This window comes from Salicibibacter cibarius (assembly GCF_016495725.1).
GTDB classification, from domain to species: domain Bacteria; phylum Bacillota; class Bacilli; order Bacillales; family Marinococcaceae; genus Salicibibacter; species Salicibibacter cibarius.
On record NZ_CP054705.1, the window covers coordinates 692,058 to 749,728 of the forward strand.

Here is a 57,671-nt window from a genome sequence, read left to right on the forward strand (position 1 = left end):
AACGAACGGGGAATATGCCGAGTCGGCCGATGAGCGTTGATCAAGATGTCAGCGTTGAAGGCTCCGGAACATTGCGTAATGTAGATAGTTCCGGCTCCACGGATGAAGAAGTAGCGATCGCTGTCGAACAAGCAGCAAGTGATTCATCAGCGACCGGTTATTTCCAATTTAATCACGAGGGTGAGGATATCGAGATAGAAGCCGAGGAAGTGGGCCAACTGCAGGCGAAAGAAGATTGGGCTAGCATTACAGGGCTAGGAACGCTTGAAAACGGTGAGATACGAGCGTTTGAGGTCATCGTTGAAGAAAATGATCCCATGATTGAAGACGATCGCGCCTCCGTTACGGTTCATATCGAAGACGAATTTGAGTATCAGGGAACGCTATCTCCGCAACAAATGGATGTACAAATGGACGAAAGCTGAAGGCGAACCGCCATCCATCATTGCGAAGATGAAGATGAAACGGAACAAGTCATCCATGTACATGAGAGGTTTTGAGAGTCTCTTTTGACCATCAACAAGAGGAGGAGTTGATCTCCAGTAATCTTATAACATTTTAAGTGCCCAAGCAGAAGCTCTCCTGGAAATATGGAAGTGAAAATGAAAACAAATCCCTCCTGTGACCGTCACAGGAGGGAAAAAAGGAGCGGGTGAATTGCACAGAAAGATAAGCGTTCCTGTCCGGCTGTTCGCGGTGACTTATTTATTGTTTTTTATCGGTGTTTTGGTGACATCGCCGACATCGGCGACGTTTGAAGACGAGGAATCGCTGGAAGGCAATATTTCATCGAATGATTCATTCGGAGAAGAGGATGAAGAAGATGTCGAGAGTGATGACGAGGATCACGATGAAGACTCGGAAGAAGATGAAAGCGGACAAGAGCTGGACGATGAGGATGAAACGGATGAGGACGAGAAAAAGGAAGAAGAACAATAATATCCCACTATTTTTAATATAGCCAATCAATTCAAGGGTGAAAATTTTATTGTGAGGGTGATGAATACTATGTGGCGTGTCACTAGAAAAATCATCAGTGGCTTTACAACTGCTTTACTTTTTATGTTGCTCGTCGTCACCTTATTCGCGGTTATCTCCAGCCAGGCGGCTGATGGGGAACCGAATGTATTCGGGTATGAATTGAAAACGGTTTTATCAGGGTCCATGGAACCGGAGATTCAAACCGGATCGATGATTGCAGTCCAACCGACGGAGGAAACGACCCAATTTGAGAAAGGAGATGTCATCACGTTTACCAATTCCGATGATAATCTCGTTACCCATAGGGTTCACGAAGTTGAAAGTGATGGCCAGCAATATATTACGAAGGGCGATAACAATAACTCGACGGATTCAGAACCGGTGCTGGCTGAAAATGTGCTTGGTGAATACACAGGGTTGACCGTCCCGTTTCTCGGTTACGCATTTGTCTTTGCCACCTCGGAGCAGGGAGCAGTGCTGTTATTAATTTTGCCTGGCGTTTTGTTGTTGGCATACTCCGCGTTCACCGTATGGCGCGCGTTGCGGCAGATCGAATCGTCGAAGAAAAATGAAGAATCGGTGTCGCCGCCCCGTCAGGAGTAACCTTGATGAGGCGTTCACATAATTACAGTTTTAAAGGGAGGAATTTCAAGTGGGAATCAAACAGCAGCTTGGCATGGGAGTCACAACGGCCGTTCTCGGTTTGACGTTAATCGGAGGGGGGACGTTCGCCTACTTTAGCGACAGTGTTGAAACGAACAATACATTCGCGGCCGGAACGCTTGATTTAGATGCGGAACCGACAGAAATCATTGACGTGGATAATTTGCAACCCGGGGATACGATGATTCGCGATTTTGAACTGCAAAACAACGGGTCTCTCGACATTGACACGGTGACGTTGGAGACCGACTACACGGTGATTGATGCCGAAGGCGATAATACGGAAGACTTTGGGGAATTCATCGAAGTGGAATTTTTGTATAACGCCGACAATTTGGACGAGGTAATTTTCCAAACGACATTGAGTGAACTTCAGGATATGGAACCGGAAGCGATTAGTGAGCACGTGTTCTATCCGGAGTTGGGCGATGACGGCTTGCCGGTCGATGAATCCCATGATCTCGTCGTGCAATTCAATTTTTTAAGCGACGTTGAAGAAGATTTGAACCAATTCCAGGGCGATTCTTTAGAGCTGGAGTGGACGTTTACAGCCACACAAACTGAAGGAGAGGAGCAATAAATGGCTAAAAAATGGACGGGCTGTTTGTCGATGGGCTTAATCGTGTCACTGGCTGTCTCCAGTGGAGTTTTAGCTGATAACGAAACACCGAATGACGAAGTTCCGGAAGAAAACAGTGAAGATTCAAGGATCATTTATCAGGATGATACGGCTGTGTCTGCGCAAATGCAGCGTTCCGTTGAAGATCAGGAAAGCAATGCGGACTCAGCCAAACGATTTTTGGAAGCCAACAACGATTTTTTTGATATGACGGATCCAATCCAGGATATGGAGGTGCTTGAAGAACAAACCGATGATGAAGGGATGACCCATATTCGCCTGCAGCAAACGAAAAATGGGATTCCGGTTGAAGGTCATGAGGTGATTGTTCATTTTGACGAAGACACTACCATCGACTCGGTCAATGGCCATTTCGATTCGCAAGTGGACGAGATGGATACGATTTCAAGCAGTGCAGTATTCCCAGAGGATGAAGCCATCGAAAACGCTCGGGAAGCCGTCAATGCACCGGAGGATCTGGAAGAAGATCCTGAAACAGAACTTGTGTACTATCCAGTAGGCGATGACACACATCTCGTTTACAAAGCAAACATTACGTTTATGACGGAAGAACCGGGCAATTGGTTTGTCTTTGTTGACGCCTCTACAGGTGAAGTGATCGATCAATACAATACAATTTCCCATATGGCAGAGGCGGCTGGGTTGGAAGATGAAGCGTTACAAAATGAGGAAAATAAACAAGCTGATGCATCTTTTTCCGATGCTGAACCGGACGCTGAAGAGTATCAATCCGCGACTGGTCCCGGCATAGGCGTTCAAGGTGAGAATCGGGTGCTAAACATCTCTCATAAAGCGGCAGATAACGGACCGGGGAGAACCTTCAGCTTATTTGATTTTTCCATTCCTGACCTGGATGGCATCCTAACGTATGATGCCCAAGAAGATTTCGTTTTGCCCGGTGTCCCTTATTCCAATGAGGATGCGGCTTTTGACTTTCGTGATGAATTCCACGCGGCTGCGGTAGATGCCCATTACAATTCAACCGAAGTTTATGAGTATTTTTGGGAAGAACATGACCGCAATTCCCTCGATGATGAAGGGATGAGTGTTGTCTCATCTGTCCATTACGGTGAAGATTTTGCAAATGCGTTTTGGAACGGCAGCCAAATGACGTACGGCGATGGAGATGATGAAATGTTTATTCCGCTTTCGGCAGGGTTGGATGTGGCTGCTCACGAAATGACTCATGGTGTTACCGAACATACAGCAGGACTCGTGTATCGTTTCCAATCCGGCGCAGTAAATGAAGCAATGTCGGATATATTCGGTGTTCTGGTTGATGAATCCAGCTGGCATATCGGAGAAGACGTGATGGCACCGGCTGCGATCGAGGACGGACGTTTTGCTTTGCGAAGCCTCGAAGACCCCGGACAGTTCGACGTCGATGAAGCGTATTGGGCGTATGGGGATGGCTCCGGCGCGTATCCTTCACACATGGATGAATATTATGACTTGCCGATTGATTTGGATAACGGCGGCGTTCATATCAATTCCTCCATTATTAATCACGCGGCTTATTTAATCGGACAAGATATAGGTCGTGAAGACCTTGGGCAAATTGCTTATCGAGCTTTAACCACGTATTTAACCCCAATGTCCGATTTTGATGATACCCGTTTTGCCTTCGTTCAGTCGTCGATCGACATCTATGGAGAAGACAGTGACCAAACCGAAGCAGTCAGAGATGGATTTGATGGCGTGGGAATTGAGTGAAAACGCGCTGTGATCGTCGACCGACGAGATGAATCTGACACTTTCGCACTTTATTCCGGCAATTTTGAAACGAAACGGAGGTATATCTATGAAAAGAAAACGTTCGCTGGCTATGGCAACGTCTTTTATGCTTATCGCCTCGACGGCTCTTGCGGGTCTCGGTACGGATGAAGCTGATGCTGCCGAGGATCCGTTGGTTGATGAAGGAGAGGATGGCATGGTGTCGACATCTCACGTTCTCGCCTCCGAAGTTGGCGAAGAGATGCTGGCAAGAAACGCGAATGCGGTCGACACCGCCATTGCCGTTCATTTTGCTTTGAATGTTGTGGAACCGATGATGTCCGGCATGGGTGGCGGTGGTTTCATGATGGTCTATGATGCCGAAGAAGATGATACCACAATCGTGAACAGCCGGGAACGAGCGCCCGCCGGTGCGGAGCCGGATATGTTCCTGGATGAAGACGGCAATGAAATTCCTTTTCAAGATAGGGTGACGAGTGGTGATTCGGTAGGCGTTCCCGGTACCCTGGATGGCTTGATGACGGCCAGTGAAAAATGGGGAACCGTTGACTTTGAAACGTTGATGGAACCGGCGATAGAACTGGCCGATGAAGGTTTTGAAATCGACGGACAGTTAGCGAACGCGATTGACAATAATCAGGATAAATTATCGGAAAGCGCCGCCGAGGATGTCTTTTTGCCTGAAGGCGAGCCTTTACAGGAAGGGGATCATCTCGTACAGGAAGACTTGGCTGATACGATGCAACTCATTCAAGACGAAGGGCTGGATGCTTTTTATGATGGTGAAATTGGACAAGCCATTGCTGATACTGTCCAGGCGTTCGACGGAAGTATGACCATGGATGACATTCGTAATTATGAGGCGGACATTGATGAACCGGTATGGGGAGAGTATCAAGGGTATGACATCGCGAGTATGCCGCCTCCGAGTTCAGGAGGTTTGACTCTCTTGCAAATGCTCGCGCTGTTGGATGACTTTGATATCGGCCAGTATGGCAGCCAGGATGCGGAGCGTTATCATCTATTGGCGGAAGTGATGCGCCTCGGTTATGCCGATCGGGGTGAGTATATGGGTGATCCCGAGTTTGTGGACGTTCCTTTTACAGGGCTGTTGCATCCTGATTATATTGAAGAACGCAGCGCTTTGGTCGACCCCGAAGAAGCCAATGCAGACGTGGAGCCCGGAGACCCGTGGGCTTATGAGGATCAGGAACCGAACTATGAATCTGTTGAGGTAGAAGAACGTGGAGACGATGGGGAGACCACTCATTTTACAATCACCGATCAATGGGGCAACATGGTCAGTTTTACGACCACGATCGAGCAAGTATTCGGCTCGGGCATTATGGTTCCCGACTACGGGATTATGCTGAACAATGAGCTGACGGATTTCGACGCGACCCCCGGAGGGGCTAATCAAGTGGAGCCTAACAAACGGCCATTGAGCAGCATGACCCCAACGATCATCTTTAATGACGGCGAACCGTATATGAGCGCCGGTTCACCGGGAGGAACACAAATTATTAATGCGGTATTTAATGTCGTCAACAATGTCATTGACCATGATATGGGCTTGCAGGAAGCGATTGAAGAGCCTCGTATTCACACGATGGATTACCCCGATATTAGTTGGGAAGAAGGGATTCCGCAAGGTGCCCGGGATGAGCTGGAAGCGCGTGGTCATGAGTTTGACGACACCCCTGGCGGAATCGGCAACGTCCAAAGCATTATCGTTGACCCTGGTGAAGGCGTCTTTGAAGGGGTTGCGGATGATAACCGCGAAGGAGCGGCGATTGGATTCACGCTTGACAGCGCATCCATGATGAACCTCGTGGAACGTTTTGAAACTGAGGGTGAATTTGAAAATGAGGAAGCGGCCGACGCCTTGCACCTTCATTTAACGTCTGTCAACCACTATGAAAATCAGGAAGACTATGAAAAAGTGGCCCAGCATATGGAAGAAGGCTTTAACGATTTGTTAAACCATCAACAAGAAAATAATCTCATTTCCGATGAAGCTTATGACATTCTCACTGCCCAAGCCGATACCTTGATTGAAAAACAACCGTAATGAGGAAGGAGTGCTTGTCATGAGGGTAGTGCTCAGCATCCTATTTATTTTTTCCGCATCCTTTGCTTTTCAAGGCACGTCTTTGGCCAGCGACCAGGATACTCACTATCAATCTACCGTCGTAGACAGTCATATCGACACGTTTATGCACGCGTTGGATGAGACGACATGGTTGCCGGAAACCGATATCGGGGAAGAGACATCGTTTGACTTTGACATTCCGAAAGGGCAAGAAGGCGGGTTGGATGTTCCTTATCTGGCCGCTTATACGCCGGGATATTATGAAAACACCCCGCGCAGCGTTAGCGAAACGCTGGCCAAGATTAACGGGCTCTATTGGACGGAAGCCAACAACCCGGAGGAGCTCACTATAACTCCGTCCCGTGAAGAGATCGAACAAGCGGTGCAGGATGAAAAAATAGCCGCCGTACCAACGATTGAAGGCGGATATTCCATGGAAGAAGAAAATGCTATTGAACTGCTGCACCAATATGATGATTTAGGGGTGAAGGCGCTCGGTTTTACCTGGAACACTTCGAATGCGCTCGGGGAGGGCGCTGACCGGGTATACGGTGATCCCGAGGAAACGCCTTCCGAAGGTGGACTAACAGACTTGGGTGAAGAAGTGGCCGAAGAAATGAATGACATCGGGATGATGATAGATGTCTCGCATATGGCCCGGACAACGTTCTGGGATGTGATTGAAGTTTCCGAAGATCCGATCATTGCCACTCATTCGGGTGTGAATGCATTACATGACCACCAGCGGAACCTTACCGATGAACAGTTGGAAGCGTTGGCTGACAATGGCGGTGTGTTAGGGGTCGTGTTTTACCCTGCATTTTTAACCGATGAATCGGAAGGTTACGTGGATGATGTTGTCGATCATATTGATCACGCCGTCGATGTCATGGGCGTGGAGCATGTTGCGTTAGGATCGGATTTCGATGGCGCGGACATGCCGGAAGATCTTCAAGATGCATCCGAATTCTATAAAATTACAGATGAACTTGAAAATAGAGACTACTCAGAAGAAGATATCGAGAAAATATTGGGCGAAAACCATCTGCGGGTTTTGGAAGAAGTGGAGCAAAATGACGAAGATGGCGATACAGGCGTAACTATAACCCCTTCGCTAGAGATGGGCGAAGAGTTGGCAGATAACACTCCGGATTTGCAGGCCGATATCGAGGGGGAAAAAGCCGATGAGAGCGACTTCCGTATCATCGTTGATGGCATCGAATATGAACCTGAGTTTGATGAAGAAACAGGTACATTATCATTGGAGCTGGACGAGCCGTTAAAAGAACGTTTCCATGCCGTTACGTTTGAAGTAACCACAGAAGCAGGCGGAACGGAGAGGGAGACAAAAATCTTTTACGTCGATACAAGTGTCGATAACATGAAAATGCTCGTTGAGCATTTTGAAGAAGAAGGCGCTTTCGAAAACGATGAAGTTGCCCACGCTTTGGATATGCACTTGACAGCCATGGGTCAATTCGAAGATCAGGAAGAAGTGGACAAAGTTGTCCAGCATACGGAAGGTTTTCAGGATTTGCTCGACCAGCAGCATGAAAGCGAGTTGATTTCCGAGACAGCGTATAGCGTTCTCTCGAATGATGTAGACGTGCTTATGGACGAATGGCAATAAGAATGGTGACATCGCCTTGATCAGGCGTTCACATAATCATAATTTTAAAGGGAGGAATTTTTTACATGGGAATCAAACAGCAGCTTGGTATGGGTGTGACGACGGCCGTTCTCGGCTTGACGTTAATCGGAGGGGGGACATTCGCTTACTTTAGCGACAGTGTCGAAACGAACAATACGTTCGCGGCCGGAACCCTTGATTTAGACGCGGAACCGACAGAAATCATTGACGTGGATAATTTGCAGCCCGGGGATACGATGGTTCGTGATTTTGAACTGCAAAACAACGGGTCTCTCGACATTGACACGGTGACGTTGGAGACCGACTACACGGTGATCGATGCGGAGGGAAATAATACGGAAGATTTCGGGGAGTTTATCGAGGTGGAATTTTTGTATAACGCCGATAATTTGGATGAGGTGATCTTCCAAACGACGTTAAGTGAGCTTCAGGACATGGAACCGGAGGCGATCAGTGAGCACGTATTCTATCCTGAGTTAGGCGATGACGGCCTTCCGGTCGATGAATCCCACGACCTCGTCGTGCAGTTTAACTTCACAAGCGGCGATGACGTAGACATGAATCAGTTCCAGGGCGATTCTTTAGAGCTGGAATGGACGTTTACAGCTACCCAAACCGATGGTGAAGAGCAGTAATCTACATCGAAGAGCTGACCCATGAACATACGTTTTCGGTCAGCTTTTTTCTAGAAATCTATGAAAACGATTTTAAGGAGGACACTATGAAAAATATGAAATGGAAGAAGACTCCTTCTGCTTTGTTTTTTGCATTTTTGCTCGTCGGAAGTCCTACGGCAGGAGCCATCGCCCAAGAAAATGAAAGTGCGGAGGAACCTCCGACGACCGGCTTTGAAGACAGTGATGGAGAAGAATGGACGAGCCATGAGGATGAATTGGCATTTCTGGAAGAAGTAACGGAACAATCGGAGCGAATGACGTATTCCGAAATCGGAACGTCCGTGGAAGATCGGCCACTGCATTTAGTGCAGGTGGGAGATCCGGGGCCGCCAGCGGATGAAGCCATCGCCGATGGAAACAACATGTTGGTGATCGGCTCACAACACGGAAATGAACCGGCCGGCCGGGAGATGGCGTTACAAATGCTGCGGGACTTGGCATTTACCGATGATGCGGAGTTAGAGGAACAGTTGAGTGAAACGACGATTATGTTTATTCCATCGGCTAATCCGGATGGCCGGGAAGCAAACACGCGTGAAAATGCGAACGGGGTGGATATTAACCGTGATCACCTTAACCTCGAAGAACCAGAGGGACAAATCATTGCAGATGTTTTAGAGGAATTCTCTCCAGATATTACGGTTGATGCCCATGAAAGACCTTCGGCTACCGGTGATCCTGATATGGAAATGTTGTGGCCGCGCAACCTTAACGGGGATGAAGATCTCCGTAACTTAAACCAGGAGATGGTGGAAGACTACTTATTTCCTGATGTAGAAGATGCGGGATTTTCGACCGGTTTGTACGGTGAACCAGGCGGATCCGGTGGCGGAGATGAACGGATTTCCCGAAATGTTTTAGGCCTTCGGCATGGATTGGGCCTGTTAACTGAAACCGCAGGTGAACAAGAGCCAGAATATCGGGTGGATGCCCAGATGGAAACGGTGGAATCAGTGTTGGATTTCTATCGCGAACGGATGGATGAGATTTCCATCGAAGTGAATGAAGCTCCGGAGCGTAAAGCGACCGCGGGTGAGGAACAATCCGAGCCTTTCTATCTTGACGGAGCGGACAATTGGGAGCCGACTGAAATGTTAGACCCCCACGCGTGCGGCTACATGCTTCACACTACACAGGCTGAAGATATCGACCGCCATATCGATGCTTTTTCCTTGGAAACGGAAGAAGTGGGTGAGCATGGGGTATTTGTTACTATGGGTCAGTCGATGATGACCGTTATCCCATTTCTGATGGATGGAGAAGCGACTTACAACGAAGTGAGCGCCATGCCGTTGGAAGACTGTGACGATCCAAGAGTCACGGCCGCTGGCTTGCAAACGCTCGTAGGGCAATTCGAGGAAGACGGGGAGTTCGAAGGGGAGGACGCTTCTCATGACTTGGACATTCATTTGGAAGCGGTAAGTCACTATGAAAACCAGGAAGAAACGGAAAAAGTCGTAGAACATATGGGAGGTTTTCATGATCTTCTCGATCATCAGTTGGACGATGAATTGATTTCCGATGAAGCTTATGAGATTTTGAATACGTTCGCTGATGATCTGATCGCAAACGATGAAACAATGTTTGAGGCTGACCGGGTCATGGACCATGTTGAGCATTTAAGTGTGGACATCGGCCCACGGGTCGCCGGCACTGCCGAAGAAGCGGAGGCTGCCGATTACATCCAGGATGAGTTTGAAAATCTCGGCTATGAAACGTCTACCCATGAGTTTGAAATCGAGGACGACGACGAATCACAAAACGTCGTGGCGGTGAAAGAAGCAGAAGACGTGGAAGATCCGGAAATCGTTTATCTCACCGCCCACTATGATAGCGTTCCGGAATCTCCGGGCGCGAATGACAATGCCTCGGGAACGGGAAGTCTAATAGAACACGCCCGGGTGATGCAAGATATGCCGATGGACAAGGAAATCAGATTCGTAGCGTTTGGGGCCGAAGAAATTGGCTTGGTTGGGGCATCTGAGTATGTTGATCAGTTGTCCGAGGATGAAATTGATCGCAGTGAAATGAACTTTAACATGGATATGGTGGGGACAGATTGGGATCCGGCTTCGCAGCTGCATGTGAGCACTGTTGACGGAGAATCAAATGCCGTATGGGAATCTGTAGATGCAGCTGCTGAGCAATTAGGCTATGACGACGATGAACGAACACTGCACGAAATGGGCAGATCCGATCACGTCCCTTTTCATGAAGCAGGCATTGATGCAGCCCTCTTTATCTGGATGGAGCCCGGAACGGAACCGGGAGATGCTGGTTTAGAGCCTTGGTATCACACGCCGGAAGACACGATTGATAAAGTGAGTCCGGACAAGATTCAACATGTCGGCGACTTAATTGATGAGGCAGTTTCCGGTCTTGTTAGCGAGGGCGAAACCACAGATGAAGCTGCCTAGCAGTCGGTAAAGTGCCGGAATAACATTAAAAAGTGCCAGATTATCTCACGAAAATCTGGCACAGATTTTTCAAAAAAAGGAGGTCGTTCCATGAGATGGCGACCCATTTTGGCGGTGACATTATTAGCGCCTTTGATGATAAGTCTACACTCAACGTTTGCCGTACAGTCAGATACTCAAGAAGAACCTGAACCTGACGCAATCGAATCCATTATGGACGATATGACGTTGGAGGAAAAAGTCGGGCAACTTTTTATTGTTCATGTCTATGGAGAAACGCCGACTGATCCGAATTATGAAGAAGAAAACCTGGAAAATGATCGCGGCGGAGAGAATTTCAAGGAAGTGATTGAAAATTATCATCCCGGTGGTGTGATTTATTTTAACTGGGCCGATAATATTGGCATGCCCGTCGACACATCGCAGGTGAATGCCCTGTCCAACGGAATTCAGGATATCGCGATGGACGAAGGGTCGTCTATTCCCATGTTAGTATCAGCGGATCAGGAAGGTGGCATTGTCGCGCGTGTGACAGAGCCGGCTACGACATTCCCGGGTAATATGGCGATTGGCGCGACCGGATCTTCGGCCTACGCAGAACAGTCCGCGGAAATCCTGGGCGAAGAGATGAAAAAGTTAGGCATAAATATGAATTTTGCTCCAACATTGGATGTAAATGTTAATCCGGACAACCCTGTGATCGGTGTTCGCTCCTATTCTGAGGATCCCGGTTTAGTCTCAGATTTAGGGATTTCACAAATTCAAGGGTTCCAATCGGAAGACGTGATTTCGACGGCGAAGCATTTCCCCGGCCATGGCGATACGGATGTTGATTCCCACTACGGGCTCCCGATTATTGAAAAAGATTTGGAAATGTTGCTTGAAGAAGATTTGCCCCCATTCAAAGATGCCATTGATCATGAAGTGGACGCGATTATGCCGGCTCATATTGTCGTCCCTGCACTGGATGATTCGGAACTTCCTGCTACGTTTTCCGAACCGATCCTAACGGATTATTTGCGTGGCGAGTTAGGTTATGACGGGCTGATTGTGACGGACGGTCTGGATATGGACGGTGTCGATGTCATACCGGAAGAAGAAGTACCGGTGGAAGCCTTTAAAGCCGGGGTTGACATGCTGTTGGATCCACCGGATGTTGATTTGGCATATAACGCGATGCTTGATGCCGTCGCAGACGGTGAAATCAGCGAAGACCGACTAAATGAATCCGTTTACCGCATTTTGGAACAAAAAATGGAGAAAGGATTGTTCGATGATCCATACGAAGACCCTGAAGCGGTCGATCAGATCGGAAGCGACGAAAATCTTCAATTGGCAGAGGACATGACCGATGATAGCATTACGCTGATAAAAAACGACGACGGCGTTCTTCCATTAGATTATGATACAGAATTGTTGGTTACCGGTCCTGAATCCGGAAAACCGGAGCTACTCTCGGATCTTTTACCAGAGGCTGAAAGCTATGAAACGAGCGACAGCCCAACGGATGCAGAAATCGATGAATCCGTTTCTTTGGCGGAAAATAAAGATATGGTTGTTGTGCCGACGTCTTCGGCCCATTTGGACGAGCAGCAACAAAACTTAGTAACCGCCCTCCAGGATACCGGCACACCGATTGTGGTAACGGGCGTGGGAAATCCGTATGACATCGCGGACTTTCCTGATGTTGATGCCTATTTAACGACGTATGGCGACCAGGATATTTCCATTCATTCCTTGGCAAGCGCTTTGATCGGCGAGGTCAATCCAAAAGGAGAATTGCCGGTCACGATCCCCGAGCATTATGATTTTGGCCATGGATTGAACTATGAGATCGATACGGCCACTATCGAGCAGTTGATCGACCGATTCGAAGACACAGGGGATTTGGAAAACGACGAAGCCATTCATACCTTACAGCGCCATTTAACGGCTATCGGTCACTATGAAAATCAAGGGGAAGCTGAAAAAGTGATTGATCATATGGAAGGCTTTACGCATCTGCTTGATCAGCAGCTGGAAAATGAATGGATCTCGGAAGAAGCTTATGACACGCTCATGGATCGTACGGATGATGTGATTGCATGGTGGCAATAGTTTTTAATTTTTTAGGGGATCGGGACTTCCCGCTCCCCTTTTAAGGAGGAATTGGAACGTGAAGAAATGGTTTCTTTTGCCGACAGCGGCTGTTTTTATCCTTTCAACCCTTTCCGTGACCGCGGACGGTACGGAGAAAACGGACAACGATGGGACAGAAGAATCGGAAGAATTAAAACTTGGCATTGACGTCTTGCTTGAAGAGAGAATCGGTGAACTGGAAGACAAAAACGTAGGGCTGATTACAAATCCGACGGGTGTCGATGCGGAGTTAAACAGCATTGTTGATGTATTGCACGAGCATGAAACTGTTGATCTCGTCTCCATGTTTGGTCCGGAACATGGCGTGAGAGGGGATGCGCAAGCGGGAGACGATGTTGATAAATACATTGATGAGCAAACCGGCCTCCCCGTTTACAGCTTATATGGAGATACACAAAAGCCAACCCCGGAAATGTTGGAGGACGTTGATATCCTTCTTTTCGATATTCAGGATGTCGGAGCTCGTTTTTACACGTACATCTACACGATGGCTTACGCAATGGAAGCGGCCGGTGAAAATGATGTTGAAATGATGGTCCTTGATCGCCCTAATCCGCTCGGCGGGTTGGATGTTGATGGACCTGTATTAGATCCGGATTATTCTTCGTTTGTTGGTCTGTATCCGATACCTTTGCAACATGGCATGACCGTTGGCGAATTAGCAAGGTTGTTTAATGAAGAGTTTGATCTTGGCGCTGACCTGAATGTTGTGGAAATGGAAGGTTGGGAGCGTCAAATGAAGTATGACGATACTGACCTCGAATGGGTTCTCCCATCTCCGAACATGCCAACCTTTGATTCAGCCATCGTTTATCCCGGTACGGCTCTTATTGAAGGAACGAATGTGTCGGAAGGAAGGGGGACGGCGAAGCCATTTGAACTTATTGGTGCCCCATTTATTGATGGAACTGCATTGGCGGAAGAATTGAACGAACTGGACCTTCCGGGCGTGCAATTCAGGGCTTCTTATTTTACGCCTATGTTCTCAAAACACGAGGGAGAACTATCCGGGGGGATCGAGCTTCACGTTCAGGACGATGAAGCATATGAACCCCTTGAGACAGGGCTGCACATTGTGAAAACGATTCATGATAATTATCCCGAAGACTTCGAATTAGACGATTTCTTCGATAGCTTAATGGGGAACAGCTGGGTCCGTGAAGAAATAGAAAACGGCACATCCGTTGATGAAATCATCGATAGCTGGCAAGACGACCTGGAAGATTTTAAACAAACGAGAAACGACTATTTGCTCTACTTCGATAGTGTTACAGAATTACAAACTTCTGTAGAAGCGTTTGAAGAACAGGGAGCATTTGCAAGCGAAGAGGCTACACGTGAACTGTTGACACATTTGTCTGCGGTTGAACAGTTTGAACAGCAAGGAGATATGGCGAAGGTGGTCGAGCATATGGACAGTTTTTATCATCTGCTCGATAACCAGCAAGAAAATGAGCAGATATCGGACGAAGCCTATCAAGCACTCACCGAAGAAGCCAACGCCTTCATGGAGCAGTGGCAGTAACAGGATGAAGGGGCTGTATGCCCCTTTTTCATAAAAATGGGAGGGGATGGAATGAAAATCGTTCTGGCCATGCTTCTTTCTCTAGTTTTCGTTGTTACATCGTTTACATTCGAAAACGTTTCAAGTGTAGATGCTGTGGAGAGTGAACAAGATTTCTATCGGTCGTTTTGGGTGCACGCATTTGAACCCGGTTTAAAAACAGAAGATGAAATCGATCAGCTGATCATGGATGTTAAGGATGCGAATATGAATTCGATCATCGCTCAGGTGAGTCGTCGGCATGATGCTTATTATCATAGCGATGTATTGCCTTTTACCGAGGATACGGCTGTGCCAGAGGGCTTTGATTCGCTCGGATACCTCATCGATAAAGCTGAAGAACATGGCATTGAAGTGCATGCTTGGATCAATGTTGGAACAATGTGGCAGGGAGAAGCACCGGAAAATCCTGAACATATTTATAATAAGTACGGGCCGGATGCACCGGATGATGAGACGTGGGTCACTAAAGGATATGAAGATGATGTTGATGCTGCGCAGCCCTATTTGGATTTAGGACATCCGGAAGCTCGAGATCATGTTGTGGACATAGTTCGAGATGTTGTTAAAAATTATGACGTAGATGGAGTACACCTGGATTACATTCGTTATCCGGAGAACCCGGAAGGAGAACCAATTGGGTGGAACGGGTATAATCCGACTTCTCTGGAACGGTTTCAGGAAGAAACAGGACGCACAGACCGCCCTCATCCTGAAGATGAAGAATGGTTGGATTGGAAAGTCGAACAGACGGACTCCCTCGTCAAACGAGTATATACAGAGATGATGGATGAGAATCCAGAAGTTGATTTGTCAACAGCGGTCGTTTCCTGGGGGCTTGATGATCCGCGTGAAACCGATTGGTGGGATTTGGATCCAGTCCAACGAGTTCACCAAAACTGGAAAGAGTGGGTGCAGGAAGGATATTTGGATTATGTCTATGTCATGAACTATGACGAAGACGCGGACCCTGAACGAGCTGATCGTTATGATGCCTGGATTGAATGGCAAAAGGATTTGGATCGTAACCGCGGCATGGTGATCGGACCAGGGCTATATTTGAATACCGTCGCAGACGGCATATCGCAAATCAACCGGGCTATGAAACCATCGCCTTCCGAAAATATAGCTGAAGGGGTGAGCCCTTATGTGTACAATGACTGGAGCAATGATGATGTTTCGCAGGAAGACCTGATCCGTTCCCTTTCCCAACCGACAGAGTATAACGAAGAGGAAGCACCGTTTTCCGAGCCGGTAGATACGCCGACAGCAGAGTGGAAGGATAATGGAAAAGGTCATGTTCTCGGACAACTTCTTGTTGATGGGGAAATACAGGTTAATCAGGACATTACATTAAAAAAAGGAAGAGACGAGCCTGCCGAAGTGGAAGTTTCCACAGATGCCAATGGATATTTTGCCGTAACCGACCTCAAACCGGGAAACTATTTTATAGAAATCAACGGAAAAGACGCTGACGAAAACGTTCAAGTCACACCAAATGAAGTTTCACGGATTGATATGGGCGAAGAGCCTGAAGTCGAACCGCCGGAAAGTGCCGCCGATATTGAAGCCGTCGTTGAGGGTCTGGCTGAAGACGGGGCATTTGCAGATGATGAAACACACCGTGCTTTAACCGTCCATTTAACAGCTGTTCATCATTACGAAAATCAAGGCTCGGAGGAACAAGCCGTCCAGCATATGGAAGGTTTTGAGGATCTCCTAGACCATCAACAAGAGGAAGCGTTAATCACTGAGGAAGCATATGACATTTTAAGTTTGCAAGTGGAGGAATTATTAGACATAAGAGCTTGAACGTAAAGACAAACACCCTCCTATGATTACAGAAGCGAAAAGGTGAGGGTAAATTTTTAATAACAACGCTTGAACACTATGAAACTGAGAAAGAAGAGAGTCGACGCACTGATGATGCAAGAGGGGAGGTGAAAAAATGGCCAATCGATGGATGCCGATGGTGACAGGTGGTGTTTTATTGTTGCCGTTGTTGTTTTTTAGCGCTGAGACAAGCCATGCTTCTAGTGACCGATTAGGCTGGATCGAGCCGGGATCGCTAGGAAGTGCCGGCATGGTGGAACAAGAATTAAACGGCATTGATGACGCCATCCAGCAGGGGATCGACGATCATGTGATGCCGGGAGCGGTCGTTTTGACAGCCAAGAACGGAGTAATTGCAAAAGAAGATGCCTATGGCGAGGCCGCAAAATACGTTGACGATGATCTCACCGAAATGGATGATCCCGTGGACATGCAGATAGACACGATCTTCGATATAGCTTCTATTACGAAAGTGTTCACGGCGATTTCTGCCATGCAGTTGTACGAAGATGGTGATATCGACTTGGACGATCCGGTAGCAAACTATATACCGGAGTTTAATGAAAGCGATAAATCCGAAATAACGATTCGCCATCTCATCACTCACACTTCCGGTTTTGAGGACTGGGTTCCATTTTATACGGAGGCAGATTCCCGTGAAGCCCACATTTCGCGCCCATTTGAGCACGTTTTTTAATTTTTGGCAGGAATTTGCCCTGCATATATCAAAGATTAGGGAAACACCAACTTTGAGGTGATTCCTTTGACTCTATCACCAAAAGATCTTCCTGACATTCAACCCGTTCGTATCGGATCAACGCCAGTGATCCGCCAGCTGATTGATAAAATGGGACTGATTGAGGCCATCGACAAGCTTTCTTCTGTCAAAGAGAAAGACTGTAACGTCTCCGTAGGGACACGAGTGGCTGCTATGATCATCAATCAATTATCCCACCGTAAAGCCCTTTATCGCGTCCAAGAATTTTATCAAGAGCAAGATGTCGAGTTGCTCTTTGGCGCCGGAACGAAAGCGAGCGATTTCAATGACGATGCGCTCGGCCGGGCGTTGGACGCCCTTCATGACGCGGGGATCGAAAACGTTTGCAAGGCCGCCGTTCAGGCCGTCCAAGCCCCGATCGACCTCACGTGGAAAGGGCTTCATTTTGATACCACGTCTTTTGTGTACACGGGACAGCCCAAGGACGAAGAAGACGTGTTGAAAATCGTGCGCGGCTATTCCAAAGATCACCGGCCTGACCTACCTCAATTCAAACTTGGCATGGGAACGACGCCGGAAGGCATTCCGGTGTATGCCGATATTTTAAACGGCAATCAAGACGATAAAACGTGGAACAAGCATGTCTTGAATGCGTTAACCGATTGGTATGACCCAGAGAAGCTGGAACAAGCCATTTTTATTTCCGATAGTGCCCTGGTGACCCAAGCCAATTTAGAGGCCACCAAAGGCCAAGAGAATCAGCCTGATTTTCAGTTTTTGTCCCGCCTGCCGGAAAATTTTAAGCTCGCTAAAACCTTGAAGGCAGAGGCTTTAGAGCAGGATCAGGATCAGTGGGAGGAGATTGGTGCCCTCGTGAAGCGTAAAGGCGCTGCTTCTTACCGCATCTACCCTGCCAAAGCTAAACTTAACGGGAAAACCTACCGGTTTCTAGTGGTCCAATCCGACCATATGGAGGCTCAAAAAGAAAAAACCATCCAAAACAACCTGGAAAAGGAACAGCGAAGCTGGCACAAGGATCAAGCCGAGCTGGAAAGCCAAGACTTCGCCTGCGAAGCCGACGCGGAAGAAGCGCTTACCACGTTTCTCAAAAATCACCGCAAAGGCTACCATACGTTTGAAGGAACGGTGGTTCGTGACGAGATCCCGGGCAAACGACAAAAGCGAGGACGGCCCAAGAAAGGGGAGGCACCACCGCCGCCCGTAACCGTTTACCGCGTCCGATTAACGCTTCATCCGCCATCGGATAAACAGCTCGAGGCGCTCCGGCAACAAGGCGCCATCTTTATTCTCGTGACCAATGTGGCCAAAGATGATCAGCCGAATGTGGAACTGTTAAAAGCTTATAAAGGGCAACAGACGGTGGAAAATCGCTTTCGATTTCTCAAAAACCCCTTTTTTGTCGGCCGAGTTTTCCTGTCCAAGCCCCGACGCGTCGAAGCTTTTGCTTCTGTGATGATGATCAGCACGATGGTCTACAGCCTCTTCGAATACCTGATTCGCAAAAATATGGAAGGGGCCTCCGAACCCCTGAATCAGCTCGGCGGTGGGGGTCGCAGAAGTTTTCACCCCACGGGTGAGTCTGTTTTGGAACTTTTGGATACCGTCGACATCCTTCATATGGAGATCGACGGCCAACGTCGGCGGTTCTTCCCCAAGCATTATGAGCCGCAATTGCCCCGTATCCTCGATTTGTTAGAAATGGATGCGAGCATTTTTACGGAACCAAGAAGCTCAAAGGGTGTCGAAAACCGTCACCAGTAACCTTGATCCGCCCCTTCGTTTGCCTTGATCATGTCGAATGATTGGGGATAGGCTCATATTTTATTACATGGGTTGAGAATCAATGGCTATAGGACAGGGATCACGCTTTAGGTATCAAAAATGATTGCCGTGCCTGATCAGTGGCGCGAAATCTGGGGTGAAGAAGCTTATAATATCGTTTTTTCTTCTGAGTTAATCCATGAACCCGGAAGCGATTATGTGTACAGCGATCTGAATATGATTACGTTAGCCTCGGTGATTGAACACATCACGGGAGAACGTCTCGACGAATATATCGAAAAAAATATTACCGAACCGCTCGGAATGGATGACACGATGTTCAATCCACCGGAATCCCTGCAGGAGCGTACGGCTGCCACTGAATATCAACCTGAAGTAGATCGAGGACTCGTGTGGGGCGAGGTTCAAGATGAGAACGCGTGGGTGATGGACGGTGTGTCCGGACATGCCGGTTTATTTTCAACGGCCAGGGATTTGGCCGTTTTCGGACAGATGTTTCTTAATGAAGGCAAGTATGAAGGAGAAAGAATTCTGCAAGCAGATACGGTAAAAAAGATTGGTACGGATCAGCTGCCAAATTTTCCGGAGGATTCCCACGGATTGGGCTGGGAACTGGATCAAGCATGGTATATGGGTGATTTAGCAAGCTCTGAAACGATGGGGCATACCGGCTTTACAGGAACGTCGATAGTCCTTGATCCTAACGAGCAAACGGCGGCGATTTTACTCAGCAATCGTGTTCATCCGACACGGGAAGGAGAGTCCCCGAACACCATTCGGGAAAATGTCGCTGATCAGACAGCAGCTGCTATCGATGCCTGGGATGTAAGCCATATGACATCCCTCGTGGAAGACTTTGAAGAGGAGGGAGAATTTGCAAATGATGAAGCCGCCTCTACCTTGCAGCTTCATTTAACAGCTGTCAATCATTACGAGGATCAAGAGGAAGCAGAAAAAGTCATTCAGCATATGGAGGGTTTTCAGGATTTACTTGCTGAACAGAAAATCAACGCGGAGATTTCTCAAGAGGCGTTTCATATTCTCGATACACAAGCGGCAGACTTGATCGAGAAGTGGACATAGATGCTTAACGAGGGAGGGAGAAGCAGATGAAAGCATTCATTTCGCTGGCGATGATTGAGCTTTTAATGGCAAGCTCAGGATTCAGCCAGGCTCAAACGGCCAACCCGTCATTCGATGAGGAGAAAAAAGATAGAGTCGCACAGCTCATCGATGAGATGGATGATAAAGAAAAGATTGGACAACTCGTTATGATGGCGCCTGAGGATGGAGCTGACGGCATGCCGGACGAATACACGAAAGAGATGATTCAGGAGTATGGCATGGGTTCTGTGATTATTCGCGGAGAAAGAGATGCAATCACACAGGCGGAATACAATAATCAATTACAAGCTTATGCGGCGGATCATCGCATGGATATTCCATTGTTCACGACGGCCGACTTGGAAAATGGGGCTGCACAGCAGGTACCTGAAGACGCGACTACATTCCCCCGCCAAATGGGAGCTGGAGCTACCAATAGCTTGCAACATGCGGATGTATTTGCACGAATAGCGGGTCAAGAAGCTGATGCGTTAGGTTTTAACTGGACCTATTCTCCAGTTGCGGATGTGAACGTCGACCCGTTAAATCCTGTTATCGGTGTGCGTTCTTTTAGCGAACAGACAGATTTAGTGTCTGAAATGACTGCGGCTCAAGTATATGGCTATCAGACAGAAGGCATCATTTCTACAGCCAAACACTTTCCGGGTCATGGTGATACCGATACGGACTCTCATTTTGAATTGCCAACTGTAACCTATGATCGTGAAGAACTTGAAGAATTACATTTACCTCCATTCCAGTCAGCCATTGATGCTGAGATCGATTCAATAATGACGGCCCATATTATCATAGAGGCGATAGATCCTGATCTTCCGGCCACATTATCCGAAGATGTATTAACGGGACTTTTACGTGAAGACATGGACTTCGATGGACTGATCGTCACTGATGACATGGCCATGGAAGCGATCACGGATAACTGGGGAGCCGGAGAAGCCGCTGTGATGTCGATCCAGGCAGGGGCGGATATCGTGATGGCACTTGCGTCCCCACAAGAAGCATATGAAGCGCTATATGATGCCTATCAATCGGGGGAATTATCGGAGGAACGGGTACATGAGTCTCTGGAACGCATTCTCACGAAGAAATTAGAATATGACTTGTTTGACAACCGGTATGTAGATGCATCCGAAGTGGAAGATTTTGTCGGAAATCAAGAGCATCAAGAAATCGTAGAGCAAATGGGGCGCGATTCTATCACGTTAGTAAAAAATGAAGATGTTCTACCTTTTGATGCTAATAGTGAAGAAACAACGTTTGTGGCCGGCGTTACACATGTGGATGACGTAACAGATCGAATACAACAGCAAAGCAACGGGGACGTGCTTTCTTGGGAAGCCGAGAGTCATGATCCCAAAAATGAAGATATAGAAACTGCCGTGAAACAAGCGCAAGAGGCCGATCGCATTCTCGTGCCAACGTTCTCTTTCGGTGAGCTTCCGGACGGACAAAGTGACTTGGTACAGGCGTTAAAAGAAACAGGGAAACCTGTCGCGGCTGTCTCACTTGGGCTTCCGTACGATGTGCAAAACTATCCGAACGTTGACGCGTATCTCGCTTCCTATGCCCTAGATAATTGGGAATTAGCGAACGCAACGTCTATGAATGCCGCTGTTGATGTGGTGTTTGGCGCTCAGCCCGGCGGCCAGCTCCCGGTTACGATTGAAGATCATTATGATTTCGGCCATGGATTAAGCTATTTGCCCAACGACGCCTTCGATATTGAGCAGCTCGTTGAACAGTACGAAAGAAAAGATGCATTTGAAAATGAGGAAGCCGTTCGCCACTTACAGACTCATTTAACAGCTGTCCATCATTATGAAAACGAAGAAGAAGCAGAAAAAGCCATCACCCACATGGAAGGGTTTAAGGATTTATTGGACGAGCAAGAAGACAATACGTTGATTAGCGAGGAAGCGTATGAAGATCTCCAGAAGCAAGCGGATGCTTTGCTAGAGGAATGGCAGTGATCCATTTTGGCTGATAAAACAAAAAGAAGCCTGCCGGGGCCATAAACATCCCTCGGCAGACTTCTTTTTTAGGCCGTGACTTCTACTCTGTCCTCTCGGTCTATCGCTTTTTTGCGCAGCAAATGAATGCTGATGAGTAGCGCAAAGAGCGCCACACCAATGAGGTCTGAAACAAAAGCAGGGTGAATGAATACTAGCGCGGAACTGAGGGCCAATATCCACTCAAACCAGCGGTATTTTACGAACATATAGTTTTGGATGACGGTGACGAATGCCAGTATGCCGACGAGGGCGGTGAATATGGCCCAAACAATTTCATACCAGGCAAACATCCCTTGATTTTCAGGCAATAACAAGATGATCGTATTCATGACGAACACAAATGGGAGCAACAAGGCCCCGGCGTCATACTTGAAGCCTTGGACTCCGGTAACGATCGGGTCCGCTTTCGCAATCCCGGATACGGCATACGCCGGCAAGTTCACCGGAGGCGTATCATCGGCAAGCACACCGTAGTAAAGAACGAATAAGTGTGCAGCCATAATCGGCACGTTCATCTCGATAAGCGCCGGTGCGATCATGGATGCCAAAATAACATAAGTTGCTGTTGTCGGGAGTCCCAGTCCGACGATGAGACAGGCGATAAAGGTGAAAAAGAGAACAAGAAGCAATTGATCGCCTGCAAAACCTACGATAATGGTAGGAAGTGAGCCGGATAGTCCCGTCAAGTTAATGATGCCAATGAGGATACCTGCGGTTGCACAGGCGGCAATGACAGTGAGTGCTTTTCGTGACGCCATTTCAAGGCTGACCATTAATTCGCGAAATCCGAATTTAATAGGGGCAGAGGCAATCTTGAATTTATTTTGAAAAAGCACGAAGAACACACAAATAAAGGCTCCGATTGCGATCATAATAGAAATTTCCATATGCCAACCGAAGAAATAATGCATGCCATACGCAATTATTGCGAGCATCCCTGAAATCAGCAATCCTGCTCCGAAACGCCCCCTCAAGCGATGGGCGAGAACAGCAACCGTCAAAAGCATCACAATCGAATAAAAGGCAGCATTAAAGACGGTGTTCCCGGCCATGACAAAATACACAAGCGCGATGATCGGAACAATCAGATAACCCTGCTGCAACAAACTTTTTCGTCCGGAAACGAGTGAATCTTTTGCCAATCCCTGGATGTTGTGTTTCAATGATTCGATGTGAACCATCCAAAGGATCGCGATATACGTTAATATCGCGGGAATTAAGGCGGAAACCATAATTTGCGCGTAGCTGTAGGGCGTGTATTCAATCATGAGAAAGGCGGCAGCGCCCATGACCGGCGGCAAAAACTGTCCGCTTGATGATGAGGCGACTTCGATTCCGCCTGCTGTTTGTGGCCGGAACCCTACCTTTTTCATAAGCGGGATCGTGAATGTACCGGTAGTAACGGCGTTTGCTACCGAGCTTCCGGAAATGGAGCCCATAAATCCGGAGCCAACGACGGCTGCTTTTGCCGGTCCGCCCCGAGAATGGCCGACGGCGCGGAGAGCCAGATCGATAAACATTTTGCCTGCGCCGGTCGCTTCCAAAATTGCTCCGAACAGAATGAAAATGAAAACATAATTAGCCGAAACAGACAAAGGAGTTCCTAAGATTCCCGTCGAGGTGTACATCATTTCATAAATGAACTGTTCAAAATTGGCCCGACTATGCCCAAAGGGCGCGGGCAAATAATCCCCTAAGAAATAATAGGCAATGAATATAAAAGCAATAATCAATAAAGGTTTTCCAACTACTCGCCGAGCCGCTTCCAAGAGCAATAGGATCATGATAATCCCGGCGAACATATGGCTCGTCTCCATACTTCCCTGGAGTATCGTTTGGTGGGTTTGGTTCAGCATGACAAATGAGCCCACAACGAGCACTATTCCCGCGAGTGCCATGTCATACCAGGCAATGGTCGTTTGACCCAATCCTTTTTTTCTAGGGAAGATAAGGAAAATAAGGATGAGCCCAGCAAGCAGGTGAATAAATAAGTGCTGATTTGTGGATACGATCAAACCGAAACCGGCCGTATATAAATGGTAAAGAGAAAGCGCAACAGATATGATGAGAATCAGTATCGCTTTCCAACCGAAAACGCTTCGGTCGCTTCCTTCTGCTTCCATCGCTTGCTCCGCTGTTTCTTCCGGAGCTTCAATGGTTTCCATATTTTCCTCGTGCTGTTTTGAAGTATCTGCCATCACGCTATCCTCCTTGCACGTGAATCATGACGCGGCGGTCATCTTCCTCCATGTCTGATAAATAGAGGGTTTCATTTTTAAATTCGAAGGTGTGTGTGTAGAGGTTGGATGGGATTAATCGTAACTCTTCCACAACCCTTCCATCATCGGGAATGATGTAAAAGTCATCCTCTTTACGAATTGGTTCGTTGGAGTCATAGGGGATACCGGCACCGAAGGCCTGGGTCCACGTTTCTTTCGATACGATTTCAAAATCATCATTGATCTCAAAAACTTCCCGGATCGGCGTTTTCATGACCGAATGGATATATTCATGAAAAAAAGTGTCTCCCGGCTGAATCTCTTCTTCGAATAAAACGTCATTGGACGCTGTAGCGACAACTTGTAACTTCGGCGTTTGTTCCCAAAAGACGATCAATAAAAGAAGAGGAACAAGGAAGAGGAAGAAGACTCCCTGTCTCCCTTGCAAAAAAGTTAAGCTGGTTCTCATGCGCTCACCTATTGATCTTCATAGAATTGCTCCGCACCGGGATGAAGGTCAATGGGTATTCCATCCTGGGCGGTTTCGAGATCAATATAGCTTCCGGACTCGTGGGCGGTCTCGAAGCTGTCCGTGTTGTCATAAATCACTTCCATGATTTCGTAAACGACCTCTTCATCCAACTCGTCATGGGCGATGAGCATGGCTTGCACAGCCAGCGTATTCGTAGCATCGTCATCTTCATTGTACATACCTGCTTCAATCTCATGCTCCGTGTAGTACGGGTATTCGTCAAGCAGTTCGTCCGCTACATCTTCTTCCACTTCAACCATCGTAATATCCTGTTGGGCAGCTAACGATTCTATTGCTCCTGTTGGTGCCCCAGCAACCATAAGCGCGGCATCGATGTTCTCATCCTGTAAGCCGTCAGCAGCATCTTCAAAGTCTTGGTATTCTACCGTTATGTCGTCATACGTAATATCGTGGGCTTCCAAAATTTGTTGGGACACGACTTCCGTGCCTGAACCCGCGTCCCCGACAGCAACGCTCATGCCTTCCATATCTTCCACGGTTTCAATGCCGGAAGATTCCGTAGCTACAATCTGAATGACTTCCGGATAGAGGGAGGTCATTGCACTAAATCCTTCCACCGGTTCCTCAAAATCAACCTCGCCATTGACGGCATAGTAAGCGGTATCATTTTGCGTTAAAGCAAGATCCCCTGCGTCATCGGCAATATCGTTAATGTTTACAACCGAGGCGCTCGTGGCAAAATGAGAAGCATCGTAATCTTCCACGTCTTCATTAATTAATGTGGCAAGTTGGCCCCCCAATGGATAATAAGCGCCTTGTTCACCACCCGTGAGAATTTCCAATTCTTCCTCGAAATCACCGCAAGCGGTGAGCAGTACCGTGGCTGAACCGACGGCAATTGTCTTGGCCAATATCTTTTTCATAATGGTGACCCCCTTAAAAAAATTAAAATAAAATTCCCATGTCATTATATTATAAAACTATGAAAAAATCCCTATTCATGAATAAAATAAGAAAATTCTTTTTTTGCAATCGCGATTAAGTCATTCGTAATAAAAGGTGTATAAGGTGTTTCCTCCCAAATCAGTGAGATGGAACTCATGTAGTCTTCACCCGCGATGGGAATGGATGTTACATGCTCTTCTGTCATGACAGCGGCCATATCGGCAGGCATAAGCGTGACGCCGATTTCGTGGCTAATCAAGTTTTCAATTGTCCGCAATTCAGGGCCGACACAAAGCGTGTTTGGCACAAATTCAGCCTCAAGACAAGCCCTTTCCAATAAATAGTAAAGCGTAGGTGAATTTTTTGGGTGAAAATGAATAAAAGCCTCGCCTTTAAGTTTTTTCAAATCAAGGCTTTGTTCATTGGTCAACGGGTGATTTTTTGACAGGACGGCCACCAATGGATGTCTGCTTAACTCCAATGCAGCGATATTCATATTCCGGAGTTCGTTTAAATCAGCAGGTGTACGAATAAAAGCGAGGTGGCTTTGTTGTTTTTTTATTGCTTCGATTGCCTGCGCTGATGTCGTTTCTTCAATATATAACTCAACTGTATCAAGTTTTGCTTGCATTTTTTTCAACAACTGTGGAAGCCAGATGCTTGCCGCTGATGGCACGGATGATATCCGCGCCGTTGCTTGCGGAATTCTTTTAGATTTAACGACTTCATGGATAAGGTCTTCAATTTTATGAAAAGACGGATATAACTGTTCGTAAAGGTAGGCGCCTTCTTCCGTCAAGGATACTTGCCGCGTCGTTCTTTTCAGCAATTTGAAGCCGATTTCATTTTCCAATGATGAAATTTGCTGGCTTAAACCGGGTTGGCTCACATGCAACCGTTTGGATGCTTCGCTGAAATTTAGGGTATCCGCGACTTCCATAAAATAGCGGAATGATAAAAGGTTCATCTGTTTACCTGTGCAGGGATCGGATGGACACTGTGAAAAGGAAGCCCGGCGTCCAGCATGGTTAATAATCCCGGTTTTTGCTGCGTAACAATTCGTTTGCCGGTATTAATGATCATGGAAGCGGTCGCGGTATCGCCGAAAATTCCGTTTGGAATAATGACATGAACCGGGTCCGTTCCTTCGATGAAGATTTCATCTTTCGACTCGACGCCTAAAGCCATTGTTAACTCCATCTCAACGCTTACGTTTTCTGAAGTGGTAGCTTTTGCTGTTTGGTGTTGGCCACTGACTTCGCCAGTTTTAAGCGTCAACCAGGAAAGTTCATAGTCTTGGGTGGCAAACGTCGGTTCCAGTTTTGTTTCCAAATGCTCGATTTTGACGTTTAATCCGGCGGCAACAAGACGAACGGTTTCCTCCAAGCCGACATGCCCGATTTTCCCATCCTGTGCAAGTTGACGGAAGTCTTCTTCACTTTTTCCTATCCCAACTTTTTTCTGTAACGGGACCCGCCGTTCTCCAACATTCGCTTGGCGAATCGCTTTCACCGAGCGGACGCGATCCGTCACAGTTGTGGCGGTGAGTGGGAGGGAATCCATTACAAATCCGGGATTGATGCCACTTCCAATGACGGATAAACCTTTGCTTTTCGCATATTCATCAATCTCTTGACTGAGAGACGGATACCGATCCCACGGATAGAGCATTTCTTCACAAGTGGTCACGACATGATAACCATGATCAAGCAATTGCCGAATTTGCGGCCACACGGAAGGAACATTGGAACCGGTTGCATGCACGGCCATTTTTTGTTGATAAGGTTCGGCCTTCTCAGATAGTTCAGAAACATCGGAGACAACAACGGCGTCTTTTGGCCCTTCTCCCTGAAGAGTGGACGTCAGCGGTTTTCCGATCAATTCCGGATCAATATCAACCCCGCCGATTACATCAAATGCTTCATCTGTCACTCCTTTCTTTAAAATCTCTTTTCCTATTGGGCCTAGCCCATAAGGAACAAGTGCAATTTTGTCGTTTGACATGGATGCTCCCACCTGCCTTCTCGTTGTTATTAATAAGGTAACATATATTAGTTTTGATTATAAATAATAATTGGTTATATTTTTATAAATTATTTTATAAAAAGGCTAAAATACATGACGGACACATATGGTATGATTAAATCAACAAACTTGTAGAAGGCGTGTTTTAAATGTGTGAACGAAAACCTATCGGCAAAACAAATAAGGTGAAAGAACAACCGGAGACTTTTTCTGAAATTGAGGCTCCCTATGAAAGACCGCTTATCGAAGAACGGTATGAAATCATCAACGGGGCTCGTTATTATTTATCGCCCTCTCCGGGACTTGATCACCAGCTTTTGGCTACAAAAATGTCGAGCGTGATGCATGATGTTTGTCAATCAAACGGGATTGTCGTCGTAGCCCCGATGGATGTGCATTTGGATAAAGATAATGTGTTACAACCTGATGTTATTTTTATTTCTAATGAAAATATGCATATTGTTCATGGTCAAAAAATTGAAGGTCCGCCCGATCTTGTTGTGGAAATTTTGTCCCCGGGATCTGGGAAACACGATAAAATAAATAAAAAAGCGATATACGAACACTTTGGCATTCCCGAGTTTTGGGTCGTCGATCCTCCTCACGAGACCGTTGATCAATTCGTGTTGGGCGAGGGGAGATATCATTTGCATGGAACATTTAGCGAGGACCATTCATTAACTTCGCCGAAGCTGGCGTGTGTTCATATAGATGTGAAAGCATTGTTTCAAGAAAAAATAGAATATAGGCAGTGACTCACATGAAAAGCTGCTCGGTAAAACCGAACAGCTTACAATGCTCACATCGATTGTGAGGGTTGTTTTTTCCTGTTTCTTCTTTTCAACCATTTGCTTATTAAAGGCAAAACGATCGACAAGAGAGTCAAAATTCCAAGTACAATGGTGATGGGTGACGCGAATAGGATGCCAAATGCATTATCATAGATCACCATTGAACGTTGGAATTCTTGCTCTAAATCTCCTCCAACAATTAACGCGAGAATGAGCGGCACGACCGGATAGTTCATGACCCGCATTAACAGCCCGACAGCACCGGCAATTAGCAAGATATAAAAATCGATTGTGCTGTAACCAAGGGTGTATACTCCAATAAAGGATAGAAGAAGGATGACGGGATATAATACTTTCGGAGGCGTATGCAACACTTTCATTAGCACGCCGACCAACGCAATGTTAAGGGTGACAAGAATAATATTTCCAATAAACATACTATTAATTAACGTCCATACAAGATCCGGGCTATCCTCAAAAAGCAAAGGTCCTGGGGTTACCCCTATCATGATTAAGGCACCAAGCATAACTGCCGTTGCCCCTGAACCGGGGATTGCCATTGTCAATGTCGGGATTAATGCACCGACAGCTGATGCGCTGTTTGCAGATTCGGGCGCCACTAATCCTTCTACCTTTCCCTTTCCATATTCCTCAGGTTTTTTTGATAGTGATCTTTGGGCGCTATAGGCAAACAGGGAAGAGATCGTTCCTCCGGATCCCGGCAAAGCACCAAGAATAAAACCAATGGGACCACTCCGTACAATAGGGCCCAAAGAACGCTTCCATTGTTCTTTTGTAAACAATTTTCTTCCAATGTTATGATCCGTGGTTTTTGGCTGACTTATATTGAACAAATTATAAAGCACTTCACCGATGGCATAGATGCCAATAATGACAACTATGAAATCAATGCCTTCGATTAATTCCGGAATGCCAAGAGTGAACCGCTGCACTTCCGATTGCAAATCAACCCCAATGGTTGCAATCCCCAAACCGACAAACATCGAAAGAAACCCTTTGATTGTGTTTCCCACAGACAGCGTTACAACAATCGATAAAGCGAATAAAAATAGCAATACAAATTCTGCGGGGCCGAAGTTTAGTGCAAAATCGGCAAGTGGAATGGCGAGAAAAATAAACCCGAAAATAGCCATAATGCCACCAAAAAGTGACGCGATTGCAGCAATGGACATGGCTTGCCCGGCTTGTCCGTTTTTCGTCATCGGATAGCCGTCAAAGGTAGCCGCGACCGAAGATCCGTCTCCGGGTGTGTTAATTAAAATCGAACTTCTCGAACCACCGAATAAAGCCCCGTAGTAAATAGCGGCCATTAATATTAAAGCACTAACAGGCTCCATTCCAAACGTTAATGGAATGAGCACAGCAATCCCCGTAGCTGGACCCAATCCCGGCAAAATACCGACAATGGTTCCCAACAGTGCACCTAATAACAGTAGCAACAAATTAATCGGCTGTAGCGCAGTGATCAGCCCATCAAGAATGATACTCATATCCATCTCTTAACCCCTCCCTTCTACGGCAAACTAATTTCCAATAATTGGCTGAATATATACCAAGAGCTAAACGAGAAAATGAGTGTTACTGTTAGGTTTAATACCCATCTGCGATAACCGTTTAGATAAAACATTAATGCTCCCAAGAATAAAAGCGTAGCGGCCAGAAACCCGACCCATTCAAAAATCAGAGCATAGCCGACACAAAACGCGAGTATGACGCCGATGACTTTAAGTGAATCCTTTTTGATAAGTGCAGCCAGATCTTCATTATCCTCTACATTCTCTGTCCGTACGTTAATTAAATCGATCACTGCAAAAACCAATATTCCTGCAGCGACAATCATCGGGAAGTACCTTGGTGCATAGGGATCTCCCAGTAACGCCGGGGGCAATTGAAAGATCATGATTAAATAAATAAGACTTATCGTGATGAAAAGAATAGGCAATGATAAACGTACTGCTCTCATTTGTTCCGAAACCTCCCTATGGTGCGAGTTCTACGCTTTCAATGATTTCTTCAAAAAATTCTTCTTCCTCTTCCAGAAATTCTTCTGTTTCTTCGGTATTCCTATATAATGGATCTAAGTCGTTATTTTCCAAGTCTGTTTGAAATTGCTCTGTTTCAACTGCAGAACTCAATATTTCTTCCCAAGCATCCACCTCGGCTTCCGTCATATCCGGAGGGCCCATAATGCCTCGCCAATGAGGGAATACAACATCGATGCCCTCTTCCTGGAGGGTTGGCACATCCTGAAATTCCTCAAGTCTTTCAGGTGAGCTGACTGCTAAAATATCGACTTCATCGGCTTCATATTGTTCAACCATATCCGAGATAGAGTTCACTAAGATATCCACGTGTCCACCGAGGACGGGGTTCATAGCGTCACCGCCGCTATCATAAACAAGGAAATTTAAATCTTCAGGGTCTATTCCGGCTTCTAAAGCGGTTTGCACAAAGGAAAGGTGATTTCCACTTCCGAGAGACGGGCTAACGGATATGCTTAAGGATTCAGGGTCTTCTCTGAGCTGATCCATCACCTCATCGATATTTTCAAAACCTGCATCTGCATGAGTGGCAATTCCCAACCACTCTGTGGAGAGCATGCCAAGTTGAGTAAAATCTTCGTGGTGGAGGTCCGTTTGTCCAAGTAGACTGCTTGTCAACAGCAAGCTTGAATTTACGGAAACAACATGCGGATCGTCCTGTTGCAACAAATATTGCCAGCCCACTTCTCCGCCACCGCCCGGTTGATTAACAACCGTGACGTTTTCATCTGTCTGATCATCCTGGATGATCGATTGCTGTACGGAACGTGCTTGCATATCCCAACCGCCCCCCGGGGAAGCGGGTGCGACAATTTCAATGGGGCGCTCAGGGAATGCGTCTTCATTGCTGTCCCCTGATGCTGAACACCCCGCCATTGATAGAACAGCAAGAATAAGCGCGAACTTGCGCATATATATTCACCTCTTTAGTAATCGCTTTCAATATTGTACGATATAATCTATCATGTTCATTGAATCGTCAACAACATTTCATGCATATAACATTTATTATTTATTTTTGCTTTTTTGTCCTTTAACACCAAAACAAAAACACCCCTTGTAAAAGGATGTTTAATCTTCCGTGGTGACATATACACGTTCTGGTCGTCCGATTACTCCATAATTTAGTTTCGGCTCGGCCTTTGATATGGAAACGAGGTATTCGAGGTATCGTCTTGCTGTGGTGCGGGAAATCCCTACGCCATTGCATGTTTCGTCGATGGTAAGCCCTTCCTTCGCACGTGTAAGTTGTTCCTTCACTTTTTCCAATGTGATAACATCAATGCCGGTAGGAAGTTCGCTTTGCTTATCGGAAGGATATTGATTGCCAGCATGTCCAAATAGGCGTTCAATATCCTTCGGTTGGAAGGGCGCCTTTTCCTGGAACCATTCATAGTCTCTTAAATAACGCTTCATCACTTGTTGAAAATCCGATGCGGTTACTGGTTTTACAAAATAATAATAAACCCCATGGCGTTTCGCTTTGAGTAAATCGTCGCGATTATCGGATGCTGATATAATGATTACGTCAACATGAGGATAGTTCGAGCGAATGAATGACAGTAGTGCTGTCCCATGTATATCGGGAAAATAAATATCGAGCAAAATCAGTTGGGGCTGCGCCTGTTTTAACAGCTTCTTTAATTCTTCCCCATTCAATGCTTTGCCGGTTACATTGAATTGTGGGAAGGGTTGCAAAAATTGTTCATGCAAAAGTGACACACGATAATCGTCCTCAGCGATGATAACGTTCATTTCCATTCCCCCCAATGTTTAGGTAAATATAGCGAAAAAACTGCACCGCCTTCAACAGGGTTTGAAACATCTACATCCCCTCCGTACTTCCTCGCAGTTTCCAGTACATTTGAAAGACCGAATCCCCGAACAGTTCCTTTATAAGAAGTTCCTTTTTGGAATATGTCCGCTTGCATTGCTTGATCGATGCCCGGTCCTGAATCCTGCACATCGATAACAATGTCGTTGCCTACGTCCGTGATGAATACGGCGACTTCTTTTTTTGTTGTTGGAGCAACTGCCTCAATGGCATTATCGAGCAAGTTTCCGAGCATGACAGCCACGTCGGATGCCGGGTAGGATGTGCGTTCAAGCGTGCTATTTTCATCCACCCATAAATGAATTTTTTTCTCGGCTGCTTTCGCCATTTTTCCGAGAAGAATTGCTTGGATGCCGGGGTCTTTAATCGAGTGAAAAAGAGGCATTGCCGTTGTTGAAACAGTCGTTTCTTTTTCAATTAATTCAAGCGCTTCCTCGTCATTTCCCAATTGCAGCAATCCCATAATGACATACAGTTTATTTTTAAATTCGTGCGCTTGCGCTCGCAATCCATCAGAATAACCCTGTACTTGAATGATCGTTTCCCGGAGTTGTTTCATGTCGGTTTTATCTCGAAAACTGCAAATGGCACCGACGATTTTTTCTCCGTCAAAAAGCGGGCGCCTGCTTGCTATCAATACTTGACCGTTATGCATACGTTCATCGTCATCAACAATATCGCCTTGTTCCAATGTTTCGGATAAGCCAAGCACGTCGATGAACGCACTTTCCTTCGTAAGGTTCAAAGCATCCAATATCGTTTGTGCTGCCGGGTTTAACAAAGTGACTTGTTTTTCTTGATTAACAGCAACGACACCTTCTTTTACAGAATCAAGCATCCCTTCCCGTTCCCGATATAATTCAGCAATCTCCGCCGGTTCCATTCCCAGTGTATCACGACGAATGTTTTTGCCTATGATGATCGCGCCTCCAATGCTTCCGGCAACACCAAAGATTGCTACAAAGCCTAAGCGCAGCAATTTGTCAAAAACCGAGGCGTTAATATCTTCATACAAATATTCAACCGTTACTGCGCCTACGACTTGATCTGCTTCCCCTACCGCTTCATAGATGGGGGCAGTTGTCACCATTGATGGGCCGAACACCCCTTCATCTTCTTCAGTGATAAAAGAACCAAATGTAATGGCAGGGGTAAACTGGCTATCATCCACGTTTTCGCCTATTTTTTCTTCTTCCGGATGATAGACATAATAACCATCTTGCGAAATAGCGGTGATGATCGGGTTATCTGCTTGCAGTTGCAGTTGGTTAATGATCTCTTGGGCTTCCATTTGTTCATCATTGGTAACTGCTTCTGCCATTGCTGGCATAAAAGCAAGACTATTTGCTGTCTGTCTTGATAATTGAGCATACTCTTGTTCTACATTTTGAATTTCGATTTTTGTAAAAATAACCATCCATAAGAACAAAAGTAAGAATGTTAGTATCAAGAAAATAGAAATAATACGCGTGCGAACGGTTGCATGCTTAAAGAGGCGCATAGTAAAATCCCCCTTGTTTACGATAACGGCGATTGGTGATTGAGTGTCTCTATATTTTATCTTATGGTTATCAAGATGGCCAATTGCCGTTAAAATGGAGCAAGAGTATAATGCAAACGGTTGACAGAAAGAAAGGCATCAAATAAAGAAAGCCGTGTATAATGATGAAGGTCTATAAGTTATTGTTTCTAGCCGTGGCACTAATGGTCGGAGGTTTCTTTTCGTCGATTGGTGTTCCGGCCGGTTGGTTGCTTGGCGGTTTGCTGACAGGCATATTTTATGGGTTATTTATACGTGCGTTTGATTTTTCGGGATGGCCTTTTCAAATGGCGCTGGCGATGGTAGGCATCAATATCGGGCTTATCATGGAAACCGATTTATTTCAACAGTTAATCCATTATCTTTTTCCGTTATTCATCACATTAGTGTTGACGTTACTGACTGGGCTTTTACTTGGTATTCTTCTTGATCGTTGGACAGATCTGGATCGGCGAACCGCTTTTTTTTGCACGATTCCGGGAGGGGCTTCGGAAGTAATCGCGATCTCCAGCGACTACGGAGCAGACCAACGTATCGTTGCTTCCTTTCATACCGCGCGAATTACGATGTTTGTGCTTATTATTCCGTTTGGGATAGGGATGGTGTATGGACAAGGAAATATGGACATGCAACCGGAAACGCTGTTAATCCCAACAACTTTACAGTTTTCTTTTTTCGCCATCATTATTTTGGGATCCTACGTTTTGAACCGACTCATTTCTTTTCCGGGCGGTATTTTGATCTATTCTATTGCATTTGGGTTTCTGGGCAGTGAATTTATCGTCAATATCGGTGAGGTACCGGGATATGTTTCCGGAATCGGGCAAGGGTTAATCGGAGCAATGGTCGGCATACGTTTTGAGCGTAGTACCGTTGAGAGGTTAAAGTCAATTGGGTTGGCAAGCTTGAAGGTGTTGGGTTTATACCTCTTATGCAGCCTTGGGATTGCCGTGTTATTTTTTTGGTTAACGCCTCTTTCCTATTTGACTAGCCTGTTAAGCACGGTCCCTGCCGGTGCGGCCGAAATGGCATCAACAGCCGTTGCGCTGCAAATTGAACCGACGCTTGTCGCAAGCTTGCACATTATACGAGTTATTTCTATCTTCATTGTTTTGCCTTTCTTGTTTCGGTGGTTGATGAGGGCCTGATAAGGATAGCAAGATACCGTTGGAAAGAGGGACGTCTCTACCAACGGTTTTTTTGCGTGTTTGTGATACAAGACACTTGACAATTATGTTTATATCAATCAAAATATCGGCAAATGATGTTTAAATCAATCATTAAATGGGTGTATATATGCATATGAATGATCGAAAAGAACATATCGCTAAATTGATTCAGGAATACGATAAAGTTGATATCACCGATTTAACCCATCACTTTCAAGTATCAACGATGACTGTTCGAAGGGATCTTAACGCTTTAGAAAAAGAGGGGAAAATCATCCGCACCCATGGTGGTGCAGTGGCGGCTCCGCAATTGAGAGAAGAAACCGCTTATCAATTGAAAGAAAATGTTCACTTAGCCGAAAAAAAAGCGATTGCCTTGGAAGCGGTTTCGAAGGTTGCTGACCATTCGACTATTATGTTGGATTCAGGCACGACGACGTTGGCGCTCGCTCGTTGGTTAAAAGGCCGGGAAGGGTTAAGGGTGGTGACGAACGACGTATTGATTGCTGCTGAACTGATAAATAGTCCGGTTGAGGTGATTGTCACAGGGGGCGAGCTTCAGCATGAGGTGGGGGCGATGTTTGGCAGCCATACCCAAAACATACTTCAATCGGTGTATGTTGATCAATGTTTTCTTGGCGCTCATTCGATAGATTCCGAAGGCAAAGTAAGAACACCTTCTATTGAAAAAGCAAACATCAAACAACTCATGATTGAGGCCGCCAACGAAACGTGGCTTCTTGCTGATCATAGTAAATTTGACCATAAAACGTTCGCCCATGTATGTCATCTTGAGGAATTAGAAGGAATAATAACCGATGAACAAATGAAGGCGAGGCATCTACACGGCAACGTGGTCGTCGCTAAAGTGGAGGGAGGTTTATGAGAGTCGGTGTGATTGCGGACGATCTGACGGGGGCAAATGCGACGGGCGTAAAATTAACGAAGCAGGGGCGACGTACACTTACAGTCCTCAATCGGACAGCCTTTCCTGATGAGAGATACAACACGCTCGTTCTCAATACGGACAGTCGTTATTTGGAACCAACTGAAGCTGCAGAAAAAATCAAGGAATCATTCTCTTATCTTAGCGGCTGGGAAGCAGAGCTTATTACGAAACGTATAGACAGCACGTTTCGTGGAAATATCGGTGCCGAGGTCGATGCCATCCTTGAATCTGTCGCGGATTCCGTGGCGATCATCGTTCCCGCTTTTCCTGATTCAAAACGAACAGTCCGCGATGGTCGTTTATTTGTAAATGATGACCTGCTGGAAAATACAGAAGTGGCAAAAGACCCGGTAAAGCCTATTCGACAATCCAGCATACCCGGCCTATTGGAAACACAAAGTCAACATGCAACAGCCTTGATTTCACTCGATGATATAAACGGCCTATCCTCTATTGAATTACAAATACTGTTACAACAAAAAATGGACAACGGTGCGCGCATGATTTGTTGTGATGCGGTCAGTAATCGTGATGTTGAGACGATTGCAAAAGCAATAGCTTCTATACAGAATCACTATGTGATCCCAGTAGATCCGGGGCCGCTCACTTCGTATTATGTACAAGAGAAAATGCAAAAACAAAACCAAGATAATCCGGTTCTTTTAATCGTAGGGAGTACGACAAGCCATACGAAGAATCAGATCGAATATTTAAAAGCAAAGGCAGATGTCCGTATCGTCTATACGGAAACGGAGAAATTGGCAAGCTTTAGCGGTCATTGGGAAGAAGAAATCGAACGTGTGTCAAGGGAAGCACTTGATCAATTTCGACATGCGAATGTTGTCATCATTACCACTAGTCACCCGAGTCAACCATCCGTTGATTTGAGTGACTTGCAGCAAAAAAAGGGAAAGAAAATAAGTGAACTGGGAAATCGAATCACTGATGGATTAGGAGAAATTTTCACAAGCATGATGGCTAGAGATCATTTTAGCGGGAATATCGGATTGTTTTCAAGCGGAGGTGAAGTGCTTGCAGCGATTTGCACATCAGCTAAGGCCCAGGGCATTGAGCTCATTGAAGAAATTCAACCACTGCTGGCATATGGTCAGCTGAGCGGTGGTCAATTTGATCGTTTGCCGATGGTGACCAAAGGAGGGTTGGCCGGTGATGAGCGGGCCATGTACGATTCAGTGCGTTATTTACAAGAAGCATTAAAAAAGAAAGAAGGAGATTGCTATGCGCGATAACAAGGCGATCATTGCAACAACAATGGGGGATCCGGCGGGAATCGGCCCTGAAATCGTTGTAAAGGCAATGGCCAATCAAGAGATCCAGGCGTTAGGGAATATCTTTGTTATTGGTCAAAGCGATATTCTAGAGAAAGCGATTGAAGTGACTAATTCTAAAATAAAACTCCGCCAAATTGATCACCCGAGTGAAGCCCGATTTGAATATGGACAAATGGATGTATTGAATTTAGAGACCGTAGACATGCCTTCACTGCGTTATGGAGAGGTGCAAGCGTCATGTGGTCAAGCCGCTTACACGTATATTAAGAAAGCAGTGGAGTTGGCCAATGAAGGTCAAATCAATGTCATTGCCACCGCCCCGATTAATAAGGAATCATTGAAGGCAGCAGAAGTTCCCCATATTGGCCACACGGAAATGCTCGCCAATATGACGGGGACGAATGATCCATTAACGATGTTTGAGGTTCATTCATCAAGAATCTTTTTCCTAACTAGACATCTCTCGCTTAAGGACGCCATTGCACAAATGACAGCAGACCGTGTCCATGATTATCTTCTTCGCTGTGACCAAGCATTGCAGCAACTCGGTGTTGATTCACGAAAGATAGCTGTTGCCGGCTTGAATCCTCACAGCGGCGAGAATGGACTTTTCGGCATGGAAGAAGTTAATGAAATTTCACCTGGGATTGAACGAGCACGAGAAGATGGGATCGCTGCGGTAGGGCCCGTCCCGGCAGATTCCGTTTTTCATCAAGCGTTGCAAGGAAAATACGATGCCGTGCTATCCCTTTATCATGATCAAGGTCACATTGCGGCGAAGATGACCGATTTTGAGCGCACGATTTCGATTACGAATGGTCTTCCTTTTCTACGCACATCTGTCGACCACGGAACCGCCTTTGATATTGCAGGGACCGGTGAGGCTAGCGCTGTCAGCATGGAAGAATGCCTGGAAATATCAGCCAAATACGCCAAGTATTTTACAAACGTTTAATAGGTAGAGGAGTGAATGAATATGGAAGCGCAAGGCGCACAGATGATTTTCGCATTAATTCTCGCCGTATTTATACTCATCGTGTTAGTGTTGAAAACGAAAATTCATGCTTTCGTAGCGTTGCTGATTGCTGCTTCGGTGACCGGTATTGTTGGAGGGATGGCCCCCTCCACGGTCATCGAAACGATTACGGAAGGATTCGGTGGCACATTAGGCACGATTGGAATTGTTATCGGTCTTGGAGTGATGATGGGTCGTGTGCTTGAAGTCTCCGGTGCCGCAGAACGAATCGCCTATACGCTCATCAAGTGGTTGGGGAGAAAGAAAGAAGAGTGGGCGATGGCAGTCGCGGGTTATTTTGTCTCTATTCCTATCTTCGTCGATTCTGCTTATGTGATTTTAATGCCTATTGTGAAAGCGTTATCAACAAAAACCGGCAAATCCGTTGTATCGCTAGGCATTGCCCTTGGAATTGGTTTAACAGCTACCCACCATATGGTACCCCCGACCCCTGGTCCGTTAGGTGTAGCCGGAATTTATGGCATCGATGTCGGAATGATGATGCTCTGGGGATTGATTCTCGGGATTCCCGTCTTAATCTCCGGTGTCCTTTATGGAAAATGGATAGGAAAGAAAATCTATCAATTGCCCACGGAAGATGGACTGGACTATGTTCGTCCGGAGAATACCATTAACAGTCTAGACGAATACTACGAAATGCAAGAACAAAAAAATCTACCCGGATTGCTGATATCCATCGCGCCCATTTTAATACCGATCATTTTAATCTTAATGAACACATCGATAGCGGCAACCGACACTGAAGGTTTAGCGGTTGAATATATCACGTTTTTGGGTGATCCGGTCATTGCTGTCGCGATTGGTTTAATCATTGCGATTTATGGACTTTTTCATAATGTTCGGCAGGCGGATGCTATTGAGCGGATGGAAGAGGGAATCAAAAACGCGGGTATTATTTTACTTGTTACCGGTGCCGGGGGCGCACTCGGTTCCGTGTTAGAAGAAAGTGGCACAGGGGAACTGATCGGGGAACAAATTGCCCAAACCGGTCTACCTGCTATTATGATCCCGTTCCTCATTGCTACCGCTGTTCGACTCATCCAAGGGAGTGGTACCGTTGCCATGATCACTGGTGCCTCGATCTCCGCACCGATTGTCGCAACAATGGATGTCAGCATGGTCTTTGCAGCGTTGGCAGCTACAGTAGGATCAATGGTGTTTTCTTACTTTAACGACAGCATGTTCTGGGTTGTTAATCGCATGCTTGGGATCAAGAACGTCAAAGAGCAGCTTCTAGTATGGTCGATCCCGACGACGATTGCATGGGGCGTGGCACTGCCGTTGTTGCTGATTTTAAACGGATTGTTTGGATAGGATTTAACATCCTCGTATATCAGCCATAAAACGGAATATATCAGCTAGAACAGATGATTTATCAGCCGAAAAACGAATTATATCAGCCAAACGTCGATGAGGCAACCGCTCCCGGCGGTTGCCTCACTTACAACGAATCATCATCCCTCTTCGCCAACGTCCATCCCGTATACGCATAAAACAGCGCGATGAATGGCGTGACAAGACTAAGAAATACAAAAAACACATAATCCATCCCCACGTTCAACGTTGTCATGACGAATGCGCCGATGACGCCCCAGGGTACGAGCGGATGCAGGATGGTTCCGCCGTCTTCAATCGTTCGGCTTAAGTTTTTCGGATGGAGGCTGTGTCTTCGGTACGTTTCTTCATACATTTGCCCGGGCAAAATGATCGATAAATATTGCTCGCCGGTGGCGACGTTCACACCAAGACAAGAAACCAAAGTGGAGGCGATCGTGTTGCCCCGGCTTCTGAGTACACGCTGCAATCCCCCGATTAACGCTCCGGTGATGCCTATCCCCTGGATAATACCGCCGAACGCGAGCGCGATAATAATTAGCGATATCCCGAAGAGCATGTCTTCCAGGCCTCCCAATGACAGAAGATCGTCAATGGCTTCAAAGCCTGTTTCAGCGGTAAATCCGGAATGGGCAGCTGCCATGATATCACCAAGTGTACTCCCTGGTGCTGTGACAAATGTTGTTAGTGCCGCAACGAGTAGTCCCAGTGCCAATGAAGGAATCGGCTTCACTCGCGCGACGGCCAAACCGATGATAAGCAATGGGGATAAAAGCGTCACAACGCTGATCGTAAACTCTGATTGCAAGACGTTCATCATGTCATCAATTTGTCCGGTATCTGCTGCCCCTTGCGTGTTAACCAATCCGATTCCGCCAAAAATAAGTAAGGTTATAATAAGCGCCGGGATCGTCGTCCATAACATATGGCGTATGTGTTCAAAAATGTTTGTTTTCGCTGTCGCGGCGGCAAGGTTTGTCGTGTCTGAAAGGGGCGACAATTTATCGCCGAAAATCGCGCCGCTTACGATCGCGCCCGCGGCCATTGCCGGTGATACATCCATCCCGTAGGCGACCCCCATGAGCGAGACACCGATCGTCCCCATCGCGCTTAATGAACTCCCGACCATCGTTGCCACAATCGCGGTGATAACCACGGCGGAAACAAGAAATGTAGCGGGAGATAAAAGCTGCAGGCCGTAATATGTAATGGTTTGAACCGTGCCATTCAACACCCAGACGCCAATGAGTGTCCCGATTAAACTGAGAATCAGGATCGGGGCGATTCCTTGCGCGATGCCGTTAACGATCGCTTTTTCCATAGAATCCCATTTGTTACCGAGCATGAACCCATAGACCGTAACGATCATTGCCCCGATTAAAATCGGGATATGGGGCGCCGCTTCATAATGGAGGATACTGATGGCAAGAACGAGAATAACGATAAATAAAACCAACAGGGACCCACGTAAACCAGCTTTATTTTCCACGAAGGCATCTCCTCTCTTTAAAGCGCTAAAGGGTCATTGTATTAGACATGAAAACAAGGATCAAGCCTCATCCTTCCGCTCTATATCCCGATCCCGGTTTTTGATTGTCTCTTCCTGCTCTTTCGTCCGCGCGGCAGGGTGGTTGGGATCGTCGTAGCTTCGCTCTGACGTGTGCCAATGGTTGTGGCGAATGACATCATAAATTGCCCGTCCGTTCGTCGGCTGTCCATCGGGTTGATAGACCGGTAGGGCATCAAAAAGTACGAAATAAAACGTATAAAATAAAAACGTATTCCAAAAAATTTCTCCGCCCAAAATTTCGGCACCGAGCAGTGAATTGATGATAACGGCCACGATAATATTGCTGAGCATCGGGGAAGCGTAGATCAAAATATGCCAAAATTTATGGTCAGGTTGAATTTCATCGTAGGTGATCCAGCTCGTCATAAAAAAATACCGGCGTACTTCTATGGAAGGAAAACGAAATAACACCGGACCGGATCCGACAACGATATACTTGTTTGTTGCGCCCAACAAAACTGCAGCTAAATAATAACCCGCTTCACGAATGATGGAGACAGTCGGCAATATAAAAAAGACCGACACGAGCAAACGCAGCAAATCAGAAAAGTCGAACATCCGCTACACCTCCAAAGCCTACTCATGGCTACGGGGGTTATTTTACCCGTGAAGGAGACGGGCTAAACATTAGTAAAACTAGGCTTCCGGCTTATAGCGGAAGCCTGGTTTTACTTATACTTTAATTCAAAGTTAAACATTCTTAAAGTACAAAAGGCATGTATTTCCAAATACATGCCTGCACGTTTTACGTTTCTAATGTTTTTACCAATTGCTTCGCCACACTCACTGAAGATTGCGGATTTTGGCCGGTGACGAGCTTGCCGTCCGTTTGCGTGTTTTCCGTCCAATCGTCTGCCGTAACAAAAGCGGCACCTTGTTCTCGCAGTTTCGATTCCAACAGAAAAGGAACTTCGTTTTCCAATTGTACGCCACGTTCTTCGGAATCGGTGAATGCCGTAATGGTTTTATTTTTCACGATCGGTGTTCCGTCGTTCAGGGTAGCGCCAACCAAACCGGCTGGTCCGTGGCAAACGGCCCCGATCGATTTGTCATCTTCCGCGAAATTGCGAAGCAAAGAATGTAGCTTTGCGTTCTCAGGGAAATCAAACATCGTTCCGTGTCCGCCGGGCAAGAAAATGGCGTCATAATCATCGGCGTTCACGTTATCGATCGCTTCCGTGTTTTTCAAGAGCCGAGCAATTTCTTGCCACCCGGCAGGGATGGTATCATCTTCCAAACTATTCTTGTCGATGCGAGATTCACCGCCTTTCGGGCTCACGACGGTTACCTCATACCCATTGACACGCAGTTCTTCATACGGCTCGGCGAATTCCGATAGCCAAATACCGGCAAAATGTCCGTTGTTCATTTCTTGGCCGTTCGTGACGACCATCAAGATTTTTTTATTGTCAGCCATAGAGCTTCACTCCTTTTGGTTAGGTACACCACGGCAATACCCGAAAAAAATAGAGACGTAAACATAAGTGCGGAGAAAATACCATTGAATTTTTATATAAACCGTTTATAATTTACTTTAACGAAAAAAAACATTAAAGGAATAAAGGACTAAAATTTAGGGAGAGAGTGATGGAATGAAAAAGCAAGGGATGTTCAAGATAGGGTCTATCGTATTACTAACAGCGTTGCTGACAGCCTGTGGAGATGAAGAAACAGAGGACGCGGCGGCAGGCGATGAGAACGGGGATGCAGCGGAAGGGGAAAGTTATGACATTGGTGTTGTGCAGTATGCCGATCATCCGTCGCTGGATCAAGCAACGGAAGGGTTTATAGATGCGATCGAGGAATCCGAGCTTGACGTCACGTATGATGAGCAAAATGCAAGCGGTGACATGAACGTGATACAGACGGTCGCAGATACGTTCGTCGGTGATAATGTTGATTTAATTTTCGCAAATGCCACACCTGCAGCTCAAATCATGACGTCATCCACCGATGATATTCCGATTATGTTCACGTCTGTAACGGATCCAGAGGGGGCGGAACTGGTTGACACCCTTGATGCACCGGGCGGAAATACGACGGGGACGATGGACTTGCATCCCGACGCCATTTCGCAATCGGTCGAGCTGATGGGCGATGAGCTGGATGTGGAGACGATCGGCATGGTGTATAACGCCGGCGAACAAAACTCGGAATACCAAGTCGGCTTAGCTGAAGAAGCAGCGGAAGAAGCCGGTATGGATGTGCAAACAGCGACCGTCCAAACATCTGCCGATGTGCAAAGTGCCACGGAAAGTTTAGTTGGGTCTGTCGATGCGTTTTACATCATTACCGACAATGAAGTCGTTTCGGGACTTGATTCCGTTATTGGCGTCGCTGAAAATGAAGGGTTGCCGCTATTTGTCGGCGAGCTTGATTCCGTGGAAGCAGGCGGTTTTGCCGGTTTCGGGTTTTCTTACTATGATATCGGCTATGTAACGGGGGAAATGGCGATCGATGTGCTGAACGGGGAAGCGGATCCGGAGTCGCTTGCCGTGGAATTTCCGCCGGAACTGGAACTTGTCTTTAATGAAGGGGCTGCCGAGCGGATGGATATCGAGTGGGATGATAGCTGGGATGATCTGGCTGATGAGATTATTAATGAATAGGAAGCCGAGGTGAAGAGGCATGTTCACCGCCATCTTTGGCTCGATTGAACTTGGACTTATTTATGGCATTATGGCTCTTGGCGTGTATTTGTCGTTTCGGGTACTCAATTTTCCGGATTTAACCGTGGACGGAAGTTTTGTCACCGGTGGTGCGGTCGCGGCGGTTATGATTGTGTCGGGATATTCGGCGATTGTGGCGACAATAGCCGCGCTGATCGCCGGATTTATCGCCGGCTGCGTAACGGGAACTTTGCATGCCAAAGGGAAAATCAATCCGTTGTTGTCGGGGATTTTAATGATGATCGCGTTGTATTCCATTAACTTGCGGATCATGGGAAACAGCCCGAACATTTCCTTGATGAATGACAACACGATTATTTCCATGTTTTCTGATTATTGGGCTGGCCTCCCGATCGATGGTTGGGTCAATGGCGCTTTGGCCGCGGTTGGTATTCCATTTGCCCCATCGACGTGGGCAGTGCTATTACTAGCCATTCTGATCGTCATCCTTATAAAAGCGTTTACGGATTATTTTTTAAAAACAGAAGTGGGTCTCGCGGTGCGGGCGACAGGGGACAATCCCGACATGATTCGCAGCCTGTCGGCCAATACGGATCGATTAAAAATATTGGGACTCGGCATTTCCAACGGCTTTGTCGCGCTCTCGGGGGCTATTGTGACCCAATATAGCAGCTTTGCCGATGTGAACATGGGGATCGGGATGATCATTATCGGGCTTGCTTCTGTCATCATCGGGGAAGCGATCTTTGGAAAAGGATCTGTTTTTAAAATTACGCTCGCCGTGATTTGTGGTGCTGTTATCTACCGCATGGTAGTGGCGCTTGCCCTTCGGGTTGATTTTCTGGAGACCGGCGATATGCAGTTAATTACCGCGGTGATCGTGGTCGGTGCCCTCGTCATTCCGAAAATGCTCGAAAATCAAAAAGACCGCAGGCGAAGATCCCGCAAAGCGCGCCAATTGAAACAGGAATTTGAAGGAGGGAGCGGTTCTGCTTCGACTAAGTCAGATCTATAAAGTGTTTAACGAAGGAACGGTCGATGAAAAGACCGCTCTCGAGGACGCTAATCTTACCCTTGCGCCGGGGGATTTTGTAACGGTGATCGGCAGTAACGGGGCCGGAAAATCAACGCTCATGAATATGATTTCGGGAAAATTGACTCCGGATGTCGGTGTCGTGGAGATTGACAGTCGAAATGTGACGAAACTCGCCGAATACGAACGTTCGATGTTTATCGGCAGGGTTTTTCAAGACCCCATGGCCGGCACGGCACCATCGATGACGATTGAAGAGAATATGTCGATGGCCTATAGCCGTACGAAAAAACGCTCCGCGTTCGCTGTTGGCGTTACGAAAAAAAGAAGGACGTATTTTAAGGAAAAATTAGCGACTCTTGGCCTCGGTCTGGAAGACCGGCTGACGGCGAAGGTCGGTTTCCTCTCCGGCGGGGAACGCCAGGCGTTGTCTTTGCTGATGGCAACGTTCACAACGCCTTCGATTCTGTTGCTTGATGAGCATACCGCCGCTTTGGATCCGTCGCGCGCGGAACTGATCACCGGTATCACAAAAGACATCGTTGAAGGTACCGGTTTGACGACGCTAATGGTGACGCACAATATGCAGCAAGCGTTGGATCTTGGCAACCGCTTAATCATGATGGATAAGGGAAAGATTATTTTTGAAGCCTCCGGTGAAGAAAAGCAGGCGCTCACGATCGAGCAGCTGCTTAACGAATTTCAGAAGATCCGCGGGGAACAGCTCGCGAATGACCGTGCGGTGCTGGGGTAAAGCAGCGAAGGAATGGCATGCATTCGGCAGTAGGCCGGGCCAAAAAATCGAGGGGCAGGAGAACTTTGGCATGAATCGAAGCGATTAATGCCAAAAAAGAGAGGAGCGCAAGACTTTTGTCATGCATCGAGGCCAATCAAGCCAAAAAAGCGACGTACATGAGTATTTTGCCATGAACCAAGGTGAATCGGGCCAAAAGAAAACAAGGATGATGTTTCAATGTGGGTGGGTGAAACCATTCAGCTTGTGTTTACGATATAATTTCAGCGATTACTCTGAGATTATATCGTAAAAACCTTTCTTACGGTATAATTCCGGCCGATCGCTCTAATATTATATCGCAAAGGGCTGTTTAGCGATATAATATCGGCAATCAGCCCATTTTTATATCGTATAATGTATTGTGTTCTGGATTCAATGGTAGCCTCCCGCAAAATTGTCCGAGGTACGATGATCAGTACGCCAACCATCCCGCGTCAGCACGAATCACTTCGCCATTCACTAACAAGGCATCTTCGGAAGCGAGAAAGAGCGCGATCCCGGCCGCTTCATCCGCATTCCCCTTGCCGTGTGCAATCGTGTTGCAACGAATCCCCTCATTCGCGTATTGGAAACCGACGTTTTTTGTCATGCCAAACACCGCGTACGTGGAAGCCGTATCAGCCAATCCTGCGCGCGATTCTTGGAGACTCGCTGAAGGTGCCATATTGATGATCACGCCTTGTTTCTTTTTCATAAAAATAGGAAGGGCTGTGCGAATCGTGCGCATCATACCGGTCGTGTTGACATCGAGAATCCGGTGCCAGAGTTCGTCGGTTATTTCCGCGGCTGGCACCATATTGTCCATTATCCCCGCGTTATTAACGAGAATATCAAACGTGCCGAAATGTTCAATCGCGGCGTCAATCAAATGCTCAACATCCTCTTCCCGCGTGATGTCAGCCCGATGTGCAAATGCTACCCAGCTCCGCGCCTCAATGCCCGACAAAGTTTCTTTTGCAGCGTCGATATCCATGTCAGAAACAACGACTTTCGCCCCTTCCCGAGCGAATCGCTGAGCAATGGCTCGTCCGACGCCTGAACCGGCACCGGTGACGACCGCGACTTTTTCCTTCAATTTCATGTCTATCCCTCCATATCCCTAAAATTGTTTGTATATTAATGCTATAATAATAAAAGAAAAAAGCAATGGGAGTGAAAATGTTGACCTCGATCCGCAAAATCTATGTGACTCGAAAATTGCCGGAAGATATTGAGTCGCGGCTCGCCGAACATTTTGATGTACGGTCTTGGGACGAAGAAGACACGCCGGTGCCGCGTGAGACGCTGCTTGAGGAAATCAAAGACGTCGATGGGTTATTTTGCATGATTACGGAAAAAATTGATGAAGAAGTCTTGCAAGCAGCGAAACAGTTAAAATTGGTCGCGAACATGGCGGTCGGGCATAACAATATCGATGTAGAAACAGCCACCGCCAACGGTATCACGGTTACGAACACGCCAGATGTCTTGACGGAAACGACTGCGGACCTTGCCTTCGCGCTTTTAATGGCTTCCGCGCGCCGCTTGGTAGAAACATCGGACACCCTCCGAAAAGGAGAATGGGGCGCTTGGTCGCCGATGCAATTTACTGGCCAGGACGTATTTGGCGCAACGCTTGGCATCGTCGGCCTCGGCAGAATCGGCGAAGCGGTCGTAAAGCGCGCGAAAGGCTTTGAGATGGATGTGCTTTACTACAGTCGGACGAGAAAAATAGACAAAGAGTCGCAACTTGACATTGCATACGCGGAACTGGACCGGCTACTCGAAAAGGCCGATTTCGTCATGCTCCTTTTACCCTATAGTTCAGAAAGCCACCACTTGATTGGAGAACGTGAACTTGCTTTAATGAAGGAGAATGCCATTTTAATTAACGCTTCCCGTGGCGGCATCGTTGATGAAAATGCGCTTTACGATGCTCTTGCCAATGGCGGAATTTGGGGCGCCGGGCTTGATGTTTATGAACAGGAACCTGTCCCGGCGGACCACCCGCTCCTAACGTTATCGAACGTGACGCCCGTCCCGCATATTGGCAGCGCCAGTGTAAAAACACGACGCGCGATGGCCGATTTAGCTGCGGATAACCTTATTCAAGTCCTCAATGGAAAAGAAGCAGTGACACCAGTCAATTTACCTAAATAGGAGAGGAACAATGAGCTATTCGTTAAACGATACATTTAAAATTTTTTCATTAAGTTCGAACCCTACACTCACTCATGAGGTGGTCCAACAGCTTGGCTGCGAACTCGGAAAAAGTTCCGTCAAACGGTTCAGCGATGGGGAAATCCAGGTGAGCATTGAAGAAAGCGTCCGCGGGTGTGAGGTGTACGTCGTCCAATCGACGAGCCAACCGGGGAACGAGAACATGATGGAGCTATTGATCATGTTGGACGCTTTAAAGCGCGCCTCGGCAAAAAAGATCAATGTACTGATTCCTTATTATGGTTACGCGAGACAGGATCGAAAAGCGCGCTCCCGAGAACCGATTACCGCCAAGCTGATCGCCAATCTTCTGGAAACCGCCGGCGCGACCCGTGTGATTACGATGGACCTTCACGCACCTCAAGTCCAGGGATTTTTTGATATTCCCGTGGACCAGCTGTTAGGCGTGCCGATCGTTGCCGACTATTTCAAAGCAAAGCAATTGGAAGACGTAGTCGTGGTTGCTCCCGATAACGGCGGGGTCATCCGCGCGCGCAGAATGGCTGATGAAATGAACGCGCCCATCGCCTTCATCGATAAACGGCGCCCTCGCCCAAACGTATCTGAAGTCATGAACATCGTCGGTGAATTCGAAGGGAAAAACGCCATCATCATCGATGACCTTATCGATACCGCCGGCACGATCACATCTGCAGCCAATGCTTTGATTGAAAACGGGGCCAACGCCGTCTACGCTTGCTGCACGCATCCGGTTCTTTCCGGCCCCGCGATCAGCCGCATCGACGGCTCACCGATAAAAGAACTCGTCGTCACCAACACGATCGAGCTCCCCGAGGAAAAATTGATCGACAAGATCACAACTCTCTCCGTCGCACCGCTCGTGGCGGATGCGATACACCGCGTGCACAATGAGGTGTCGGTGAGTTCGCTGTTTGAATAAGGCGGAAAAAAACCGAGTGCAGGGGGAGGGCTGCACTCGGTTTTTTTCGCTATTCCTGTTTCTTTTGTTCTTCAATGCCTTGCTCAATCGCCATTTTCTTCGCAACTTTAGGTGCGCCCCATAGGAGCGGCAGCATAATGATGGAAATCGGTACCGCCGTAATGATGATAAACGATTGGATCGCATCGATGCTTCCTTCACCGATATTAATCAAAATGACCGAAATCACACCGATCATCACTGCCCAGAATACCCGAATCGGTTTCGGCGGATCCCCTTCACCGGTCACAGACATGGAAATGGAATAGGACATTGAATCTGCAGTGGTAATCACGAACAAAATGGTTAATATAGCTAAAAGGATAGCCATTAAAGCGCCTAAAGGCATTTGTTCTGCAGTGGCAATAACAGCCGCGGGCAATCCGCTTTCCATCAAAGGGCCACTGACGGAACCCGCATTTTGTAATTCATAAAAAATGCCAGATCCTCCCAGGACAGTAAACCAAACATTTGACACTAGTGCGGCTACAATCGAAACGACAAAAAACACCTCTCGAATGGTTCTCCCGCGAGACACTCTGGCAACGAGCATCGCCATTAAAGGACCGTACCCGATAAACCAACCGAAGAAAAACAGCATCCATAAACCTAACCATTCATTGTCACCGCGAAACGTATGGATGTTCATAAATTCGGTTATATAAGTTCCGTAGGAAGATATGAACGTATCGATGACAAAAGCTCCCGGGCCCAAAAGAAGAATTAAGATGCCAACAGGAAAAATCAACCAAATATTCATTCTGCTCAAAAACTGGATACCTCTTGAGATGCCTGTTACCGCAGAAATGGTAACGATCGTAATCAACAATCCGATTACGAGCATTTGTGTGGATAACCCATCAGGAACCCCGAAAGAATGCTCCAACCAATAACTGAGTTGGAAACCAAAAAAACCAACGGTGCCGATTGTACCGGCAACCGCTCCTAAAATACAGCATACATCAACCGCTATTCCCCATTTATTATGCTCAATTTTGTCGCCAAAGATTGGATATAACAATGTTCTCGGTTTTAATGATAGGCTCTTATTATAATGGGCATACATAATGACCATGCCGCTAATTGCACCATAAACAGCCCACGCAGTAAACCCCCAAGACATAAAACTTTGGGACATGGCGACACCCACTGCTTCTTGAGAGCCGTTAGCGATACCGGTATGCATAGGAGGAACTTCCGTAAAATAATAAATAGGCTCGGCAGCTGCCCAAAAAATCCCCCCGGCCCCCAATCCCGAAGAAACGAGAATAGCTGCCCACTTAAAAAAACTTATGCTCGGTTTATCTTTATTCCCTAAACGAACCTTTCCATACTTCGAAATAGCTAAAACGACCCCGACAACGAATGTAGCTAATAATAACAGTTGCCAAAAAGCCCCAAAGTAAGTAATCGAAAGATCAAAACCTGCGTTAACAAAATTAGTGACACCATCAAAATACAAAAATGACATAACAACGAATAAAACGAGCAACCCACCACTTATGAAAAATACGGGCAAATTAACCCTTTTTTTCAAATCCCCAAACTTCATTATTTCTCCCCTTTTGATACCATTGGACGCTGAGCACAAAAAAGCTAAGTGTTAATCATTCTTTAAATTTATTGTTTTGTCAAGGTTTTTTTGAATGGTGGGCATGTGATAGAGCAGTAGTCCAGGCTGATAATCAGGAGATTTACTAAATCTTTGATTAAAAGAACTTATATTCGAGTAGTTGACAGGGAGGGGAGTATACTTTTTAGAATCGTTATGGTTGGTTTGCTCCCAAAAAGGAAGGTTTTTTAAAAATACGTTCTTAAAACACATTATATTGTTTTGAATTTACCGTCTTACACACTATATGTTGTGGCATAGCATAAATGGCTAGCTGACCTTTTTGGGTGAAAACCTATGGTTAAATTTATCTAACGTATTTTAAGTTTTAAAAACAATGTATCTAAAATACTCATATTTATAGTTGCATTTTTACTATCAGACAGATAGTATTATAAAAAAGAAAGACCTGAATTATTCATACCTCCAAGTAAAAGCATGAACGAACATCAAAGCCAACGATTTTTCGATCTTGTTTAAAAAATGTGGTGTGATGATTAGCATTGTGACGAAGTATAGCGTCAAGCGCTTCGATGATGTGTTTAAACACAGGATCGTTTGTTAATTGATCAGCCGCATCATCCTAGCATAACTGGCAATCATCTGATAAATCTTTTGATGGAGCATGTGCTCATTCGAATGAAAATGATATTGTCTCTCGTCTTTCAGGTGCAAATGTTTATCCAGCGTATGGAAAAATCCAAGTTTTTCATCTAATTCTAGAAATAATAGCTCCCCTGTATCGGAGGAAAGCTCACCACCGTCATTCGAGATCTTCACCTTGCGATTGAAATCAATGGATCTTTTCTGTAAGGTAGCCATTGGAAGAATCTTTTCTGTGGTTATTTTCGGTTAATTTAACTCTAACAGAAACGGATTCTTTTTTCATTTATTTGATGAATACTTCATTCAGCTGAATTCCTTGATAGCCAAGGGTTCATAAGTCACTTTGGAATTTCTATGAATAGTTCAGGAAAGAGATCTGTAAATGTTAAGTAATAGTGAAACCAACCTGACTATGCGATAGCTTTACCGTCCATAAGAAGTTATATCAGTTTTTTTGGATCGCTAAATAGCTACGGGGATCATTAATTAATGATAGGAAGGTCTGATAAGGTGCAATCCATTGCTCATATCCGTGAATATGACAAAAAGATTCAAACAGTTAGTGAACATTTGCTAGGCGTTAAAATTTTGGCAGAAAATTATGGAGAGAAAATAGGGTTAAAACATGTAGTAGGGCTAGCAGGGGTTCTTCATGATCTAGGGAAGTATACGGAAAAGTTTCGTAATTATATTTGGGATGCAGTACACTATCCAGAAATCGCGGAAAAACGAGGGAAAATTGACCATTCTACCGCAGGTGGGAGACTCCTATATAACATGTACCATGATAACACGACAGACCCTTTCAAAAAAATTTTAGCTGAAATCGTTGGAAATGCAATTATTTCTCATCATGCTTACTTACAAGATTTTATAACGCCCGAACTCAATTCAAAGTATTTGTTCCGGGTGCAAGAAAAAGATATTTGTGAATTTGAAAAATCCAAAGAATGTTTTTTTCGGTATGTTATGACAGAGGTAGAATTTGATAAATACGTGAACAATGCTTTAGATGAATTAAAAACGATTATGGATCGAACGCCTACGCAAGTAATATTTCTGACGAAATATATCTTTAGTGGACTAATAGATGCTGACAGAACTAACACAAGAGAATTTGAAGATAACAAGGAAAATAAAGTGTACTTTGATCACTTATGTTTATTTCAGTCATATTACAAAAAGCTGATTGACAAATATGAAACTTTTAATCGGAGTGCCACTTCGGATCATCCGATTAATAAGTTGCGCGCAGGTATGGCCGAACGATGTGATAAGTTTGCGGAAGAACCATCGGGTATTTACACACTTTCAATTCCTACGGGTGGTGGGAAAACATTAGCGAGTTTGAGGTATGCGCTGAAACATGCACAAATGCATCCGAAGCAACGAATCATATACATTGTCCCTTTTACAACCATTATCGAGCAGAATGCGAAAGAAGTACGTGACATTCTCAAAGATGATCGACACATCTTAGAGCACCATTCCAACATAGTGATTGACGAGGACAAAAATAATGATGGAAATGAAGAGGAACAAGAAGGCCTTTTTAACACTAAGGAAAAAATTAAGCTTGCTCGTGATGATTGGGATAGCCCACTTATTTTTACAACGATGGTGCAGTTTCTAAATGTCTTTTACTCGAAAGGAACCCGCAATATAAGGAGACTACATAATCTAAGTCACTCTGTACTTATTTTCGATGAAGTTCAAAAGGTTCCGGTTCAATGTGTTTCACTCTTCAATGAAGCGTTGAATTTCTTGAGGAAAGACGCCCATTGTAGCATAGTGTTTTGTACAGCAACTCAGCCTGCTTTAGAATTCGTTGATCATAAGCTTGAAATTAATGCCGATGGAGAGATCATTGAACAAGTTGATCGTGTCAACGATGCTTTTAAACGAGTGGAGATTATTGATGAAACGTCATATCCTATGACAACTGATTATCTTGGAAATTGGATTAATAAGAAGACTTTGGAAGATAAGCAGAGCATTCTTATCATTTTAAATACGAAAGCTGTAGTTAAGGATCTTTACGTGCGATTAAAAAATGATGATTCTTTTTCTTTGCCTGTGTACCATTTAAGCACGTCAATGTGCCCTGCTCATCGGAATCGAATTCTAAGAGAAATGAAGGATCTTTTAAAAGCGAAAATACCTTTTGTTTGTGTGACAACTCAGCTGATTGAAGCGGGAGTTAATGTAAGCTTTTCTTGTGTTGTTCGTTCCCTCGCTGGTCTCGACTCTATTGCTCAGGCAGGGGGGCGTTGTAATCGCCATGGTGAGTATGAGGAGCTGAAATATGTATATGTGATTGACCACTTGGAGGAGAAGTTAGATAAATTGAAGGAGATTAAGGAAGGCAAAATTTTAACTAAGCAAATTCTTGCTGATTTGTCAGCTAACCCAAAGGCTCACGGCGGCGGCTTGTTATCTCGAGAGGCTATGACACTGTACTTTAGGCGATTTTATACTGTTAAGTTTAAAGAAGTTTTAAATTACCCAATCACAGATCTAGGCGATAAGGATATGACGGATCTCTTGTTTAATTCGTATAGGAATGGGTATGCTCAAGACTACAAGAAAGAAAATGAGGGGCTGGAGCTTCTTAATACAAGCAGTTATAAAACAGCAGCAGATTACTTTCGAGTCATTAACGATATTACGCAACCAGCGATAGTGCCATATGGAGATGGAAAAGAGTTAATCAACAAATTAAATAGTGCTGCTCGAGTAGAGGAATTGACCGAGCTCTTACGAAAAGCGCAGCAATACACAATCAATCTGTATCCAAACGAAGTGAATGAGTTGAGTAGTGAAGGGGGTTTGGAAATTCATTTGGATGGACAGGTCATCGAGTTGAAAGAGCGCTGGTATAGCAAGGAGCATGGGCTTGATATGGAGGGCGAAGGGGAGTTGGGGTTAGCATTAGTTTAGAAACCTACCTCTGAGGAGGTAGGCTCACACACATATTTATCATTATTTCAATCCCCGCTTGAAAGCGATATCTTTAGTTTAACATGGATATTGAGTGGAGAACAGCGAATAAACGTTTTTCGCTTACGGTAAAATCAGTTAAAGGCGATAACTTATAACGCATCTAATGAAAACGAAATAGTTCAATGAGCAAATATGTGTGAAGGTTGGTATGAATACCGTTTTTGATCATACCATTAGATAATCCCCCATATCCAGGGAATTGACAGGGAAGGTGGCGAGCTTGTGAAAATGATAGTAAAAGATAAAAAATTGGAGCTTATTCATGCTGAGATTTTAAGGGAAATTGTTCGAATCATTGCGCTAAAACAGTGATTATGTGGTTAAAGTGTAGTGAGTTCCGAGCAGTTCATAGCGAGCTTTAAAGCATGGCTGCTTGGAGTTTCTTTATAAAAGTCCCAATTAACTTTATGAGGTGACAAAATGAAAAACACACTTGAATTCCAGTTATATGGAGACTACGCGTTGTTTACAGATCCGTTAACCAAAATTGGTGGTGAAAAACTTACTTATGATGTTCCGACTTATCAAGCTTTGAAAGGAATTGTTGAATCCATTTATTGGAAACCCACTTTATTTTTCGTAATTGATAAAGTTAGAGTCATGAAACCCATACAAATGGAATCCAAAGGGGTTCGCCCCATTGAATATAGAGGTAGAAATACGTTAGCTAATTACACTTATTTGAAAGATGTGTGTTATCAAGTACGGGCTCACTTTGAATTTAACTTTAATCGTCCAGATATGACATTTGACCGCAATGAAGGGAAGCACTTCAATATTATGCAACGCTCATTAAAAGCCGGTGGAAGGAGAGATATTTTTCTCGGCACGCGTGAATGTCAAGGGTATGTCGAGCCGTGTACTTTTGGTGAGGGTAAGGGCTTTTATGATAATTACGAGGGCGAGATACATTTTGGAACGATGGTTCATGGAATGAATTATCCTGATGAGACAGGAAAAAATGAACTTGAAGTTCGTTTGTGGAAACCTGTAATGAAAAAGGGTATTATTACATTTCAAAGACCAGAAAAGTGTACATTGGTTAGGAAAATTAAGGAAATTACCCCTAAACATTTCGATAAAACAAATGTTGAATCTGCAGATTCTTTAGCCCATAAAATAGGAGGTGAATAAATGAGCTGGTTACTTCATCTTTATGAAACCTATGAAGCAAATGAAAATCAAGTAGGCAAGGTTATAAAAAAGTATAATGATCGTGAATATACGTTACTTCCAATATCACACACAACGCAAAATGCTCATATTGAAGTATTGGTTACTGAAGATGGGGAGTTTCATACTGCCCATCTGTTAGGCAAAGAAAGTACTCTTATCCCCTGTACGGATGATGCTGCAAGTCGTTCCGGAACAAAGGTTGCTCCATACCCACTTCATGATAAGTTAAGTTATGTGGCGGGAGACTTTCAAGAATATGGCGGAATAATCAAACAAGAAGATCCATTTGTAGCATATATTAATCAACTTCGTAATTGGGCAAATTCTTCTCACGCGGTTGAAAAAGTGAAAAGTATATATAATTACCTTAGAAAAGGGAGGTTGATTAAGGATTTAGTTGCGGAAAAAATAGTTTATCTTGATGAAAATAAGAAAATGATAGAAAAATGGAATAAAGAATACGAGAAATTATACGGTGAAAAGCCAGAAATCTTTTCTGCTGTTACAAGTGGTCAACAAAGTGCATTTGTTCGTTTTAATGTTTATGCTTCCAATGATGTTTTAACGGATATTTGGAAGGATAAGGATATGTACGATTCTTTTATCGCGTTTTATAGAGATCAATTAACAGAAGAAGATGTATGTTTTGTAACAGGAAATACTAATCCAATCACCACACTCCATGCAAACAAAATTCGTCATGCTAACGATAAAGCAAAGCTCATTTCCGGAAATGACAAAAATGGATTTACTTACCGGGGAAGGTTTATGAACAGCCAAGAAGCAGCAACCATTAGCTACGAAGCTTCTCAAAAAGCGCATAATGCCTTGAAATGGCTGATTCACCGCCAAGGTAAAATTTTGGACAATCGTGTCTTTCTTATCTGGGGAAATGAAGAAGAAGATTTCTTGCCAGATCCGGGTGGAGATCCACTAGATTTTTGGGAGGAAGGTAACCAGAAAATCGAAAAGAAGGCTAACACTCAACTAATTCAAGCCAATGAAGTCATGAAGTTGATTGATGGATATAGAGGTAAAGGGTCGTTTAAAGCCCACGTGAATATTTTAATTCTAGATTCTGCTACTACAGGAAGAATGGGTGTACTTTATTATCAACATATGAATAAGGAGCTCTATTTAAATCGTTTAGAACATTGGCATAAGACATGTGTTTGGAGGCATCGCTATCGTAAGAGTGAAGGAGGTGTTGTAGAATTTGAGGGCGCTCCTGCTACGAAAGACATTGCATTTGCAGCTTATGGCTCGGGTGCAAGCGATAAAGTTGTGAAAGGATTAATGGAACGTGTGCTTCCATGCATCGTGGATAAACGTAATGTTCCAAAAGACATTATAAGAAGTGCAGTTCAGAGAGCATCTAATCCAGTTTCAATGGAGTCTTGGGAATGGAAGAAAACACTTAGTATTGCCTGTGCATTAGTCAATAAGGAGGAGGAAATAGGATTGGCGCTAAATAAGGAAGATAATACTCGTGATTACTTATTTGGAAGGTTACTTGCTATTGCTTATGTACTTGAAAAATGGGCTTTAAATGAACAAGGAGAAAAACGTGATACTAATGCTGAACGGTATATGGTTAGTTTTTCTAACAAACCTAAAAGAACATGGAAGACAATACATGATAGTTTGCTTCCTTATAAATCTCGCTTGGGCAATAGAGCTAATAAGCTTTACAAATTAATTATCGAAGTAACCGATCAATTTCTCCCTGGGGAATTTAACGATGAAAAACTTTCTGGAACGTATTTGGCTGGATTTTCAAGCCAGGTAATGGAGCTAGAAAATAGGAAACCATCTGAGGAAAGTAAAACAAACGAAAGAGAGGACAAGTAACAATGACCACATTAGATCACAAAATTGATTTCGCTGTCTTATTATCAGTAACCCAGGCAAATCCCAACGGGGACCCCTTAAATGGCAATCGTCCAAGGCAAAATTATGATGGGCATGGTGAGATCTCTGATGTAGCACTGAAAAGAAAAATCAGGAACCGTTTACAAGACGCCGGGGAGGCGATCTTCGTTCAATCTGATGATCGAAAAACAGATGGTTATAAAAGTTTGAAAGAAAGAGCAGATGCTAATCCAGAATTAGAAAAAATATTAAAAACAAAAAACAAAGATATCGTACAATTTCATGATATCGCATGTGAAGAGTGGTTGGATGTTCGGAGCTTTGGGCAGGTATTCGCTTTTAAAGGATCTGAGGTATCGGTAGGTGTTCGTGGGCCGGTATCAATCCATACAGCGACGAGTATTGATCCCATTGATATCGCAAGTGTCCAAATCACCAAAAGCGTGAATTCAGTTACTGGAGATAAAAAAGGCTCCGATACAATGGGAATGAAG

General features: G+C 45.6%; 46 protein-coding genes and 1 pseudogene (2 of these 47 cut by a window edge). 31 read left to right on the forward strand and 16 right to left on the reverse strand.

Annotated elements, in window-relative coordinates:
* The 16 genes from HUG15_RS03635 to HUG15_RS03710 form a co-directional block, all read left to right on the forward strand.
* A protein-coding gene (locus HUG15_RS03635) for an N-acyl-D-amino-acid deacylase family protein (RefSeq protein WP_200127103.1) crosses the window boundary here: on the forward strand, positions 1 to 425 show its final stretch. Its footprint begins 1,543 nt before the window's first position; the window shows 425 of its 1,968 coding nt (coding positions 1,544-1,968); its start codon lies off the left edge, out of view; the stop codon is at positions 423 to 425.
* Positions 426 to 657: 232 nt separating this feature from the next.
* Positions 658 to 939 carry a hypothetical protein gene (locus tag HUG15_RS03640; RefSeq protein WP_200127105.1) on the forward strand — a complete coding sequence of 94 codons (282 nt, stop codon included), beginning with the start codon at positions 658 to 660 and terminating at the stop codon, positions 937 to 939.
* A 60-nt stretch (positions 940 to 999) separates the two neighbouring features.
* Positions 1,000 to 1,584, forward strand: coding sequence for a signal peptidase I SipW (gene sipW, locus HUG15_RS03645; RefSeq protein WP_246516474.1), 585 nt, complete (start codon positions 1,000 to 1,002; stop codon positions 1,582 to 1,584).
* 49 nt (positions 1,585 to 1,633) lie between these two features.
* Positions 1,634 to 2,224 carry a CalY family protein gene (locus HUG15_RS03650; RefSeq protein ID WP_200127107.1) on the forward strand — a complete coding sequence of 197 codons (591 nt, stop codon included), beginning with the start codon at positions 1,634 to 1,636 and terminating at the stop codon, positions 2,222 to 2,224.
* Complete coding sequence (locus tag HUG15_RS03655; RefSeq protein ID WP_200127109.1) at positions 2,225 to 3,997, forward strand: M4 family metallopeptidase; 1,773 nt, start codon at positions 2,225 to 2,227, stop codon at positions 3,995 to 3,997. It begins immediately after the preceding gene.
* Positions 3,998 to 4,085: 88 nt separating this feature from the next.
* A complete protein-coding gene (ggt, locus tag HUG15_RS03660) occupies positions 4,086 to 6,089 on the forward strand; it encodes a gamma-glutamyltransferase (RefSeq protein ID WP_200127112.1) in 2,004 nt (667 codons plus the stop codon).
* A 19-nt stretch (positions 6,090 to 6,108) separates the two neighbouring features.
* Positions 6,109 to 7,740 carry a dipeptidase gene (locus HUG15_RS03665; RefSeq protein ID WP_200127114.1) on the forward strand — a complete coding sequence of 544 codons (1,632 nt, stop codon included), beginning with the start codon at positions 6,109 to 6,111 and terminating at the stop codon, positions 7,738 to 7,740.
* A 65-nt stretch (positions 7,741 to 7,805) separates the two neighbouring features.
* Positions 7,806 to 8,396, forward strand: a complete 591-nt coding sequence (locus HUG15_RS03670) for a TasA family protein (protein ID WP_200127116.1) — start codon at positions 7,806 to 7,808, stop codon at positions 8,394 to 8,396.
* An 86-nt stretch (positions 8,397 to 8,482) separates the two neighbouring features.
* Positions 8,483 to 10,855, forward strand: coding sequence for a M28 family peptidase (locus HUG15_RS23315; protein ID WP_281393590.1), 2,373 nt, complete (start codon positions 8,483 to 8,485; stop codon positions 10,853 to 10,855).
* 90 nt (positions 10,856 to 10,945) lie between these two features.
* The gene (locus tag HUG15_RS03680) at positions 10,946 to 12,952 is read left to right on the forward strand and encodes a glycoside hydrolase family 3 protein (protein WP_200127118.1); all 2,007 of its coding nucleotides are present in this window, start codon (positions 10,946 to 10,948) and stop codon (positions 12,950 to 12,952) included.
* A gap of 58 nt (positions 12,953 to 13,010) precedes the next feature.
* Entirely contained in the window at positions 13,011 to 14,519 is a 1,509-nt protein-coding gene (locus HUG15_RS03685; RefSeq protein WP_200127120.1) for an exo-beta-N-acetylmuramidase NamZ family protein, read from the forward strand.
* Positions 14,520 to 14,570: 51 nt separating this feature from the next.
* On the forward strand, positions 14,571 to 16,370 hold the full coding sequence (locus HUG15_RS03690) for a family 10 glycosylhydrolase (protein WP_246516475.1): 1,800 nt from the start codon (positions 14,571 to 14,573) through the stop codon (positions 16,368 to 16,370).
* 136 nt (positions 16,371 to 16,506) lie between these two features.
* Positions 16,507 to 17,088, forward strand: a complete 582-nt coding sequence (locus tag HUG15_RS03695) for a serine hydrolase domain-containing protein (RefSeq protein WP_200127124.1) — start codon at positions 16,507 to 16,509, stop codon at positions 17,086 to 17,088.
* Between the two features lie 66 nt (positions 17,089 to 17,154).
* Positions 17,155 to 18,891, forward strand: coding sequence for an IS1634 family transposase (locus HUG15_RS03700; protein ID WP_200127126.1), 1,737 nt, complete (start codon positions 17,155 to 17,157; stop codon positions 18,889 to 18,891).
* A gap of 120 nt (positions 18,892 to 19,011) precedes the next feature.
* Positions 19,012 to 19,995 carry a serine hydrolase domain-containing protein gene (locus HUG15_RS03705; protein WP_200127128.1) on the forward strand — a complete coding sequence of 328 codons (984 nt, stop codon included), beginning with the start codon at positions 19,012 to 19,014 and terminating at the stop codon, positions 19,993 to 19,995.
* 26 nt (positions 19,996 to 20,021) lie between these two features.
* Positions 20,022 to 22,007, forward strand: coding sequence for a glycoside hydrolase family 3 protein (locus HUG15_RS03710; protein ID WP_200127130.1), 1,986 nt, complete (start codon positions 20,022 to 20,024; stop codon positions 22,005 to 22,007).
* 68 nt (positions 22,008 to 22,075) lie between these two features.
* Here HUG15_RS03710 and HUG15_RS03715 read toward each other — a convergent pair whose 3' ends face one another.
* The 5 genes from HUG15_RS03715 to HUG15_RS03735 all read right to left on the reverse strand — a co-directional run bounded on the left by HUG15_RS03715 (position 22,076) and on the right by HUG15_RS03735 (position 27,710).
* Positions 22,076 to 24,247, reverse strand: coding sequence for a TRAP transporter permease (locus HUG15_RS03715; RefSeq protein WP_246516476.1), 2,172 nt, complete (start codon positions 24,245 to 24,247; stop codon positions 22,076 to 22,078).
* Between the two features lie 4 nt (positions 24,248 to 24,251).
* A complete protein-coding gene (locus tag HUG15_RS03720) occupies positions 24,252 to 24,737 on the reverse strand; it encodes a DUF1850 domain-containing protein (RefSeq protein WP_200127132.1) in 486 nt (161 codons plus the stop codon).
* Positions 24,738 to 24,745: 8 nt separating this feature from the next.
* Complete coding sequence (locus tag HUG15_RS03725; RefSeq protein ID WP_200127134.1) at positions 24,746 to 25,684, reverse strand: TAXI family TRAP transporter solute-binding subunit; 939 nt, start codon at positions 25,682 to 25,684, stop codon at positions 24,746 to 24,748.
* A gap of 71 nt (positions 25,685 to 25,755) precedes the next feature.
* Entirely contained in the window at positions 25,756 to 26,673 is a 918-nt protein-coding gene (locus tag HUG15_RS03730) for a LysR family transcriptional regulator (RefSeq protein WP_211202338.1), read from the reverse strand.
* On the reverse strand, positions 26,670 to 27,710 hold the full coding sequence (locus HUG15_RS03735) for an NAD(P)H-dependent amine dehydrogenase family protein (protein WP_200127138.1): 1,041 nt from the start codon (positions 27,708 to 27,710) through the stop codon (positions 26,670 to 26,672). The genes HUG15_RS03730 and HUG15_RS03735 overlap by 4 nt, the downstream gene beginning before the upstream one ends.
* Before the next feature lie 170 nt (positions 27,711 to 27,880).
* Here HUG15_RS03735 and HUG15_RS03740 point away from each other — a divergent pair, with 170 nt between their 5' ends.
* On the forward strand, positions 27,881 to 28,486 hold the full coding sequence (locus HUG15_RS03740) for a Uma2 family endonuclease (protein ID WP_200127140.1): 606 nt from the start codon (positions 27,881 to 27,883) through the stop codon (positions 28,484 to 28,486).
* A gap of 44 nt (positions 28,487 to 28,530) precedes the next feature.
* On the opposite strand, the gene HUG15_RS03745 is transcribed toward HUG15_RS03740, so the two are convergent.
* From HUG15_RS03745 to HUG15_RS03765, 5 genes are all read right to left on the reverse strand, one after another.
* Positions 28,531 to 30,033 carry a tripartite tricarboxylate transporter permease gene (locus HUG15_RS03745; RefSeq protein ID WP_200128824.1) on the reverse strand — a complete coding sequence of 501 codons (1,503 nt, stop codon included), beginning with the start codon at positions 30,031 to 30,033 and terminating at the stop codon, positions 28,531 to 28,533.
* Between the two features lie 23 nt (positions 30,034 to 30,056).
* On the reverse strand, positions 30,057 to 30,506 hold the full coding sequence (locus tag HUG15_RS03750) for a tripartite tricarboxylate transporter TctB family protein (protein ID WP_200127142.1): 450 nt from the start codon (positions 30,504 to 30,506) through the stop codon (positions 30,057 to 30,059).
* A 16-nt stretch (positions 30,507 to 30,522) separates the two neighbouring features.
* The gene (locus HUG15_RS03755; protein ID WP_200127144.1) at positions 30,523 to 31,497 is read right to left on the reverse strand and encodes a tripartite tricarboxylate transporter substrate binding protein; all 975 of its coding nucleotides are present in this window, start codon (positions 31,495 to 31,497) and stop codon (positions 30,523 to 30,525) included.
* Positions 31,498 to 31,656: 159 nt separating this feature from the next.
* Complete coding sequence (locus HUG15_RS03760) at positions 31,657 to 32,340, reverse strand: response regulator (protein ID WP_200127146.1); 684 nt, start codon at positions 32,338 to 32,340, stop codon at positions 31,657 to 31,659.
* On the reverse strand, positions 32,337 to 33,920 hold the full coding sequence (locus HUG15_RS03765; RefSeq protein ID WP_200127148.1) for a sensor histidine kinase: 1,584 nt from the start codon (positions 33,918 to 33,920) through the stop codon (positions 32,337 to 32,339). The genes HUG15_RS03760 and HUG15_RS03765 overlap by 4 nt, the downstream gene beginning before the upstream one ends.
* Positions 33,921 to 34,081: 161 nt before the next feature.
* Between HUG15_RS03765 and HUG15_RS03770 the strand changes: the two genes are divergently transcribed.
* From HUG15_RS03770 to HUG15_RS03790, 5 genes are all read left to right on the forward strand, one after another.
* Positions 34,082 to 35,107: an AbrB family transcriptional regulator gene (locus HUG15_RS03770; RefSeq protein ID WP_211202339.1), complete on the forward strand. Its 1,026-nt coding sequence runs from the start codon at positions 34,082 to 34,084 to the stop codon at positions 35,105 to 35,107.
* 154 nt (positions 35,108 to 35,261) lie between these two features.
* The gene (locus HUG15_RS03775) at positions 35,262 to 36,014 is read left to right on the forward strand and encodes a DeoR/GlpR family DNA-binding transcription regulator (RefSeq protein ID WP_246516477.1); all 753 of its coding nucleotides are present in this window, start codon (positions 35,262 to 35,264) and stop codon (positions 36,012 to 36,014) included.
* Complete coding sequence (locus HUG15_RS03780) at positions 36,011 to 37,327, forward strand: four-carbon acid sugar kinase family protein (RefSeq protein ID WP_200127151.1); 1,317 nt, start codon at positions 36,011 to 36,013, stop codon at positions 37,325 to 37,327. Before HUG15_RS03775 ends, HUG15_RS03780 begins: the two co-directional genes overlap by 4 nt.
* The gene (pdxA, locus tag HUG15_RS03785) at positions 37,317 to 38,324 is read left to right on the forward strand and encodes a 4-hydroxythreonine-4-phosphate dehydrogenase PdxA (protein ID WP_200127153.1); all 1,008 of its coding nucleotides are present in this window, start codon (positions 37,317 to 37,319) and stop codon (positions 38,322 to 38,324) included. Before HUG15_RS03780 ends, pdxA begins: the two co-directional genes overlap by 11 nt.
* Before the next feature lie 21 nt (positions 38,325 to 38,345).
* The gene (locus tag HUG15_RS03790; protein ID WP_200127155.1) at positions 38,346 to 39,719 is read left to right on the forward strand and encodes a GntP family permease; all 1,374 of its coding nucleotides are present in this window, start codon (positions 38,346 to 38,348) and stop codon (positions 39,717 to 39,719) included.
* A gap of 127 nt (positions 39,720 to 39,846) precedes the next feature.
* Here HUG15_RS03790 and nhaC read toward each other — a convergent pair whose 3' ends face one another.
* The 3 genes from nhaC to HUG15_RS03805 form a co-directional block, all read right to left on the reverse strand.
* Positions 39,847 to 41,229 carry a Na+/H+ antiporter NhaC gene (gene nhaC, locus HUG15_RS03795; RefSeq protein ID WP_200127157.1) on the reverse strand — a complete coding sequence of 461 codons (1,383 nt, stop codon included), beginning with the start codon at positions 41,227 to 41,229 and terminating at the stop codon, positions 39,847 to 39,849.
* 60 nt (positions 41,230 to 41,289) lie between these two features.
* Positions 41,290 to 41,868 carry a hypothetical protein gene (locus HUG15_RS03800; protein WP_200127159.1) on the reverse strand — a complete coding sequence of 193 codons (579 nt, stop codon included), beginning with the start codon at positions 41,866 to 41,868 and terminating at the stop codon, positions 41,290 to 41,292.
* Positions 41,869 to 42,055: 187 nt separating this feature from the next.
* Positions 42,056 to 42,727: a type 1 glutamine amidotransferase domain-containing protein gene (locus HUG15_RS03805; RefSeq protein WP_200127161.1), complete on the reverse strand. Its 672-nt coding sequence runs from the start codon at positions 42,725 to 42,727 to the stop codon at positions 42,056 to 42,058.
* 175 nt (positions 42,728 to 42,902) lie between these two features.
* On the opposite strand from HUG15_RS03805, the gene HUG15_RS03810 reads away from it, so the two are divergent.
* Genes HUG15_RS03810 through HUG15_RS03820 form a run of 3 tightly spaced genes read left to right on the forward strand, consistent with a single transcriptional unit; the run spans position 42,903 to position 45,727 of the window.
* Positions 42,903 to 43,919, forward strand: coding sequence for an ABC transporter substrate-binding protein (locus tag HUG15_RS03810; RefSeq protein ID WP_200127163.1), 1,017 nt, complete (start codon positions 42,903 to 42,905; stop codon positions 43,917 to 43,919).
* A 19-nt stretch (positions 43,920 to 43,938) separates the two neighbouring features.
* Positions 43,939 to 44,955 (forward strand): ABC transporter permease, encoded by a 1,017-nt coding sequence (locus tag HUG15_RS03815; protein ID WP_200127165.1) that lies wholly within the window; start codon positions 43,939 to 43,941, stop codon positions 44,953 to 44,955.
* A complete protein-coding gene (locus HUG15_RS03820) occupies positions 44,930 to 45,727 on the forward strand; it encodes an ABC transporter ATP-binding protein (protein ID WP_200128826.1) in 798 nt (265 codons plus the stop codon). The genes HUG15_RS03815 and HUG15_RS03820 overlap by 26 nt, the downstream gene beginning before the upstream one ends.
* 454 nt (positions 45,728 to 46,181) lie before the next feature.
* On the opposite strand, the gene HUG15_RS03825 is transcribed toward HUG15_RS03820, so the two are convergent.
* Positions 46,182 to 46,850: an SDR family NAD(P)-dependent oxidoreductase gene (locus HUG15_RS03825; protein ID WP_200127167.1), complete on the reverse strand. Its 669-nt coding sequence runs from the start codon at positions 46,848 to 46,850 to the stop codon at positions 46,182 to 46,184.
* Positions 46,851 to 46,939: 89 nt separating this feature from the next.
* Between HUG15_RS03825 and HUG15_RS03830 the strand changes: the two genes are divergently transcribed.
* A complete protein-coding gene (locus tag HUG15_RS03830) occupies positions 46,940 to 47,908 on the forward strand; it encodes a 2-hydroxyacid dehydrogenase (RefSeq protein WP_246516615.1) in 969 nt (322 codons plus the stop codon).
* A gap of 10 nt (positions 47,909 to 47,918) precedes the next feature.
* Entirely contained in the window at positions 47,919 to 48,869 is a 951-nt protein-coding gene (locus HUG15_RS03835; RefSeq protein WP_200127171.1) for a ribose-phosphate diphosphokinase, read from the forward strand.
* A 49-nt stretch (positions 48,870 to 48,918) separates the two neighbouring features.
* Here the strand turns inward: HUG15_RS03835 and HUG15_RS03840 are convergent, their stop codons facing one another.
* Both HUG15_RS03840 and HUG15_RS03845 read right to left on the reverse strand, forming a co-directional pair.
* Entirely contained in the window at positions 48,919 to 50,460 is a 1,542-nt protein-coding gene (locus HUG15_RS03840; RefSeq protein ID WP_200127173.1) for a BCCT family transporter, read from the reverse strand.
* Positions 50,461 to 51,052: 592 nt separating this feature from the next.
* A pseudogene (locus HUG15_RS03845) lies at positions 51,053 to 51,342 on the reverse strand (transposase); the annotation flags it as partial.
* 294 nt (positions 51,343 to 51,636) lie between these two features.
* On the opposite strand from HUG15_RS03845, the gene cas3 reads away from it, so the two are divergent.
* From cas3 to cas7c, 4 genes are all read left to right on the forward strand, one after another.
* Positions 51,637 to 54,066, forward strand: coding sequence for a CRISPR-associated helicase Cas3' (gene cas3, locus HUG15_RS03850; protein WP_200127177.1), 2,430 nt, complete (start codon positions 51,637 to 51,639; stop codon positions 54,064 to 54,066).
* Positions 54,067 to 54,549: 483 nt separating this feature from the next.
* Positions 54,550 to 55,263, forward strand: a complete 714-nt coding sequence (gene cas5c, locus HUG15_RS03860; RefSeq protein ID WP_200127179.1) for a type I-C CRISPR-associated protein Cas5c — start codon at positions 54,550 to 54,552, stop codon at positions 55,261 to 55,263.
* A complete protein-coding gene (cas8c, locus tag HUG15_RS03865; protein ID WP_200127181.1) occupies positions 55,264 to 57,156 on the forward strand; it encodes a type I-C CRISPR-associated protein Cas8c/Csd1 in 1,893 nt (630 codons plus the stop codon).
* A 2-nt stretch (positions 57,157 to 57,158) separates the two neighbouring features.
* Positions 57,159 to 57,671, forward strand: partial view of a type I-C CRISPR-associated protein Cas7/Csd2 gene (cas7c, locus tag HUG15_RS03870; RefSeq protein WP_200127183.1) — the 5' portion only. It continues 339 nt past the right edge of the window; only the first 513 of its 852 coding nucleotides appear in the window; its start codon is at positions 57,159 to 57,161; the stop codon falls past the right edge of the window.

Coding starts and splice junctions, on each gene's coding strand:
- sipW (WP_246516474.1), top strand. CDS start 1,000: ATGAATACTATGTGGCGTGTCACTAGAAAAATCATCAGTGGCTTTACA.
- HUG15_RS03655 (WP_200127109.1), top strand. CDS start 2,225: ATGGCTAAAAAATGGACGGGCTGTTTGTCGATGGGCTTAATCGTGTCA.
- ggt (WP_200127112.1), top strand. CDS start 4,086: ATGAAAAGAAAACGTTCGCTGGCTATGGCAACGTCTTTTATGCTTATC.
- HUG15_RS03665 (WP_200127114.1), top strand. CDS start 6,109: ATGAGGGTAGTGCTCAGCATCCTATTTATTTTTTCCGCATCCTTTGCT.
- HUG15_RS03670 (WP_200127116.1), top strand. CDS start 7,806: ATGGGAATCAAACAGCAGCTTGGTATGGGTGTGACGACGGCCGTTCTC.
- HUG15_RS23315 (WP_281393590.1), top strand. CDS start 8,483: ATGAAAAATATGAAATGGAAGAAGACTCCTTCTGCTTTGTTTTTTGCA.
- HUG15_RS03680 (WP_200127118.1), top strand. CDS start 10,946: ATGAGATGGCGACCCATTTTGGCGGTGACATTATTAGCGCCTTTGATG.
- HUG15_RS03690 (WP_246516475.1), top strand. CDS start 14,571: ATGAAAATCGTTCTGGCCATGCTTCTTTCTCTAGTTTTCGTTGTTACA.
- HUG15_RS03695 (WP_200127124.1), top strand. CDS start 16,507: ATGGCCAATCGATGGATGCCGATGGTGACAGGTGGTGTTTTATTGTTG.
- HUG15_RS03705 (WP_200127128.1), top strand. CDS start 19,012: ATGATTGCCGTGCCTGATCAGTGGCGCGAAATCTGGGGTGAAGAAGCT.
- HUG15_RS03710 (WP_200127130.1), top strand. CDS start 20,022: ATGAAAGCATTCATTTCGCTGGCGATGATTGAGCTTTTAATGGCAAGC.
- HUG15_RS03715 (WP_246516476.1), bottom strand. CDS start 24,247: ATGGCAGATACTTCAAAACAGCACGAGGAAAATATGGAAACCATTGAA.
- HUG15_RS03720 (WP_200127132.1), bottom strand. CDS start 24,737: ATGAGAACCAGCTTAACTTTTTTGCAAGGGAGACAGGGAGTCTTCTTC.
- HUG15_RS03725 (WP_200127134.1), bottom strand. CDS start 25,684: ATGAAAAAGATATTGGCCAAGACAATTGCCGTCGGTTCAGCCACGGTA.
- HUG15_RS03730 (WP_211202338.1), bottom strand. CDS start 26,673: ATGAACCTTTTATCATTCCGCTATTTTATGGAAGTCGCGGATACCCTA.
- HUG15_RS03735 (WP_200127138.1), bottom strand. CDS start 27,710: ATGTCAAACGACAAAATTGCACTTGTTCCTTATGGGCTAGGCCCAATA.
- HUG15_RS03740 (WP_200127140.1), top strand. CDS start 27,881: ATGTGTGAACGAAAACCTATCGGCAAAACAAATAAGGTGAAAGAACAA.
- HUG15_RS03745 (WP_200128824.1), bottom strand. CDS start 30,033: ATGAGTATCATTCTTGATGGGCTGATCACTGCGCTACAGCCGATTAAT.
- HUG15_RS03750 (WP_200127142.1), bottom strand. CDS start 30,506: ATGAGAGCAGTACGTTTATCATTGCCTATTCTTTTCATCACGATAAGT.
- HUG15_RS03755 (WP_200127144.1), bottom strand. CDS start 31,497: ATGCGCAAGTTCGCGCTTATTCTTGCTGTTCTATCAATGGCGGGGTGT.
- HUG15_RS03760 (WP_200127146.1), bottom strand. CDS start 32,340: ATGAACGTTATCATCGCTGAGGACGATTATCGTGTGTCACTTTTGCAT.
- HUG15_RS03765 (WP_200127148.1), bottom strand. CDS start 33,920: ATGCGCCTCTTTAAGCATGCAACCGTTCGCACGCGTATTATTTCTATT.
- HUG15_RS03770 (WP_211202339.1), top strand. CDS start 34,082: ATGATGAAGGTCTATAAGTTATTGTTTCTAGCCGTGGCACTAATGGTC.
- HUG15_RS03775 (WP_246516477.1), top strand. CDS start 35,262: ATGAATGATCGAAAAGAACATATCGCTAAATTGATTCAGGAATACGAT.
- HUG15_RS03780 (WP_200127151.1), top strand. CDS start 36,011: ATGAGAGTCGGTGTGATTGCGGACGATCTGACGGGGGCAAATGCGACG.
- pdxA (WP_200127153.1), top strand. CDS start 37,317: ATGCGCGATAACAAGGCGATCATTGCAACAACAATGGGGGATCCGGCG.
- HUG15_RS03790 (WP_200127155.1), top strand. CDS start 38,346: ATGGAAGCGCAAGGCGCACAGATGATTTTCGCATTAATTCTCGCCGTA.
- HUG15_RS03800 (WP_200127159.1), bottom strand. CDS start 41,868: ATGTTCGACTTTTCTGATTTGCTGCGTTTGCTCGTGTCGGTCTTTTTT.
- HUG15_RS03805 (WP_200127161.1), bottom strand. CDS start 42,727: ATGGCTGACAATAAAAAAATCTTGATGGTCGTCACGAACGGCCAAGAA.
- HUG15_RS03810 (WP_200127163.1), top strand. CDS start 42,903: ATGAAAAAGCAAGGGATGTTCAAGATAGGGTCTATCGTATTACTAACA.
- HUG15_RS03815 (WP_200127165.1), top strand. CDS start 43,939: ATGTTCACCGCCATCTTTGGCTCGATTGAACTTGGACTTATTTATGGC.
- HUG15_RS03825 (WP_200127167.1), bottom strand. CDS start 46,850: ATGAAATTGAAGGAAAAAGTCGCGGTCGTCACCGGTGCCGGTTCAGGC.
- HUG15_RS03835 (WP_200127171.1), top strand. CDS start 47,919: ATGAGCTATTCGTTAAACGATACATTTAAAATTTTTTCATTAAGTTCG.
- HUG15_RS03840 (WP_200127173.1), bottom strand. CDS start 50,460: ATGAAGTTTGGGGATTTGAAAAAAAGGGTTAATTTGCCCGTATTTTTC.
- cas5c (WP_200127179.1), top strand. CDS start 54,550: ATGAAAAACACACTTGAATTCCAGTTATATGGAGACTACGCGTTGTTT.
- cas8c (WP_200127181.1), top strand. CDS start 55,264: ATGAGCTGGTTACTTCATCTTTATGAAACCTATGAAGCAAATGAAAAT.